Raw genomic sequence first — 57,046 nt, forward strand, 5'->3', positions numbered from 1 at the left:
CGAGCGCTCCACCAGCCCGAGCTCGGCCAACGAAGCAATCACCCGTGTCATCGACGGCGGTTGCACGCGCTCGCGTGCGGCCAGCGCACCCGGGGTCATCGCACCCTCGTTCAGCAATGTGGCCAACGCCGACAGCTGCGTCAACGAGACCGGGGAGTCGGCACGGCGAAACCGCAGATGCCGGGCCAGTCTGATCACAACAAGCGACAGATCGCTGGCCAACCGGGCGTCGGGGTCGCTCACGGCCCAAACCTTACGGCACGTCCAGGGCTTTCACAGCGACTGAGCCGACTAAGCCGTCGCCCGGTGTCGTCGCCCGCGTATGCTCCGCATCTAGTGGACACCCCCGCGCCCCAACCTCCCCCGCTGCCGGCCGCATTGCTCAATCCGTGGCCGGTCGTCGTCACAGGCACCGTGCTGTGGCTGATTGCCAACGTTCTTGCCTTCACCATCCCCGCGTTCGAAAGCTGGCGTCCCGTCACGCTCGCCGGACTCGGTACCGGCGCGCTGGGCACCACCATCGTCCTGTTGCAGGTACGGGCGGCGCGGCGCGGTTCACGCGGCGCGCAAACCGGCCTGTAGCCGAAATCCGCAACACCACCCTGAAAAAAGAGGAGCCATCCCATGCCCAACGCGTCATTGCTGGAAACTGCCATCGAGATCAATGCGCCCGTGGACAAGGTGTGGGGTTTGATCTCCGACTTCGAGAACATGCCGCGATGGAGCCCGCAGACCCGCAAGATGTTCGTGCGCGGCCCCGTGCAGGCAGGCACCAACGTCATCAACTACAACCGCAAGGGCTGGAAGGTGTGGCCGACCCGCGCCGTGCTGACCGCCGTCGAGCCCAACAGGCGCCTGGCCTGGCACATCAAGGACAACCTGAGCGAGTGGAGCTACGACCTGGAGCCCACCGCCGCCGGCGGCACCCGGGTGACCGAGCGCCGTGTGCTGGGCGAGAAGCGGTCGGCCATCTCCACCAACCTGCAGAACCTGATGTTCGGCGGCACCGAGGTGTTCGACGAGGTGCTGCTCGAAGGCATGCGAACCTCACTGTCAAAGATCAAGGCCGCTGCGGAAGGCGTCTAAGCCTTACGCCGAGTGCGAGCGTGACGCGGATTTCTTCGCAGATTTCCGCGTGCGGCTCGCACTCGATGGCGATCAGTCAGCCAGATCCAGCACGCCGTCGTCGAAGGGCTCGTACAACGGCATGGCCGAGTTGGCCGGCTGTGGCGTATCGGAATGCGCGCCGCAGCCGTACTCGATGTGCACGACGTGTCCGTCGGCCGACATCGAGTTGGCGCACACGCCGAAGGCGACGCCCAGTGATCCGGCCAGCGGCAGGTAGAAACCGCAGGACCGACACACCCTGCGGGTGGCACGGGCCATCTCCGTATCGGGCCCCCAGTCGCCGTCAAACCACCGCTGTGCGGCATCGATGCGTCCGGTCAGGCTCAGCACCTGCTTACGCCCCAGCCCGATCTCACCAGCAGTCTCGGTGACCTGCGCATCTCCGCCGTCGGTGTACCCAGGCACCAGCCGGGGGTCATTGGGCGGCGGCGCGAGCAGATCGCCGGGGCTCAAATCGCCGGGGCGGATTCGCTCGTCCCACGGAATCCAGTTCGGGGCACGCAGCGCCTCGGTGCCCGGCACGAGCACGACTTCGCTGACTGTGGCGACGGTGGCGCCGGGTGGCGCGGCCATCACCACTTCCCAGTGCCAACCGCGGTACCCAGGCAGCTCGGCCTCGAAACGGTGGGTCAGCGCATGTAGATCGCTGTACTCGGAGGAGGCCCCGAGGTACTTGCCCACGGTCTCCCCACTGAACTCGACAATGGCCGTACGTGCCTGCTCGATACAGGTGTACAGGGCGTCGCGGCCGGAGATAGTGATGTCCATCGCTGACCATCCTCTCACCGTGAGGGACAATCGATGCGTGCGGGACGACTACGCGCGGTTCGGGAACCGCCACGGCAGTAGCGACTCCCCATCTCGGCGCCCTAACCAGGATTCGCGCGACGCCAATTCCCACCCGGGTATGGCCAACTATCCGACGGGCTCATCGAACCGCTATCTGCCGCCGCTCGGCGACGAACGTCGTGAGCGGGTACGCCGACAACCCCCGCCCGAGCAGGACAACCCTCAGAAGCTGACGGTCACCCGGGTCGCCGCAATGCGCAGCCGCGAGATGGGCTCCCGCATGTACGGGCTGTTCCACAAGGCCGCAACGGCCGACGGTGCCGACAAGTCGGGCCTGACCGCCCTCACCTATCCGGTCATGGCCAACTTCGCGGTGGACGCCGCGATGGCGGTGGCCCTGGCCAACACACTCTTCTTCGCCGCTGCCACCGCCGAATCCAAGAGCAAGGTGGCGCTGTATCTGCTGATCACGATCGCGCCGTTCGCCGTCATCGCCCCACTGATCGGCCCCGCACTGGATCGCCTGCAACACGGGCGCCGGGCCGCGCTGGCGGCCTCGTTCGGGCTGCGTATCGCGCTCGCTGTCATCATGATCGCCAACTACGACGGCGCCAGCGGCGGCTTCCCACCCTGGGTGCTGTATCCGTGCGCGCTGTCAATGCTGGTGCTGTCCAAGTCTTTTGGCGTGTTGCGTAGCGCCGTCACGCCGCGTGTGCTGCCACCCACCATCGACCTTGTTCGAGTCAATTCGCGGCTCACCACCTTCGGCTTGGTCGGCGGCACCATCGTGGGCGGCGCGATCGCCGGAGCCTTCGAGCTCGCATTCACTCGGCTGTTCCACTTACCTGGAGCGCTTTTCGTCGTGATGGCGGCCGCGGCCGTCGGCGCCTGGGCATCCATGCGCATCCCGAAGTGGGTCGAGGTAACCGCCGGTGAGGTGCCTACCACCTTTGGCTATCACGGCGACGACGGCGAACATCCCACCGTGCTGCTGCGGCGCTCCCACAAGCAGCAGGACAAGGTCCGTCAGCCGCTGGGCCGCAACATCATCACCGCCCTGTGGGGCAACGGCACCATCAAGGTGATGGTGGGGTTCCTCACCCTGTACCCGGCGTTCGTCGCCAAATCCCATGACGCACACGGATTCCAACAGCTCGCCATGCTGGGCATGATCGGCGCCGCCGCGGGTATCGGAAACTTCGCAGGCAATGCCACCAGCGCCCGGCTCAAGCTCGGCCGTCCCGCCCTGCTCGTGGTGCGCTGCGCCAGCGCGGTGACGGTGGTGGCGCTGGCAGCGGCCATCGCCGGCGTCCTGGCGGTGGTGGTGTTCGCGACACTCGTGACATCGGGAGTCAGCGCTATCGCGAAGGCATCCCTGGACGCGTCGTTGCAGGACGACCTGCCCGAGGAATCCCGCGCATCGGCGTTCGGGCGGTCCGAGGCGCTGCTGCAGCTGTCCTGGGTGCTCGGCGGTGCGATCGGCGTGATGATCTACACCGATCTGTGGGTGGGTTTCACGGTGATCTCGGCGGTGCTCCTTCTCGGTCTGGCGCAGACGCTGGCCAGTTTCCGCGGCGCCTCCTTGATTCCGGGCCTGGGCGGTAACCGCCCGGTGATGGCCGAACAGGAAGGTGGCAAGGTACACGCGTGAAAGCGAAACTGACGGCGCTGGCCGTTGTCCTGGTGCTGACTGCTGCCGCCATGGTCGGGTTCATCGCCTGGCAGCTGCACGGGTATAAGGATGAACGGCCCGAGATCAGCGCTTTCACCCATGGCACCGCGATCCATGCCGCGCCCTATCAGTACTGCGACAAGAACAAGTTGGATCAGTGCGACCCGCTCGGGCATACCGTCGAATTGGCCGTCAATGCTCATGAGCCCGTACAGCTTTCGGTTGATGGACGGATTGCCAAGGCGCCGTGGATGCTGTCCAGGATCTATGCGCCGGCGGGCGATACCGACCACAAGCGGGCCGAGTCGAGCGTGTACCGGGACCATCGGACCGCCGTGACGATCCCCACGGTCGACGGCGACGGAGGGCGACTACTGGGGCTGGAGATCAAGCTCCCCACGGTGGTTCAGACCGAGACGGGCGACCTGTTGGAGGTCACCCACGCCGTCTGGTCGGTCGCGACCGTCTGGAAGGACTAACGCCGCGCGCGATACTTCGCGCGCACCTCGGCGTCCAGATGTTCGGTGGCGTAGCTGAGTGCGGTGCGGCCCATGGCCGCTGCATGCTCGTCCAGATATCCGAGAAGAACCTCGGCACCACAGCGCTTTCCGGCCTCGCGGAGCATCCAGCCGTAAGCCTTCTGAATGAGGTCACGACGGTCCTCGATCACCAAGGGGGCCACGGCGAGGAGCGGCTCCGCATCTCCGCGCTTGGTGAACGCGAACGTACCGATGATGCCCACCCGCCTGCGCCACAGGTCATCGTCGGCGGCCAGCTCCAGTAGCGGCGAATAGCTTTGGCCGACAAGCCACTCGCCGACAAGCTGTTCCGCCGAGGAATCGACAAGGTCCCAGTTGTTCACCCGGCCGGCACGAACCTGCTCCAGATACATGTCCACCCAAGCATCACGCTCGACGCCGGTGGCGTGCCCGAACTCCCAGACCGCCAAGACGAGCGCGGTCAATCGGTGCTCATGCACATCGCTGGCAAGCAGCCGCGCCACCTCGTCACATCCGATGCCACGGAACTGCCGCGCGAGCGTGCGTTGATCGGGTACGGATACGCCCACAAAGACGTCGCCCTCGCCGTACTCGCCGGGCCCGGTCTTGAAGAACCGCGCCGACTTCTCGGCACGATCGGAATTACCAGCGGCATCGAGCGCCGCCATCACATCCTCGGCGCGGACGGATGTCAGGTCAGGCGTCCAACTCGCTGGCGACGGCGCGCACAACCTCGGACACCTTGCGGGCGATCTTGCGGTCGGGGTAGCGCCCCTTGCGCAGCTCGGTCTGCACCGTGCCCTCCAGCAGGGTGATCATGTCCTCGATCATTCCGTGCAGTTCGTCAGTGGTGTGCTTGTGATTGACCGGCCCGCTGCTCTCGCGGCGCGTCTTTTGCACCGACGGCGGCGCGTCGATCAGCTTGACGCTCAGCGCCTGCGGCCCACGACGGCCGGCGGCCATGCCGAACTCGACCTTCTGTCCGGCCTTGAGCCCCTCAACGCCGGCAGGCAGCGCCGAGGACCGGACGTACACGTCCTCGCCGTCCTCCTGCGACAGGAAGCCGAAGCCCTTCTCGGCGTCGTACCACTTGACCTTGCCGGTTGGCACTGCACTCACCTCACATGATTAACGCGCCCCAAATAGGACGCGGTGACTGGTCATCCTACTCGGCTCGCGCAAGTGGTCGCTACGCTGGACTTATGACCCCGTTGATCGATTCATTCGGCCGCATCGCGACCGACTTACGGGTGTCTTTGACCGACCGGTGCAATCTGCGCTGCACGTACTGCATGCCCGCGGAGGGACTGGACTGGTTGCGCAGCGAGACGCTGCTCACCACCGACGAATACATCCGGCTCATCGGTATCGCGGTGACCGAGCTGGGGATCGACAGCGTCCGATTCACCGGCGGGGAGCCGCTGATTTTCAAGGACCTGGAGTCGCTCGTCGCCCAGGTCGCGACCCTGTCACCGCGGCCAGACATCGCGCTCACCACCAACGGCGTCGGTCTGGACCGCAAGGCCGCCGCGCTGCGCGACGCCGGGCTGAACCGCATCAACGTGTCACTGGATACGTTGGACGCGAATCGCTTCGCCGCGATCACCCGCCGTGATCGGCTATCCGATGTTCTCAGGGGCCTGGATGCCGCACGTTCCGCCGGACTGTCACCCATAAAGATCAACGCGGTGCTGACACCCGAGCAATACAAAGAGGACGCCCTCGCGCTGCTTCATTTCAGCCTCGACCACGGGTATGAGCTGCGCATCATCGAGCAGATGCCGTTGGACGCCGGGCACAACTGGAACAGGGACCGCATGGTGACCGCCGACGAGATCCACGCGGCACTCAGCCGGGAGTTCTCACTGAGCGAGGACCCGGCACCCCGTGGCAGCGCCCCAGCACAACGCTGGCTGGTGAACGGCGGTCCCGCGACGGTCGGAATCATCGCGTCGGTGTCCCGGCCGTTTTGTGGGGATTGCGACCGCACCCGGCTGACGGCCGACGGGCAGGTGCGCAATTGTCTGTTCGCCACCACCGAGACCGATCTGCGGGGTCTGCTGCGCTCGGGGGCCGACGACGCCACCGTGGCATCGGCGTGGCAGGCGGCCATGTGGGGCAAGAAGCCGGGACACGGCATCAACGACCCGTCCTTCCTGCAACCGGACCGCCCCATGAGCGCGATCGGCGGTTAGGTGAGTATCCGTATCCGGTATTTCGCCGCCGCCGCGGCCGCGGCGGGGCTTCAGGAGGAGTCCGTCGAGCTCCCCCCAGGGGCATCATTCGACGATTTGACGCGTCATTTGGCGACGAAGGGGCCGGAACTGGAACGCGTATTGGCGCGTTGTTCCTTTCTCTACGACGGCGTGGCCGTGCGCGACCGCTCCAGCCAGCCCGAATCCGGCTCTGTCGTGGACGTTCTTCCTCCGTTCGCTGGTGGATAGAAGTCCGCTGGCCCATCCACTTCTTAAGGAAGCTCTAAGGCTTCTCTGAGAGTTGCATATAAGTATCGCCGAATAATTTCGTGATCTACGACACATCTCAAAAGGTCACAGCAAGATCACGGCGTGGACACGGGGCAGTGGAGTCACGCAATAACCTGCACAGACCCCACCCCCGCCGGGAATAAACGCACCGAGCCGTGGACGAAACACCGTGAAATGTCCAACATGACGGGACGCGCATCGGCACGTACCGTCATCCGAAGTCCATACCCGCGCACCGAGCTCCGTCCCTCGGGTATGGCACCTCGTCGGTAAACCAAGGGACGGAGGCGGGGGACCCATCCGCCGGAGATCCACCCGATCTCCAGCACGAACCTTGATGGTTCTTGGGGTGAAGCCCGGGCAACCGGGCCGAGCGACCTCTCGTTCGAACCCGACAGCTGACCTCGCAGGTGCGTCACAGAGAGGAACACGACGGATATATGAGCGGACGGCACAGTAAGCCCAGCAAGGCTGGCGCCAAGGCGGCCAAGGTCGCGGTAGCAGGCGCAGGTCTTGTCGGCGGAGGCCTGATGATGGCCGCGACGGCTGCAGCAGCCACCGACGGCGAATGGGATCAGGTCGCACGCTGCGAGTCGGGCGGCAACTGGGCCATCAACACCGGTAACGGGTACCAGGGCGGACTACAGTTCTCGCCCAGCACCTGGATCAACAGCGGTGGCGGTCAGTACGCCCCGTCCGCTCACCTGGCCACCAAGGACCAGCAGATCGCGGTCGCCGAGAAGGTGCTCGCAGGACAGGGCCGTGGCGCCTGGCCGGTCTGCGGCCGTGGCCTCTCCGGTTCCACCCCCCGCACCGCTCCCGCGGCCAACATCACCCAGGCCTCGCACCACGAAGAGCAGGCCGCCGAGCCCGCACCGGCCCCCGAGCCCGCTGCCGAGGGCGATGAGCAGATCGTCGCCGAGGCCCCCGAGGCTCCGGCCATCGACGAAGCGCCCGCCCCCGCGGAGGCTCCGGCCCCCGAGGCCCAGGATGTCGACTTCCAGTCCGGCCCCGCACCGGCGCCCGAACCCGAGCCCGCCCCGGCGGATGAGGCTCCCGCGCCCGAGCTGATCGCCGCTCCCGCACCGGAGGCTCCCGTCGTCGACGAGGCTCCGGCTCCCGACGCGGCTCCGGCTCCCGAAGCCCCCGCCGCCGACGACCAGGTGCTGCCGTACGAGTTCCAGTCCGGCCCGGCCCCCGCCGAGCCCGCACCGGCCCCCGAGCCCGCCCCGGCGCCCGCACCTGCCGCGGCCGACATCCCGCTTCCCGCGGGTGTGCCGGACACGGCAGACATCGGGTTCGCCGCAGGCAAGGCAGCATTCGATGCCGGTCCGGTCGCCTCTAACGGCATCCCGACGAGCCCCGAGGCAATCGCGGGCGTCGTCCGGCACCTGCCCGACCCCAACAACCTGCCTCCCGGCACCACCGACGTGGCGCCCGGCGACAGCCGCGGAGTGTCCTACCTCAAGGACATCGTCTTCGCGATGCAGACGCAGGATGTCAAGGCCAGCGACGCGATCCTCGCTCTGGCGCAGCGCTAACACACGCATCTCGACAATCGCCCCGGCCCTCACGGCCGGGGCGATTGTCGTTGTGGGGTAATCCTTTCGGCGTCCGGGCCCAGCCCTTGTCAAGGGGGTTGACGTGCCAGATTCGAGGCGTACCTTGGTGACCATGACGGCATCGGCCACGCCTCCAGAGGTACCAAGCCAAGAAACATTCGAAGCGGTCTACAACGGCAAGCCCATGTTCGAGGGCGCCCCCGCCGCAGGTGTCCCATGGGATATCAAGGACGCACAACCCCGCATCAAGGAGCTCGCCGCCTACGGCGCGCTGCACGGCGAGATCTTGGATATCGGCTGCGGCCTCGGCGAAAACTCGATCTATCTCACGCAACAAGGCCTGTCGGTCACCGGGCTGGACTTCTCCCCCTCGGCCATCCAACAGGCGAAGCAACGCGCCGCCGCAGTGGGCGTCAGCGTGAACCTCGAGGTTGCCGACGCCACCAAGCTCGACGGCTGGGATGGAAAGTTCGACACCGTGATCGACAGCGCGGTGTATCACTGTTTTAACCACGAGGGGCATCAGCAGTACGCGAACGCCCTGCACCGCGCCACCCGACCGGGAGCGCGGTGGTTCATCGCCTGCTTCGGCGATGGATCGGTGAACGGCATCACGATGCCGTTCGGCGTACAAGATCCCGAGGAGATCAGGGGCGTACTGGCCGAGGCTCACTGGAACATCCAATACTTCGGCAGGACAACATATCTCGGATCCAGAGAAGCGTTTGTCGGCGCCGCGCTGGCCGGTATCGATCCCGAGCAGATGCCCGCCGACATGCGCGGGCGCTTTGCGCGGCCCGGGGTGGCCGCACAAGCACAGCAGACCTTCGAGCGTCTTCAGCAGCTCGACGACGACATGATCCACATGCCGTTCTTCAACATCGTCGCGGAAAGGGGCTAGACGCCATGAGCGCACCTACACAGAACATCTTCGAAGATCTCTATCGGGAGAGCCTCCATGAGGGCGGTCCCACTGTTCCGTGGGATTCCAAGGACGCCAAACCCCGCATCAAGGAGCTGGCCCTGCTCGGCGCGGTCCGCGGTGACGTCCTGGATATCGGCTGCGGCCTCGGGGACAATGCCATCTACCTTGCCCAGCAAGGATTTAACGTCACAGGATTGGATTTTGCCCCCTCGGCGATCGAACAGGCCAAGGACCGGGCGGCCGCGGCCGGTGTTGCCGTCGACTTCCATATTGCCGATGCGACCGAGCTCGATGGCTGGGACGCAAAGTTCGACACTGTGATCGACAGCGGTGTCTACCACTGCTTCGACGACGAGGGCCACGTGAAGTACGCGAGCGCACTGCACCGTGCCACCCGGCCCGGAGCACGATGGTACATCTGGTGTTTCGCGCAGGGCGGAGTGCACGGCGTGCCCACACCCTTCCAGAATGCACAGCGGGCCGAGGAGATCGAGCAGGTGCTTGGCTCCAACGGGTGGTCGGTGCTGCAGATCAACCCGACGACGATGAGCGCACCAAAGGCCGAATTTCTCAACGCGATTCGCGGCTCCTACCGCGGCGACCCGGCCGTGCTGGACCGGCTGGAGCGCGATGTCAACGATCCGCTGTTGCACATCCCGGTGTACACGGTGATCGCCGAACGGGCGTAGCGGGTTAGAGCAGGCGGCCCGAGAGCACGCGGGCCGCTGCCCCCGACATCACCGCGATGGTCCACAGCGCGGGAGTGGACGCCAGCATGGATCTCACAGTGCACGTACCGGATTCGGGTTCCATGCCTTCCAGGCGCTGCGCTAGCCAGCGCAGGGCCGCGGGTGCCCCCAGCACCACCAGCGAGAGATGCTCACTGAGCTGATCGCGTCGGTATGTGACATCGGTGCCGTGCGTCGCGTAGAAGTTCACCTGGCGGTCCACCTCGTCGATGCCGACGAGCTGGTCCCGCACCGCGGTATAGACGTAGACCGGGCAGGTTGGCGCCACCTTACCCAACCGCAGGTCCTCACTCATGGCGGCGAGCCCGGGCAGCGCCATGAGTTCGGCGATGGGCCGGTCCACATAGCGATCGAGACTGCGCATCGCGTATCTTCCGACAGCCTGACCCGTCGATAGCCCACGCACGGTGGTCATGATCTTCTCGCCCTGCGGCGTAAGGTGCGCCGTGAGAACCGAATCCAACGCGGGATAGCTTCCGCGCAGGGCAGAGATCGCGGCAATACCCAGCCCGGCGAACAGTCCCCCATCGGCCCGTTCCAAGATCTTGCTGGGGTCCGAGGCCGGTGAACCCAGTGCCGCCGCGACGATGTTGAGTTCGGGGGCATAGTTCGGCGCCATCTCCGCCGTCCATGAACTGGCAAGCCCACCACCGGAATAGCCCCATAGCCCGATCGGCGTATCGGCCGGTAGTCGTAGTTCCGCAAATCGCAGGGTGGCCCGCAGACCGTCGAGTACGTGATAACCAGGTTGGCGCGCAACGACATAACGCCCAGCTTGCCCGCCATGGTCGGCGACATTCACGATCCATCCCTGACGCAACGCGGCCGCCATCAACAGCAACTCGAGCTGCGGGTTGCTGAACGGTCCGCGCGCACCCTGCAGCAGGCAGTACGACGGAAAGCAAGATCGCTCACTGGAGTTGATCGCACATTGGTACGCCAACAGGCGGGGAGAGCGGGGCTCATGGTCGGCCGGCACCAGCACGGTGGTGGTCGAGACTTCAGGGGCGCCATCCGGATCGGTGGTTCGGTACAGCAGCTGCCACGCCGTCACCCGCTGGCGCAAGCGCCCCAGGAATCCGATGTCCACGGGACGGGCATGCAGGACCGTTCCCGGCGCCGTGTCCTCGAAGCCGTCCGGCGGAACATGGAAGGGGTCATCGCTCGGGCGCGCCGGACGCGTGCCCGGGTGCGCGAAGGTCCGCGGCGCGGGCGCTGCATCGTGGCGGCGCACAGGAATGCTCATGAACTATCGAAGCTAATGCACCCACCGCGATGACAATCCGCTGATCTGGGTTTTTAGGTATCAGACCCCAACCGGAGCCCGGATTTTTCAGGCCGAGCCCACCCACTCGTCGCTGCCGTCGGCGAAGAACTGGTGTTTCCACACCGGCAGCGCGGCCTTCACGTCGTCGACGAGGCGCTGACAGGTGGTGAATGCCTGCCGACGATGGTCGGCGCTCACCGCCACCACGAAGGCCGCCTCCCCGACCGCCAATTCACCGATGCGATGACTCACCGCGACGGCGCGCACACCCTCTGCCTGCGCCGCGATGCCTTCCACGACATCGGCGAGCACCTGCGCGGCGGACGTATGCGCCGAGTACTCCAGCCGCAGCACCGTCTTGCCGCCATCGTGGTCGCGCACATTGCCCACGAATCCGACTGTGGCTCCCGCGGATTCGTGATCGACGAGCCGTTCATGCTCGATCAGCGAGATGGGTTCCGCGGTCAACAGCGCACGGGTGACGCTGGCGCTCATCAGTGATCACCCCCGCCTATCTGGTCCAGGGCGTGGTCGAGCACATCGCCGAGCACCGCGAGCCCGTCGCGCACCCCACCGGTGGAGCCGGGCAGGTTGACCACCAGGGTGCCTCCGGCGACCCCGCAGACGCCGCGGGACAGGATGCTGGTGGGTACGGCCGGCAGCCCGGAACGTCTGATGGCATCGGCCAGCCCGGGGATCTGATAGTCCAGTAGCGCGGCGGTCTGTTCGGGGGTGGCATCGGTGGGCGAGAGCCCGGTGCCGCCGGTGGTGATGACGAGCGACACCCCGAGCGCGGACCGTATCGCCTCTCCCACCGCGTCACCATCGGGCACGACGATCGGTTCTTCCACCCGGAAGCCGCGTGTACCAAGCCATTCGGCAATCACGGGCCCGGTCTTATCGGGATATTGGCCGGTGGCCGCCCGAGTGGACGCCACGACCACCCGCGCAGATCTCAGGGCCGGGTCCATGTTCCGGTCTTGCCGCCCTCTTTGCGCAGCACCCTGACGTCGTCGATGCGCGAGGCGGGATCGACGGCCTTGACCATGTCATGCAATGTCAGCCCGGCGACCGTCACCGCGGTCAACGCCTCCATCTCGACCCCGGTGCGGTCGTTGGTGCGGGCGACGGCGGTGATGTCGATGTGGCTGTCGGCGATATCGAAGTCGACGTCGATGCCGGTGAGCGGCACCTGATGGCACAGCGGGATGAGTTCGCTGGTGCGTTTGGCGGCCATGATGGCGGCCAGCCGGGCGGTGGCAATGGCATCACCCTTGGGCAGGGTGCCCGCGGATGTCCCGGTCAACAGTCCGATCACGTCCGGAGTGGTGATGAAGCGTCCCGCCGCGACGGCCTCGCGCGCGGTGGCCTGTTTGGCCGACACGTCGACCATGTGCGCAGACCCGTGCTCGTCGATATGCGAGAGACCGTCGGGCTCGGATGAGCCGCTTGCGCGAAGACTCTCGGGCACCGCTCTACTTGTTGATGACGGTGACGGGGTGAACGTAGGGCACGGACGCCACGGGGAACTCGAGGTCGCCGAAGGGTGAAAGCGCTCCGGTGCGGTCGGCCGCCAGTTCGGAGACGGCGTGCTCGCCGTCCACGTGCGCGGGCCAGCCGTTGTCGACATATTGCTCTTTGTCAGCCACGCAGCCATTGTGGCAGGCCGAGAGGCCGACGGCGAACCCAACCCGCCTCTACGCTGGTGATCGATGAGTGACGATGCGGCGTTGGCTACCTGGCTGCGCCAGCTGCCAGATGAACAGTTGGTACAGCTAGTCCGGCTGCGGCCCGATTTGGCCTCGCCGCCTCCGGGTTCGCTGGCGGCTCTGGCGGGCCGGGCGCTGTCCCGCCAGTCGGTGCGCGCGGCCACCGACAACCTGGACTTCTTGGCCCTGGCGGTGCTGGATGCGCTGTTGGTGGCGCGTGCGGATGTCACCGGCACGTCGCTGGCGAATGTGCTCGCTCAGGTCGACGGCCGTGCCACCGAGCTGCAGGTGCGCGCCACCCTGGACCGGCTGCGCGAGCTGGCGCTGGTGTGGGGGGACGGTGAGCTGCATCTGGCGGGCGAGACCCGGTTCGGCCTCCCGTGGGTGGTCGGGCAGGTCATCAGCGAGCAGACACCCGATTCCTACGACGTGGCGCGCGCCGCGTTGGAAGCGACCGACGAACGCGGCATGGAGCTGCTGGGGGCTCTCCTGACCGGGTCGCCCATCGGCCGCACCCGGGACGCCGCTCCGGACGCCCCACCGGACCGTCCGGTGCAGCGGCTGCTGGCAGCCGGGCTGCTGCAGCGCGTCGATGACGAAACGGTGCTGCTGCCGCGCTTCGTGGCACAGCTTCTCCGTGGCGAAGAGCCCGATCGGCTGCAGCCTCCGGCCGTGGAAACGACGTCGGCCACCCAGGCCGAGGCCGACGCGGCCGCCGCCGGCGCGGCCCTGGACCTGCTGCGCGAGGTGGGCCTGCTGCTCGAGGAGCTGAGCGTCAACCCCGCGCCGCAGCTACGCAGCGGTGGCCTGGGCGTGCGCGAGGTCAAGCGGCTGGCGAAGGCGACGGGCATCGATGACACCCGGATAGGTCTGCTGCTGGAGGTGCTGGCCGCCGCGGAGCTGATCGCCGTCGGCGATCCCGATATCGAGACAGACGCCGAAGGCTGGCATTGGGCACCGACCGTGCAGGCCGACCGGTTCGCCGAGGTGCCGACCGCGGCCCGCTGGCTCCGGTTGATGTCGGCATGGCTGATGCTCGCGGCTCGCCCCGATCTCATCGGCAAGCGCACCAGCGATGACAAACCGATTGCGGCCCTTTCGGATTCACTGCGTTCGACGGCGGCTCCGCATGATCGCAAGCTGCTTCTGGAAATCCTCGATGCGCTGCAACCCGGGCAGGGATTGCGCCCCGAGGAGGCGTCCCGAATGATGCGCTGGCGCCGTCCGCGGTGGGGTGCCCGACTGGGGACCGAACCGGTGACGGCATTGCTGTTCGAGGCGAGCACGCTGGGGGTGATCGGACGTGGTGCGTTGACGACGCCTATCCGCACCTTCCTGGACAGCACGGGCAATGAGGCCGAGACGTTGGCCGCGATGGAGAAGGCGCTGCCCGCTCCCATTGACCATTTCCTGGTGCAGGCCGATCTCACCGTCGTCGCGCCCGGGCCGCTCACGCGTGAGGTGGAACTGGATCTGGCCGCGGTCGCCGAACTCGAATCGGCGGGGGCTGCCAGTGTCTTTCGGGTCAGCGAGGCCAGCATCCGGCGGGCCCTGGACTCCGGGCGCACCGCCACCGGACTGCACAGCTTCTTCGGATCCAGGTCGAAAACTCCTGTCCCCCAGTCTTTGACGTATCTCATCGACGACGTCGCGCGCAGGCATGGGCAGCTTCGAGCCGGGGTGGCGACCTCGTTCCTGCGTTGTGACGACGTGGCCCTGCTGGCCCAGGTGATGGCGTCGGCGCTGGCCGAGGATCTGAGTCTGCGGCTGCTGGCCCCTACCGTGGCGGTCTCGCTGGCCCCGTTGGCCGAGCTGGTGGCCGGGCTGCGTTCGGCGGGCTTCGCGCCCGCCGCCGAGGATGCCACCGGCACGATCGTGGAGCTGCGGGCACACCGGGCGCGGGTGACTCCGCAGCCGCATCGGATGGGTTGGACGCCACCGGTGCTCAGCGAGCCCGCTGCCGCGGCGGTCGTGAAGGCATTGCGCGCGGCGGGCGATCACGATGGGATTCGCATCGAGCCCTCGCACGCCGTGGCGCTGCTGCAGCAGTCCGCCAAGGCGCAGACCAGTGTGTTGATCGGATACGTGGACCCGGCCGGGGTGGCATCCTCGCGGGTGGTCAATCCGATCAGCGTGCGCGGCGGGCAGCTGTCGGCCTTCGACACCGCTGCCGGGCGCATCCGGGACTTCGCGATTCACCGCATCACCGCAGTCTCGCCCCCGTCCTGAGACTGATCTTCCGCATAAGGTTGTGGAGGCCATACATCAGGTGCCACATTTGCAGGTTTTTGGGAGTAGTCAATGTCCCAGTCAAATACAGGAGGCGGTTCCCATAGCCGGGGGCGTTCAAATGTGATACTCCCAACACCGAACCTCACGCCTTCGAAAGTACATTGCCCACAAAACTCGGCCAGTTCAAATGATGCCGCACCTCGAAAACTGGCGCTATTAAATCGAACTTCGTCACTCAGCCGGGCTCTCTCGAATGTCACATCGCCGGAAAACTTAGAATCAACAAACCATGATTGCTCGCCGAATATTGTTTGATAGAAATAGGTTTTCTTACGGAATCTCGCTAGACTGAACTGAACTCCTCGCGGAAATGCAGCCGACGTGAACCAACTGCCGCGATCGAATTTCGTGGAATCGAACTCCCCACCCCCCATGAACTTTGTACCGACAAATATTGCCGGGCCCCGGAATATTGAATAGTCAAAAGAAGCCCCGAGCATAAATGTCGCGTTCCTAAAGTGCATCCGCTTCCCGAAAGAGGAACTATAGAATGCGGATCTACCAACAAAAACCGCTTCCTCGAAGTCGACCGCTTTCGAGAAACTACACTCTGCGAATCCGGCAGAACCTAGAAATTTGGCGTGATCAAAGAATGCTTTGCACTCAAAGACCGCCCCGTCAAATTTTGCCTCTCCGTAGAACTTGGCTCCTGAAAACCGGACTTCACCTTGGAAATTTGCTCCGCGAAAATCAATCTCATCAAACTGGGCAGAGCGAAAATCGTACTGATTGATACTCCAGCTGTGTTCCGCACCGGGCATGCACCGGTCACGAATTATTCGAACAATGGTATGCCGAACTTCTTTGTCATTTTGCAGATACTCAAAAGATTCTTCGATCTCGGATGTGGAACCTCCATCTCCATTCCGCGATCCCTTTACCACTGTCTTCGTTTGATGATTCGACCCAAGCGCAGGATCGTACGGAAGACGGAGATATCCACAAAGCACATCGATGCACTGCTGACGCTGACGTCCCGCTGATTCATCCGCAATGGTTGCCATCGCATAAACACCTGCGATACGTACCGCCGCTTGATTTACCCCTAGTTGCGCTGCGGCCGCACCGAACCGCTCAATGAATCTCCCTTGCTCGATGCCGCGTTGCCTCCGATACGCAACTACTAAAGCGACGCCAGCTCCTATCCCGCCTGCAACCGTTAGGGCAAGCCTCGTGATATCAATCGGATCCGTCGCATTCGAAGTGACTGGAATAGCAATTCGAAGAATCAAGGAGAGTGTTGCGGTTGCAACCAGACTCCCACTAATCACAAGTACAACTGACTGCAGAAGGGGCAATTTTTCCAGGGATCGACGAGTTAACCCTGCTCGTCGCCTAGCGCTCATCCACAACCGCTTGATGAAATCTCCCGCCACAGCAGCCCCCTTCATACCGCCATTATGGCGTTCTGAGGGCCTAGCAGGACATACGGCCCCGCCCATGTCGCCGGGGGTCACTATCCTGGATCGAATGACCGATGGACCGCTGATCGTCCAGTCCGATAAGACCGTGCTGCTGGAGGTCGACCACGACCAGGCAGACGCGGCGCGCCAGGCTATCGCTCCGTTCGCCGAGCTAGAACGCGCACCCGAGCATGTGCACACCTACCGCGTCACCCCGCTAGCGCTGTGGAACGCCCGTGCCGCCGGACACGATGCCGAACAAGTTGTCGACGCACTCGTCACCTTCTCCCGCTACGCGGTGCCGCAACCGCTGCTGGTGGACATCGTGGACACCATGGCCCGCTACGGGCGCCTGCAGCTGATCAAGCACCCGGCGCACGGCCTCACTCTGGTGAGCCTGGACCGCGCCGTGCTCGAAGAGGTGTTGCGGCACAAGAAGATCGCCCCCATGTTCGGCACCCGCATCGACGACGACACTATCCAGGTGCACCCCAGCGAGCGCGGCCGCATCAAGCAGATGTTGCTCAAGATCGGCTGGCCCGCCGAGGATCTCGCGGGTTACGTGGACGGCGAGGCCCACCCGATCACCCTGGCGCAGGACGGCTGGGAGCTGCGCGACTATCAGCAGATGGCGGCCGACTCCTTCTGGGCGGGCGGCTCCGGTGTGGTGGTGCTGCCCTGCGGCGCCGGTAAAACGCTGGTGGGCGCCGCCGCGATGGCCAAGGCGCAGGCGACCACCCTCATCCTGGTCACCAACACCGTCGCGGGACGACAGTGGAAACGTGAGCTCATCGCGCGAACCTCGTTGACGGAGGAGGAGATCGGCGAATATTCGGGCGAGCGCAAGGAGATTCGTCCGGTCACCATCGCCACCTATCAGGTGATTACCCGGCGCACCAAGGGCGAGTACCGCCATCTCGAGCTGTTCGACAGCCGGGACTGGGGCCTGATCGTCTACGACGAGGTGCACCTGCTGCCCGCCCCGGTATTCCGGATGACCGCAGACCTGCAGTCACGGCGCCGCCTCGGCCTTACCGCCACCCTCATCCGTGAGGACGGCCGTGAGGGCGACGTGTTCAGCCTCATCGGCCCCAAGCGCTATGACGCACCGTGGAAAGACATTGAGGCACAAGGCTGGATCGCGCCCGCCGAATGCATCGAGGTGCGTGTCACCCTCACCGACAACGAACGGATGATCTACGCGACCGCGGAGGCCGACGAGCGCTACAAGCTCTGCTCCACGGCCCACACGAAGATCAACGTGGTGAAGTCGATCTTGGCCCGTCATCCCGGGGCGCCGACGTTGGTGATCGGCGCGTACCTGGATCAGCTGGATGAATTGGGGGCCCAGCTGGATGCCCCGGTGATCCAGGGCTCCACCAAGAATGCCGAACGCGAGGCTCTTTTCGACGCGTTTCGCAAGGGCGAGATCGGCACGCTGGTGGTGTCCAAGGTAGCCAACTTCTCCATTGATCTGCCGGAAGCATCAGTGGCCGTGCAGGTTTCGGGCACGTTTGGCTCACGCCAAGAGGAAGCGCAACGCCTTGGGCGGCTGCTACGCCCCAAGGCCGACGGCGGGCAGGCCTACTTCTATTCGGTGGTTTCCCGTGACACCCTCGACGCCGAGTACGCCGCACACCGGCAGCGGTTCCTGGCCGAACAGGGCTATGGCTACCGGATCACCGACGCGGACGATCTGCTGGGACCGACGATCGGTTAGCGCCCTAGCGGTGCTGCTGCCTGCAGACGCCTTCCGCGGCGGTGTCCAGCTGCACATCGGTAGAACTGATCGTCGGCGTCAGGAACCGCAGGTGCCCGATCAGTTCCCGCGGCAGATCGTCGATGTGCGTCGAGTACCGGGTGCCGTCGATCACGCTGCGCGCCGTCAGCGTGAAGGTCTTGGCGACGTCGGCGTCAAACGCCCCGTACTTCTGTAACGCCGCCGCGACCATCTGCTGAAACGGGCTCAGTTTGAGCGTGCGCAGATCGAGCGAGGGGTCGAGCTGGATCCGGATGCCCTCCGGCACCCCGCCGGGGACCGTGCCGTCCGAGCGGGTTCCTGGGTACACATAGGTGGGCGAATTGATCGGGATGGCGAAACGTAGCGCATGGTTGATCACACCCGCCTGCACATCCTCCGGTGTGATCAGCCCGGCCAGATAGGACAGCTCGCCACCCGAATGTGCGGGCCCGCTGACGTGCCCTCCCGATCCGGTGTCCACCCGATAGGTGGCCTGGGCGATCGCCGACATGGATTCGGGTTTGAAGGACTGGAACTCGTATTCGCATCCGTTGGTGTCGTCAATGATCGCGATATGAGCGTCGGAGTCCTGGGTGGGCAGGTAGTGCGGCAGGTATGGGACGTCGATCGACTTTCCGCTGTTACGAATGGCGACGGTTCGGGTGGGAGTGCCCGCAGGAGCGTGATACACGGCCGAGGTCCAGATGTCCTCGTTGACGTCGATTCCCTTGACATCAGGGTGATGTTGCAGCGCCGCAATCCAATTCGGCGAGCGCGGGTCAACCGCCGGGTTGGGCTCGATGGGCTGGTTCAGGAATGAGTTGGCCGCGAAAAAGTTGCCGTTGGTCGACGGCGGGCCGGGCGCGGCCTGGGACACCGAGAACTCTTCTACCGCAGGGCCGCTCGTACTGGAGTAGCTGACTCGCACTGTGTGTACGCCGGCCTCGACCGTGCGGGTGGCGAGGTCGGTGCCCCAGTCGCGGGTATCCGCGTGATCGAAGATCTGCTCGTCATCGAGCCATACCCGCGTCACGACACCACCGCTCATCGAGGCGATGTTGTACTGGCCCGTCACCGGGAACCGCAATGAGCCGACGGAGTCGATCGAGAATCCGTCGGTCTTCACGCCCGGCGCGGGAGACCCCGCGAAGTTTCCTCCGACCGAGTACTCGCACCGGGCCAGCACCGCGGTGCCGGAATGATCGGTGTTGTTGTAGTAACGCGTCCAGTACTGGCCCACATCACACGGATTGGTCGAGGCGGCGTCTATCGCCTGGCGGGCCGGAGCACAACCAGCCGCCAGCACAATCAACGACAGCAGAAGGGCCGTACCGCGCACAGCCCCACTGTACGGGCGCTCAGGCTACGCGCCCGCCGCGGCGATCTTGTCGAAGTAGGCCTGGGTGCGCTTCATCGAGAAACCGACGATCGCACTGACCGCCGGGGTGGCCTTGCTGATGGGGCCCGTACCGTCGATCGCCCACGCCCAGGTGAAGTCGGCGCCACGATCGGTCGGGGTCACCACGTAATCCTCGGCGAAGGCTCGCAGGCCCGGCACCGGCACCGGCATGCTGGTGACGTAGAAAGCCTTTCGCCTGCCTTCTTCCCAGAGGAAGTAGTGCTCATTCACCTTGGGGCCGACCGCGGGCCCGATCTTGCGGACCGCGCCGACTCCGGTGCGGGGGCTACCCCACACCACCCTGATGCCCGGCGCCAGCCACCGCAACGTGGTGTCGTTGGTCAGTTCACGCCATACCGTGTCGGCGGACACCGGCACGGAGATGGTGTGACTCGCCCGTACGGGAGCGCTGGACAGGAAGGCTTCATCGACTGCGTCAAGCGAAGGCATTCCCGTAACTTACGGTATCGGTTAGGTCGTAAACAATGGGGTTAGACCCCAATGACCTCGCGCGTGAACAAGTCGATACCGGAACGGTCGTAGGCCGCCTCCGGGAAGTTGCAGATCGCATAGCCCAGCCCCAGCTTGCGGAACTCGGCCAGGCGCTCGGCAATCTGCTCCGGGGTTCCGGCGCTCGTCGCCAGATTCCCCACCGTGGCCTCGGCGACGTCCTCGCCGATGACCGGGATCAGCCGCGCCTTGATGGCCGCCAGCCGATCGGCAACCTCGGCATCGTCGGCCCCGATCACAACATTGATGTTGGCGCTGCGGACAATCGCATCGAAATCTGTGCCGATGTCCTTGCAGTGGGCCGCAAGCACTTTCGACTTGTGCTCGAATTCCTCGGCAGTCTGCCCGAAGTTGGTGTACTGCGCGTAACGCGCGGCGATCCGCAAGGTCACCTTCTCGCCGCCACCGGCGATCCACAGTGGAATTCCCTTGGACTGCAAGGGCTTAGGCGCCACGATGGCATCGTCCACCTGATAGTAGGTGCCGTCCAGGCTCACCCGTCCGTCCCGCCAGGCGTCACGCATGATGCGCACACCCTCACGTAGCCTGCCCAGACGTTCCGCGGCACCCGGGAACCCGTAGCCGTATGCGCGCCACTCATGCTCATACCAGCCGCCGCCGATACCCATCTGGGTACGTCCGCCGGAAATGATATCCACGGTGGCGGCAATCTTGGCCAGGTACACCGGGTTTCGATATCTCATCGCCGTACACATCTGCCCCAGTTTGATCCGTGAGGTCACGGCGGCGAAGGCCGACATCAGTGTCCACGCCTCATGGGTCGCTTCATCAGTGGGCACGGGCACGGTGTGAAAGTGGTCGTAGACCCACACCGAGTCCCAGGGACCACTCTCCGCGTAGTGCACGAGATCGCGCATCACCTCCCATTGACGCTCGGGTGCGATGCCGACCAAATCCAGGCGCCAGCCTTGCGGGATAAAGACTCCGAACTCCAGTGTCTCGGCCACCTGGGCCACATTACGCCGGAGCGGGTGATCCCACCCATCGGGTCAGTGCGTCCCGCAGCCCCGCATCGGAGCCCTCGCCCACCCAGGCCACATATCCATCGGGCCGTACCAGCACCGCATCTGGTGCTGTCACTTCGCCCAATACCGGAAGTTCCCACGTGCCTGAATATTTGGCGTCGACAAGGTGTACCCGATCCGTCCATCCGTCGACGTTCAGACTCTGTGAATCCCCGAAGTCGAACAGCACGGGGCGCGCGGCATGGAGGTGTTCGTAGATCCGCACCGGCCCGTCGGCGGTCACCACATCGAGGTCGGGCATCCGGCGTCCCAGCAAGGGATGTCCCTCACCCAGTTCGTAATGGATGTCCAGGGCGCTCATCATGCCGGCGATGCGCTTGCGCGGCTCGTCCATGGCCAGCAGATCGGCCATGATGTCACGCAGCGCGTCTATCCGCGGACCAGCGTCGGACAACGGTGTTTGGGCCATGGTGTTGTGCAGTACCCGCGCCGCCACCGGATGACGCTCCACCTGATAGGTATCCAACAGCGAGTCCGGGGCCTCCCCCTTGATGACCGAGGCAAGCTTCCACCCCAGATTCACCGCGTCCTGGACGCCGGTGTTCAGTCCCTGGCCACCGAACGGGAAGTGGATATGCGCGGAATCCCCGGCGAGGAACACCCGCCGATCGCGGTACCTGTCGGCCTGGCGCGTCATATCGGAGAAGCGCGACATCCAGCGTGGACTGTGCAGCCCGAAGTCTGTTCCCGCGATGGCGATGAGTGCTTCCTTCGCCTCGTCCAGGGTGGGTTCGGTACCGAGCCGATCCAGGTCGGTGCTGAAGACCAGGCGGCACCATCCCTCCTCGAAGGGCAAAATCGCGAGGAACGCCTGTCCGGGTTTGCGTAGCAGGCCGAACTCGAGTGGCTGCTCGGTGATTTCGGCGTCGATCAACAGCGCCGAGCAGGACGGGTCGTGACCGGGAAAGCCGATCCCCGCCGTCTTACGGATGGTGCTGCGCCCGCCGTCGCATCCGACGAGATACTGGCCGCGCATGACGCGACCGCCGGCACGCTCGATATCCACGCCGCCGTCATCCTGACTGAATCCAACGACCTCTTCGTTGTAATAGATGGGGACCCCGAGCTCGTCGATCCAGGCGGCCAACGTCTTCTCGGTGTAGTGCTGGAGCAGGCCCAGCGCATACGGGTGACGCGTCGGGAAGTCCTCGATGCTCATGAAAATGCCTGAGAAGTGAGTGCCCTGCATGGTCTGCCCCTGCGCAAGGAACCTCTCGGCGATCCCGCGCTGATCGAAGACTTCGATGGTGCGCGAGTGCATCCCCGCCGCACGCGATCCCACTTCCTCGTGACTGCCGCGCCGCTCCAGGACCGCGACGTCGATACCCGCCAGCGCCAGCTCACCGGCCAACATGAGCCCGGTCGGGCCGCCACCCGCGATAACAACTGCATGCTCAGTCATGACACTCCTTAACATCGTTATCGATATTGATTACATAATGGCTTTAACCTTGTTAAGGTGTCAACGTGATTTTGAATCGAGAGACGATCGCACGCGCCGGCCTGGCCCTGTTGGACCAGAAGGGCAGTGACGGTCTCACCATGCGCGCGCTCGCCGCCTCGCTCGGCGTGCAGGCCCCGGCCCTCTACTGGCACGTGAAGAACCGGCGCGAGCTCATCGACCTCATGGGCGAGGAGATCATGCGCGATGCCCACGAAGCCTTCGACCAGACCTCCGCACCGTGGGATGTCTTCCTGGCCAACGGAGCCCGCGCCATGCGGCAGGCGATGCTGCGATATCACCAGGGTGCCCGGATCCTGGCGGGCACGTTCGTGACCAACGGCGGGGAGGTGCTCGAACCTCTCCTGGACACCATGACCGCGGCCGGGTTCACCGTACGTGAGGCCGCCCGGCTATCGCCCGTGATTTATCACTACACAATCGCTTTCACCATCGAGCAGCAGGCCCGCGACGGCTCGGAGTATCCCGGGCCCAACCCGTACACCGAGGAGAATCTGCTCGCCAAGATCGATCTGCACAAATACCCGACGATCACCGAGGCGTTCGCCGAACTCTACGATCCGGACTTCGATGCCGACTTCGAGGACGGCTTGCAGGTCATCATCGACGGCCTACGAGCTCGACTTCGCGGGAAGCGTCCGTCGGCTCCTCCTCGGCAGACGGCTCGTCGCAGCTAGCTTCATCCGACTCGCCGGGCGCCGGCTCCTGGTTGACATCGGTCTTCGAACGCGAGAATCGTTGGCGGAACCAGGGTTCCACGATCTGCGCGGGCCACCAGTTGGCCTGGCCGCACAGCACCACCAGGGCGGGAATCGTGATGGTGCGCACCAGGAAGGTGTCCAACAACAGACCCATGCCGATGATGAAGCCCGCCTCGACCATCGACTGCAGATTGCCGATCAACAGGCCGAACATCGACGCGGCGAAAATGACTCCGGCAGAGGTGATCACGCCACCGGTGGACTTGACCGTCTTGATGACGCCCGAGCGAATGCCATCCGGCGACTCGTCGCGGATGCGCGAGATGAACAGCAGGTTGTAGTCGGCACCCACCGCGACCAGCACGATGAAGGCCATTCCGGGCACACTCCAGCTCAGCGGCTGACCACCGATGAATTGGAACGCGATCACCCCGATGCCCACCGCCGAGGCGTACGAAATGATCACCGAACCAATGAGATACAGCGGCGCCACGATGGCCCGCAGCAGCGCGACGAGTATGAGCAGCACCACGATCACCGTCAGCACGATGATGAAGCGCAGGTCGTGGTTGTAGTAGTTCCTGATGTCGTTGTACATCGCCGACAGCCCGGCCATCGAGATGGACGCATCCGAGAGCGTGGTGTTGGGTTGCGCGCTCCGGGCCGCGTCCTGGATGGCACGCACTTGATCCATCGCCTCGGGACTGAACGGATTCAGGTTGCTCTGCACCAGGTAGCGCACCGCGTGCCCGTCGGCCGAAACGAAGGCCGCGGCAGCGGTTTTGAAGGAATCCTGGGTAAGCACCTGCTGCGGGATGTAAAAGCCCGACATCGACCCGGGTGCCGCGTCACGCTTGGCGGCCACCAGCAGCGTCGAGGCGTCGCCCAGCTGGCCGCCCATCTGTTTGGTCTGATCCACCAGCATCTGTACGCCCTCGGCCAACTGGGCGCTGCCATCGGCCAACGAATTGACCCCGGTGAGGACCTCGGCGAACTTCTGCTGGATGCCGTACGAGTCGGACAGGCCCAACCGGCGCAGATTCGTGTCAATGGAATTCAGGGCGGTGCGCAGCCGGGAGATGGTCGAGCTGATCTGTTTGTCGTTGTCGACCGACTTCAGCTCACGACCGAGTTCGACGATCTTGTCCCTGGTGCCATCTTGTTTGGTCTCCAGGAACTTGTTCATCTCATCTCGCGAGGAGCGGCACCCGGGGTCCATCTCGCAGGCCGGGTTGCCGACCAGCACGCGTGCGACGGGCTCGATCCAGCCGTAGACCTCACTGGCGCTCTGGGCGTTGGCCTCGATCGCATCTCCGAGGGAATGCATGCTGGTGATCAGCTTGTCCACGGAGTCCAGGTCGGCGAGGGTGCCGGTCCTGCCGCTGCCGCGCAGCTGGGCCAGTACCTCGACCAGTGCACGCGCGGTACCCAACGAGTTCTTCACCGAATCACGGACCTGACCGAGCTTGTCCGCCAAGGTGTGTCCGCCCGCCGCGAGTTTGTTCAAGTCCGCGGCCCTGGCATCGATCAGATTCGAGGCATCGCCCAGCTTCCCGCCAACCTCACCGGCCTGGTACGACAGCTTGGCCTCCTCGAGCGGTTCGCCCGTGGGACGCGTGATGCCACGCACCTTGTCGACACCGGGTACCTGGCTCACCCGCGCCGCCATCTGCTCAAGGTCTGCCAACCCCCGTGGCGTACGCAGATCATGCGAGGACTTGATGTACAGGTACTGCGGCAGTGTCGAATTGACCGGAAAATGCTTCTCGATCGCGGCATAGCCCTGGTTACTGTCGGCCCACGGTGGCAGGTTCTTGCGGTCGTCGTATCCGAACTTCACCATGGCACCGCAGGTGGCCAGGATGATCAGGATGACCAAGCTGACCGCCAGGTGCGCACCGGGCCGCTTGACGATGTTGATGCCCGAGCGGTGCCAGATCTTGTTGGCGTAGGCCTTTCGCGGCTTCACCCATCCTCGGCGTCCCACCAGGACCAGCACCGCGGGCAGGAAGGTCACCGATGCCACGAACGCGATCAGGATGGACACGCTCAGCGCCGGACCGACGGTGGACAGGATGCCCAGCTTGGTGAATCCCATGCCGAGGAATGTCACCGCCACCGTGGCCGCCGAGGCCGCGACCACCTTGCCGATGGATTCCAGCGCGGCGGCCACCGCACTGTCCGAATCCATGCCCTGCTTGAGGTATTCGTGATATCGGCTGATGAGGAAGACCGCATAGTCCACCCCCGCGCCCATCATCATCGCGGTCATGAATGTCAGCGTCTGATTCGAGATGCTCAGACCCAGCTGCGCCAATCCCCCGACGGCAGCCTGCGCGATACCCAGCGAAACTCCCACCACGATGAGGGGAAGCATCATCGTCACGGGGTTGCGATAGACGATCAGCAGGATGAGTAGAACCAAAGCAGCCGTCGTGATTTCGACCTTGTGCAGATCGCGCTCACCGACCACCGTCAGGTCCCCGACGGTGGCAGTCGGCCCCGTCGTAAAGGCTTTCAGGGTGGTCCCCGCGGTGGCGTCCTTGATGATCTTCAGGGCCCCCACGTAGGCCTTACCGGATTCGGGAGTGGCCAGTTCGCCCTGCAGTCCCACCGGCAGGTACCACGCCTTGCCGTCGGTGCTCGACATCATCTCGCGCAGCATCGGTTTGGTGATGAAGTCCTGCACCATGCTCACGTCGCGGGTGTCCTCGCGCATCCGTGCCGCGAGAATCCGGTAGGTCTGTTCGTCTGCCGGAGTCAGCCCGTTCTCGTTGGTGAGGACGATCAACAGAATGTTCTGCGCGCCCGACTCTTGGAACGATTCGACCATCTGCCGGGTGGTCTCCATGACAGGAGCGTCCTTGGGCAGGAGATCGACAGGGTGGTCCTCGATCGCCTTCTGCAACGAGGGCGCCGTCATGGCCAGGATCGCGGCCAGGCCGATCCACACTCCGATGATGACGACAGGGGCTCTCCGGACGATCCGTGAGATCAGTCCGTAGATACCACCTGTGTTCTCCGCCACGTCTACTCGATCACAGCGTGTAGGCCGAAGTCGTCGAGCGTCTCGGTGAGCAGATTGGTCAGGTCGGCGAGCGACTCGATCACGCCGGGTTGGTAGGCGACGACAGCGAGGAAGACCTTGTGGTTGACCCTCCCGGATGCGAGGAAGAGCTGCCCATAGGTGCTCAGCACCTTGTCGGGCCGCACCCTTTGCTCGGCCAATTTACAAAAGATGTAGTCGGCATCCGTCCCGTCGGGACGGTTCACCGCCGGGTCCAGCGGTCCGACATTCGAGCATCCGACGGGATAGTCGTTGTATTCCAACGCAACGTCGGCGAGCCGGCGCGCGGCTGCCCTCGGGATGAATGGCGTCAGCGGTAGCAGCGCCCACTTCTCGTCGGGTGCTTCCCGTAGTCCGGAGAGCACCTGCTTGGTGGCACTCCGGATTCCACGCAGGTCGGTGGTCAGGTCCGCCGGATCGATCGCGAACATCACCGAGGTCATGGCATTGGCACGGTTGTCACCCTCCGTGCGTTCGTTGACCGGCATGGACAGCGTCACCTTGCCGCTCGGACCGAGTCGGCCAACCTTGGCGGCCAGCCGAGCCGCGAACGCGCCGACCAGTGAATTGCTGGTACCACCGCGGCCATGTGCGTGTGTGTCCCAATGGTTTTCGTCGAGGTACACGGTGACCGCGGGGACCTGATTGACGTGCACCTCGGTCGCGGGCCGGCCGGCGTGTTTGATGTCCTGGCGTCGGGAGCTCAGCAGTTTGGTCGCCTTGCGAAAGGCCCGCGCGGTATCGGGCAGGTCGTGCCCGGTACGCCGCAAATCCTCCCGCATGCCCCGGAAACGCTCACGCGCCTGTGGCCTGGAATAGCCCAGCGGCAGTTCGGCATCGTTGACGGCGTCGGCGATGCCCCGGCACAGGCCCACACCATCGGCGATGCTGTGCGAAACCACCAGGCTGACCGCGGTGGCACCATCGGTGAACCGGGTGACGCCAAGTCTCCAGGACGGACCATGCTCAGGGTCGATCGGCAGCTGCGAGTGGCCGTACACCCAGTTCTGCAATTCGGCCCGCGGCAGCGGCGCGAGCTCCACGTCGATCGGATGACACGTCGGATCGAGTACCCAGCGATGCCTACCAAAAGGCAAGCGGGAACGTTGGATTCGCCGCCCAAAGAGCCCCCGGCCGAGATTGGTGTGAAACCTGCGCAAACGATCGGTATCGATATCGCGCTCGTAGACCCATACCATCTGGCTCAGCGTGGACATCTCGGTGGCGCGCAACCCGAGGAACGACGCCTGATCGACGAAGTCCAGATGAGCGATCGGCGACGGTGCGGCGGATGCACTGGCCCGAGTCTGCGGGATCGTGGCCGTCACAGCGACTCTCCCGCCGGCGACACCCCCAACGTGGTGTAGAGCTCGTTGATCAGCCGCACACTCCGGGGATCGGCATCCGCCTTGGTCACGTCGAATTGGTTCATCACATACGAGTAGCCGATGCGATGCTCCAGGTCGACAAATGCGTATGAACCGCCAGACCCGCCGTGCCCGAACGTCTTCTGGTTGGGTCCTGCGTAGCAGCGCTGGTTGAGCATGTAACCCAGGCCCCATCCGTGGTTGGCCACCCGGGGCCCCAGCACGACGTCGGGATCGAACCCGCCCTGCGATACCCGCACCACATCCATGTGGTCGTGGCTGAGCAGCTTGCCGAGCGCCATGGCGTTGTAGAAGGTGGCCATGCCCAGCGCGGACACGTGCGCGTTGGTGCCGGGGAACTCCAGGGCCCGCCACAGCGCGATGTCCCTACGGGCTATCTCGTCGTCGGGGATGAAGTCGCCCGAGATGAGTGGGCCCGCGAGTGGGTGGTCACTCATGCAGTCGAATTCTCCAGGAGCACCGCGGAATACGTCACGCAGATACGGCTTGTTGACCAGCTCGGCGCACCGGTGATGCTCGCTGTGCGGCAACCCGACGTGCACGTCCAGTCCGTATGGTTCGGCCACCTCGGTGCGCAAGAACTGTCCGAGCGTCTTACCCGTGGTCCGGCGGACCACCTCGCCAAGAATGAATCCGAACGTCGCCATGTGGTAGCCCTGCGCGGTTCCGGGCTCCCACCACGGGGTGGCCCGCGAGATGTGCTCGCACACCTCGTCCCAGTTGGCCGCCTGCTCCGGCGTCAACCGGGTACGTGGCCCGATCACGCCCGAGCGGTGCCCGAGCACCATCGCCAGTGTGATGGATTCCTTACCGGCCTGGCCGAATTCAGGCCAGTACCGCGCGACCGGTGCGTGCAGGTCGAGCACACCGCGCTCGATGAGCATGTGGACGCAGGTGCTCATCAGTCCCTTGGTCCCCGAATACACCGGCGCCAGGGTGTCTTCTGTCCACGGACGGGTGCGTGCCTCATCGGCCCAACCGGCCCACAGGTTCACGACGAGCTCCCCATCGACCCAGATCGCTACGGCCGCGCCCAGCTCGTCGTTCTCCAGAAAGTTCAACGCGAAGGCGCGCCGGACGTTGTCGAAATCCGGTGAGCTGGTTCCATTCACCGCGACATCAAGGCTTGTGCTCATGACAATGCCTACCTTTCACTGCTGCTCAAATGCTGCGTGGTGCGGCCGCGACGCCGCGTTTCAGGAAACGAACTGTGACTGCGCGACACGCTGGTAAACCACGCGTGCTACTTCGAAGTAGCGCGACACAGATTCACGGGCGACGGCATTGTCGGGGAACGAGATCGTCAGGTTTGTTTCGTTCTCAAACCTGTTGACCCACATACAGACCTGGTCGGAAGAACGGCTGTCCCCGTAGATTCCACCATTGATGCGATCCCATTCGGCACTGACCGGGATCTTGCGCGCGTCCAGGAAGGACACCATCGGGACCACGTACTCGGGAGCGGTCAGCCCCGAATCCGGGCCCGCCAACTCCAGCACCCGTTCGAACGGCACCTTGGCCAGGGGCTGGCATTCGTCGAATGACTTCTGCGCTGACCGCGCGACGGCAGCGAAGGAGCCGTCCGCCAGGTCGACGACAAAGGGAATGAAGCTCGCGTACCAGCCCACAGACATCTGCTCCTCGGCAGAGCTACGGGTGTCGTAGGGCGTGATGCCGTAGAAGGTGTCGGCACCGGTGAGCTCGCGGTCGATCAGCGCGGTACACGCGAATACGCCACCGCTGAATCGCACTCCCGCTTGTTCACAAGCCTTTTCGAACGCGACAGTCTCGTCGGCGTCCAACAGCGGTACGGCGAGCATGGCGCCGACATTCAGAGCGGAGCGATCGCCGAGCGGCAGCGCGAAGTCCGGCAGGGTGCCACCGTTGTCTCGCGCATACCGGGCCCAGGTCTGCACCTCGAACGAGTCGAGGGTCATGGCCTGGTTATGCGCAAACTCACGCGCAGAGAAATCCAGATACCCCGCCGGAGGCGGCAACTGCAGCGCCGAACCGTGCACCAGGCTGGCGTACATCAACTGGATCTCGACATACAGGATGCCGGTGGACATGCCGTCGGTGTGCAGGTGGTCAACGCTGATGTACACCGTGAAGTGGTCCGCGCGCTGAATCACCCCGAAGGTGAAGCAATCCCAGGACAACGGGGTCCCGGAGGTGCGCAGCAGGTGGGCACGGATCTCATCGGGCCCCTGCAACCCATGGTCCTGCGGAACGAAGTCGATGGTCTCCGGATCGTCGATCACGTGTCGCACGATGTTGTCCACCGGGTCGAACTCGAACCACGAGTGATAGGTATCGTGCCGGCGCAGGTGAGCGTTGACGGCGGCGGTCATGGCGTCGACATCGCAGACACCGGGAACATCCCAGGAACCGATCCCGAGTCGAGCCATCTCGCGGTCCTGCCGGGCAAGATCCCGATACGAGCGCACATGCTGCGCCTGCTGATAGCTAGGGGGAACCGCGCTGGCGGGCGCCTGGGCCGCTACTTCACGGGCGCGTGGTGAAGCGCTCCATGAGATGACGGTCCCGGGCTTCGGGCGCCAGTCGTGGATCGTTCCAAGTGCAACCATCGTCCCTATCCCTGTGCAGCGATCTTAAAAATCGACCGAACCGAACTCGATTTTCCCGCCACATTGCAAGTGGCAAAGAGATTACCCATCGCGGGCAGCGTAGCGAATAAATATCGCGCAAAGGTACGTTACGTCAAAGAAATAGCTAGTGAACTGTGGGTAACGTCCCGTTAAGTTGATTTCTAGCAACTTCCCGAAAGTCTTACCGTAACCTATTCCCAGCAAATATAATTTGTCTACGGAAATACCGTATGACCTGGCTATTCGCATCTGGACACGCGAAGTACCAATAACTATGTCCGTAGTGCCTTCAGAGAACCTACGGGATCCGCGAGACGGATTGTGGGCCACACCCCGCGGGCGCTAGCTCTGTGGCGTGCGCCACTGGGTTGTGGGCCGGTGCGACCGCCACGCTCTCGATGGCCGTTGCCGACGATCGGGTGTGCACACACCACGGCTGCCGTAAGGGCCCTGAAACGGCCTCAGCCGCCCACCCGGAAGGGTGAGCGGCTGAGGGGGCTGTTCGAGCCTGTTTACGCGTCCAGGAGCGACGCGGGCGGGTTGAAGCGGTCGCCGTACTTGGCGGCCAATTCCTTTGCCCGAGCGACGAACCCGGCCTTGCCCTTTCCGGCAGGTCCCTCGTATCCGACGATGTACTGGTGCACACCACCGGTCCACGCCGGGAAGCCGATGCCGAAGATCGAACCGATGTTGGCGTCGGCGGTCGAGGTCAGCACACCCTCGTCGAAACACTTCTGCGTCTCGATGGCCTCGGCGAACAGCATGCGCTCGATGAGGTCCTGCAACGGCGGGTTGGCCGCATCGCTGCCCGCACGGGTGTTGAACGTCGTGCGCAGTCCGGGCCACAGCTCGGTGCGCTTGCCGTCCACGTAGTCGTAGAAACCGGCACCGCCGAGGCGGCCAGGACGGCCCGCTTCGACCAGGGTGTCGATGACACGGCCCGCAGGATCATCCGGCAGTTCCTTGCCCTCGGCCTTGGCTGCCTCCACAGTCTCCTTGCGGATCTTCTGCATCAGCGTCAGGTTCAGCTCATCCGAGAGCTGCAACGGCGGGGCCGGGTATCCGGCCTGGCTGCCGGCCTGCTCGATGGTCGCGGGCTCGATGCCCTCGGCCAGCATGGCGACGGCCTCGTTGACGAAGGTGCCGATGACGCGGCTGGTGAAGAAGCCACGGCTGTCGTTGACCACGATCGGCGTCTTCTTGATGGCCAGCACGTAGTCGAACACGCGGGCCAGCGCCTCGTCGGAGGTCTTCTCACCGCGGATGATCTCCACCAGCGGCATCTTGTCGACGGGCGAGAAGAAGTGGATACCGATGAAGTCCTCCTGGCGCTTCACACCCGACGCCAGCCCGGTGATGGGCAGGGTGGAGGTGTTGGAGCCAAGCAGTGCGTTGGGCTCGACGATGTCCTCGATCTCCTGGAACACCTTGTGCTTGAGCTCGGTGTTCTCGAAGACCGCCTCGATCACGAAGTCGACACCGGCCAGATCGGCGGGGTCGGCGGTCGGTGTGATCTTCGCCAGCAACGCAGCGGACTTCTCCGCAGTGGTCTTGCCGCGCGAAAGAGCCTTCTCCTCAATCTTTTCCGAGTAGGCCTTGCCCTTGGCAGCGGCCTCAGCCGAGACGTCCTTGAGCACGACGTCGTAACCGGCCTTGGCCGAGACGTACGCGATGCCGGCACCCATCATGCCCGCGCCCAGCACACCGATCTTCTTGATGTCCTGCTTGGCAATGCCATCCGGACGTGAACCGCCGCCGTTGATGGTCTGCAGGTCGAAGAAGAATGCCTGCGTCATGTTCTTCGCGACCTGACCGGTGGTCAGGCTGGTGAAATAGCGGCTCTCGATACGGCTCGCGGTATCGAAGTCCACCTGGGCACCCTCGACCGCGGCGGCCAGGATGGCCCGCGGGGCCGGCATCGGCGCGCCCTTGAGCTGCTTCTTCAGGTTCGACGGGAACGACGGCAGGATGGCCGCCAGCGCCGGGGTAGACGGGGTGCCGCCGGGGATCTTGTATCCCTTGACATCCCACCGCTGCACGGCCTCGGGGTTGGCCTTGATCCACGCCTTGGCGGCGGGGATCAACTCGTCGACGGAGCCGACCAGCTCATCGATCAGGCCGACTTCCTTGGCCTTGGTCGGGTTGAAGCGGGTGCCCTGGGCCAGCACGGTGACGAAGCCGTTCTGGATGCCGAGCATGCGGGTCACGCGAGTGACACCTCCGCCGCCGGGCAGCAGACCCAGCGATACCTCGGGCAGACCGATCTGAGATCCCTTGACATCGGCCGCGATCCGGTGATGGGTGGCCAACGCGATCTCCAGGCCACCGCCGAGGGCGGCGCCGTTGATGGCTGCCACGACCGGACGACCGAAGGTCTCCAGCGTGCGCAGGTCCTTCTTGATCTCCTCGACCTCGTTGAAGGCCTCCTGAGCGTTCTCCGGCTGGATCTGGATGATCTTCGTCAGGTCACCACCGGCGAAGAAGGTCTTCTTGGCGCTGGTGATCACCACGCCCGTGATCGAATCCTTCTCTTCCACAAGGCGCTTGACGGCCGCGGCCATCGACTGCTTGTAGTCGTCGTTCATCACATTGGCCGAGCCGTTGGGGTCGTCCAGGGTGAGGGTGACGATGCCGTCGGCATCCTTTTCCCACTGAATTGTGTTTGCACTCATTGGTTCTGGTTCTCCCTACACTCGCTCGATGATGGTGGCCACGCCCATGCCGCCGCCGACGCACAGGGTGATGAGGGCGCGACGGAGGCCGCGACGCTCCAGCTCGTCGACCATGGTTCCGGTGATCATGGCGCCGGTGGCACCCAGCGGGTGGCCCATGGCGATGGCGCCGCCGTTGACGTTGAGCTTCTCGTCCGGGATGTTCAGGTCCTTCTGGAACTTCAGGACCACGGAGGCGAACGCCTCGTTGAGCTCGAACAGATCGATGTCGTCCACAGTCAGGCCGGCGCGGTCGAGCACCTTCTGGGTGGCCGGCGTCGGGCCGGTCAGCATGATGAGCGGCTCGCTACCGGTGGTGGCGGTCGCCACGACCCGGGCGCGGGGGGTCAGGCCCTGCGACTTACCAGCTTCCTCGGAGCCCACCAGCACCAGCGCGGCGCCGTCGACGATGCCCGAGCTGTTGCCACCGGTGTGCACGTGGTTGATCTTCTCGACATACGTGTACTTGATGCGCGCGACGTCGTCGAACCCGCCGAGGGCGGCGAGGCCCTCGAAGGCCGGCTTCAGCTTGCCCAGGTCCGCGGCGGTGGTGCCGGGACGCATGTGCTCGTCGTGGTCCAGGATGAGCAGACCGTTCTGGTCCTTCACCGGCACAACGGACTTGGCGAAGTAGCCGCCGGACCACGCAGCCGCGGCACGGTCCTGCGAACGTGCGGCGTAGGCGTCGACGTCGTCACGGGTGAAGCCCTCGATGGTGGCGATCAGGTCGGCACCGATGCCCTGCGGCACGAAGGACACGTCATAGTTGGTGGCCGGGTCCGAGGCCCAGGCGCCGCCGTCGCTGCCCATCGGCACACGTGACATGGACTCCACACCACCGGCGAGCACCAGGTCGTCCCAGCCGGAACGGACCTTCTGCGCGGCGACGTTGACGGCCTCCAGGCCGGAGGCACAGAAGCGGTTGAGCTGCACGCCACCGACGGTGTCGGGCAGGCCAGCGGCCAGCACGGCGGTGCGGGCGATATCGCCGCCCTGGTCGCCGACGGGTGCGACGACGCCGAGCACGACATCGCTGATCAGGTTCTCGTCCAGGTCGGGGAAGCGGCGGCGGATCTCGTCGATCAGGCCGACCACCAGGTTCAGCGGCTTGACCTCATTGAGGGCACCGCCGCGCTGCTTACCGCGAGGCGTGCGGATGGCCTCGTAGATGAATGCTTCAGTCATGGGTATACGTCCTTATAGGGGGTGCGTATGGGGCATGTGGTGCAGGGTGTGCCGGCCTGTGATTCCGGGTTGACTCCGGGTCAGTTTCGCCGAGACAGCCCTACGTTAGACCAGGGTGGCGTCCCCATGGTAAGCAGCCCTCCCAACCCGTTGGTTGGGAATTCCGCAAGGCTAGTATCGAAGTGTGCTGCGGACTCGGTCTTTACCGCTAAGACGCGTGCTCATGGGTGCCATCGCAGTTTTCGCAATATTCGCGGTGTGGATGGGCTGGCACTGGCTGGGCACAAGGACTATCTATTGCCCCGCAGCCTTACCTCCGCCTAAGGCATTCACAGATCGCACCCCGCTATCCAGCTGCGGGTCCTACACGTTCGGGTTCAAAGACCATGCGGTGCCCGCCGCACAACGGGACTGCATGAACGTCGCCAGGACTTCGGGCAGAGGCGCTGAACTGAAGCTCGTCGAATCCACGATCGAGGGCGATCCTGTCACCACCTACTACCGGGTGTTCTCCCGACGGCAGAAGGTCGAGGTCTTCATCGACTACAGCGGAGACCAATTCAGCAATTTCGGCTGGAGTCATTTCTTCTGCTGGGCCGCACCCACCGACTACCCGCCAAACCCCAGCTGCCCCGATCCCACATTGCAGCCGGATCGATAACTCTCTGGGGGTAGACCCCAGGCGAGCGAGCGGATTGCGGTGCTGTGCGACGAGATTTCACCGAAATCTCCCGCGGTCGCGCCACAGACCGCAAGTCTGGAGCGATGCTCACACGACTCTGCGCGGCGTCGGCAATCCTGGCTGCTATCGCGGCCGGGTGTCCGCCACCGGCGCAGGCCGAGCCCGAACCACTCAGCGCCGACGCCGCATTCCAGCAGCGGGCGCCGTTGCACTCCTGCGGCCGGTTACGCATGTTGCCGCCATCCCACGACATCCCGCCGGATTACCTGAGCTGCATGCGCCAGGCCCGCGCCGCGGGTACCGGCGCCGAGCTGGTGACCACCGTCGCGAATTTCTTCCTTGAAGACACCACCACGTACTACCGCGTCTACAGCGCCGACCGGGATGTGGAGGTGTTCGTGGACAACAATGATCGAGGCAATCCCGGGTTCAGTCATTACTACTGCCCGATTCCGGATACCGACCTGTCCTTCGAACCGCCCAGCTGCTAGATCCGGCGGTAGGCTGCCCGGCATGGAGCCGGGGCACACCGAACACGGACCAGCGTGAATCCGAAGACCGTCGAACGGTTGCGCCCTTTCGGCGCAACGATCTTCGCCGAGATGTCGGCCCTGGCCGTCCGACACGATGCGATCAATCTGGGTCAGGGCTTCCCCGACGAGGACGGGCCCGCCTCCATGCTCGATGCGGCACAGCAGGCCATCCGCTCCGGTCTCAACCAGTACCCACCCGGGCTGGGCACTCCCGAACTGCGCCGCGCCATCACTGCCGACCGGCTCGCCCGCTACGGCGAGGAGCTTGATCCGGACACCCAGGTGCTCGTCACCGTCGGCGCCACCGAAGCGATCGCGGGTGCATTGCTCGGACTCGTCGAACCCGGCTCCGAGGTCATCCTGATCGAGCCGTACTACGACTCCTACGCGGCGGTCGTGGCGATGGCGGGCGCGATCCGCGTGCCCGTGCCGCTGGTTCCCGACGGTGCGGGCTTCGCCTTGGATACCGAAGCGCTCGCGGCGGCCATCACGCCACGGACGGCGGCATTGGTCATCAACTCGCCACACAACCCGACGGGCAAGGTGTTCACCGATGCCGAGCTGGCGCGGGTGGCCGAGCTCGCGGTGCAACACGATCTGCTGGTCATCTCCGATGAGGTCTACGAGCGCTTGCTCTTCGACGGCCGCACGCAGACTCCGATGGCCAGCCTCCCCGGGATGGCCGATCGCACCGTCACGATCTCCAGCGCCGCCAAGACGTTCAACTGCACCGGATGGAAGATCGGCTGGGCTTGTGGCACACCGGAGTTGGTCGCGGGTGTGCGCGCCGCCAAGCAATTCCTCTCCTATGTCGGCGGCGGGCCGTTTCAGCCCGCGGTGGCGGTGGCACTGGACACCGAACAAGCGTGGGTGAAAAACCTACGAGAGTCCTTGCAGCGCAGACGTGATCGACTCTCCTCGGCACTGGCCGGCCTAGGGTTCGAGGTGCACAGCAGCGAGGGCGGGTACTTTGTCTGCGCCGACCCGCGCCCGCTGGGGTTCAGCGACGGCGCGGAGCTCTGCCAGCGCCTACCGGAAACCGTTGGCGTAGCTGCAGTTCCGGTAGGCGCTTTCTGTGACAAGTACTCCGATCAATGGAATCATCTGGTGCGATTCACCTTCGCTAAGCGCGACGCGGTGATCGACGAGGCGATAGCCCGACTGGCGCGACTAGGAACCTAGGCCGGTCGCCACCTCGTCGGGACGCCGCCGGGCCTTGGCCAGCCCCGGCAGGACCTTGATGAACTCGGTGATCTCCCCCACCGCGCGTCGCGCGTCCGGGTTGGTCATCGCGAACACCTGGAACACGTGAATCGCACGGTCGAAGATCTGCAGGCGCACCGGAACCCCGGCCGCGACAAGACGTTCCGCGAACAGCTCAGAGTCCGGACGCAGCGCCTCTTGCGAGCCCACCTGCAACAGGAACGGGCCCAGGCCCGTCAGGTCCGCATCCGCCGGACATGGTCCTGGCTCCCGCGCGCCGTTGCGCAGCAGGAAGACCTCGTTGATCATCCTCAGGAAATCCACCGGGAACATGGCATCGCCAACACGCTTGCCGACAGCGTATTTGGGCTCCATGTCATTACTGGTCGCCGCGGAGATCAGCACACAGCCCGCAGGCGGCGTCAGTCCCTGATCCCGCACCGCGATGGCCGTCATGGCGGCCAGGAAGCCACCCGCGGAATCACCCGCGAGCACGATGTTGTCGGGGTCGACGCCCTGGCTCAGCACATAGCGGTAGGCATCGACGCCGTCGGCGACGGCATCCTCCACCAGATTGCGCGGGCACAACCGGTAACCCACGCTCAACGCCCGCGCACCGGAGTCGCGCGCGATGTGACTGACCAGGGGCCGGTGACTGTTGATGCCCAGGGCGATGAATGCCGACCCGTGGAAGTAGATGACCACCGGGGCGTCGCCCGACGAACCGGTCCCCGACTCGTTCTTGGCGTTCCACGTCCACTCGGCCGGGCAGTTCGGCAGCTGAACACGCTCGGTGCGGGTTCCGGCTACGCCCGGCACCCAGCTCATGAAACGTTCCAGTCCGTCGTAGCGCCGGTTCAACAGGGCATCCGGGAACCGGCGGTTGACGGCCAACATCAGCCGGGTCAGTGCGTACAGACCGGGCTTACCCACCGCCTTGAACAGGTAGGTCTCGGCCACCGAATGCCAATTGGCCTTGCCCATCCATTCCGGTCCGGCGTACGTCACCGCGGCCAGCTGGGATTCGGCGGCATGTCGGGCAGTGGTCATCGAGCCTCCTCGTAGCGTCATTGCTTTGGGGCGAGACTACCAGTACCTAGTACTAGCGATCCCGGCTAAATCACCAGCCGATATCGGCGAGCTCTGTTGTGTCCTTCGGCGGCGCCTCGATCGGCCCACTCGGCGTCCGTGAAAAACGCGGAGCCGGCGCGGCCTGGGTCACTCCGTTGACGTCGACAATCGTGCCGCGATCACGAAGGTGCTCATTCTGCTTGGCCTCGCTCCAGGTGAGCACCGGCGACACGCACGCGTCGGTGCCGATGAAGATCTCGGTCCACTCGTCACGCGTCTTGGTCTTGAAGGCGTCGTCGAACATCTTGCGCATCTCGGGGTAGCGCGCCTTGTCGAGCTGGAACGGAACGCTCTCGGGATCCAGCCCCAGGCCCTGCACCAGGATCGCGAAGAACTGCGGCTCAATCGATCCCACCGCCATGTACTTGCCGTCGGAGGTCTCATAGGTGCCGTAGAACGGCGAGCCGCCGTCGAGCAGCCCCGCCTCGCGCTCGTCGAACAGCAGGCCGTTGTTGTACATGGTCCATTGCATCTGAGCCAACTGGCTGACACCGTCGACCATCGCGCCGTCGATGACCTGCCCCGTGCCCGACTTCTCACGCTCGTACAGCGCGGCCAGAATGCCCTGCACCAAAAGCATTGAGCCACCGCCGAAGTCCGCGACAAGATTCATGGGCGGCATCGGCGGGCGGTCCTTGTAGCCCATCGATCCCAGCGCGCCGGTCAACGACAGGTAGTTGATGTCGTGCCCGGCACGCTCAGCCATCGGGCCGTTCTGGCCCCAGCCGGTCATCCGGGCGAAGATCAGCCGCGGGTTGCGCTTGGCACACTCTTCGGGCCCGATCCCGATACGCTCACACACTCCGGGCCGGAACGGATCCAGCAGCACATCGGCCTTGTCGACCAGGGCCAGCAACGCCTCAGGATCCTTCTTGACATCCAGGTTGACCAGCCGCTTGCCGCGATGGAACAGGTCGGACTCCTCGGCGGGGATCGCAAGTCCACCCGGCCGGCGCACCCGGATGACGTCTGCACCCAAGTCCGACAACATCATCGCCGCATGAGGCCCGGGGCCGATGCCGCCGAGCTCGATCACCTTTACGCCCGCAAGAGGGCCTGTCTTGACGCCAGTGTCAGCCATGGGGCCACCCTAGCCAGTCAACCCGTTGGTTGGGAAGTGCGGCTAGAGCGACGACGAGATGGCGGGTGACGAGGTCTGCGCGGGTGCCGGTACCGGAGTCGGGGTGGGGAAATTGGGTATCACCGGCCGTGACGTGCTCGGTGCCGCCGGGGCATCCGAGGCCGGCGGCGGGCCGGGCGGCGGGGTGTACTCATACGCGGGCAGCGGCGCGGGTGGTGGATGGTCGTCGTCCTCCCGCCAGTGCGTCGACTCGAACAGGTCGATCACCTTGCCCAGATCGTGCAGTCGCAGCGCCGGCGGACGGCCCCCGCGCGCGTCCCTGATGCGCTGCGCCTCCCAGGCGACGAGGCATTGCGCGGTCGGCGTGTTGTACAGGCTTTCCAGGAAGGGAGTCAATGCTTTTGCGAGATCACCCTCGGCCTTGAGGACATCGTTCCGGTACGGGCCGTAGTACGGAAGGATCGCCTCCAGAACGCGCACCATGATGGTCTGGAAGCGCGTGACGAACTGGTCGATCATCCACGGATGCCGGGACAACAATGGGGAGATCCGGGCCAATACCGGGCCCATCATCTTCAGAATCGGCTCATAGGCGGTGGCCGGGGCGAATGCCTCCGAGGAGAACACACCCGCTGCCGGTGCCACATCGATCAGCGAGGCCAATCCACCCTGCTCATCCGGACCGGGTGCCGGCCAGCCGAAAGGGCAGGGCTGGGCCACGGATATCGGCAGACCGCGATCGGTGACCGAAGGGAGCGCGCCAAATGGGCCCGCCGCAACCGGACCCGGCGGATGCGAGGGTGGCTGAGGACGGGGCAGCGGCGCCACCAACTGTGGCCCCGGCGGTGGCACCGGAATCGGGATGGCACCCTCGGGAATCGATCCATCACGGTTCACAATCTGATACCCGACGATGGGCGCACGCGCAGGTGAATACGACAGTTGGGTAATGGCGGCCACGCTGCCGATTACGGTAATGGCAGCGAATGTCCTTACCGCGATGCCGAATACACGTTCTTTCGAGGGCCTGCGACTGATGGTCGTGGTGGCGGTGATCGGCGCCGTCTCTTCGGCGGGAGTTGCGCTCATCGATCCTTCACCACACCTTCAAGGTGCCAGACCCCAGTGAAGCTGTTGAACGGGCCACCCACAATGAGACTCGTCCAATCCAGGGTGAACTTCTTGGTGCCTTTGTCGTAAGTACCTGTGGCCTTAGGGCTTTCGCCATCCACGGAATCGTGACCGACCCAACGTCCGGCGACGAACTCCCAGACCTGCTTGGCACGGGCCTCACCGGGAATCTGGGCCTGCTCCTTGGCTTTCGGCTTGGGAGCACCCTGGTTGAACTCCTGCCGGTTCCATGAAGCGGCCCACGCCGACAGGTCCGCGGAGATCGTGTCTCCCGAGACCGTCGCGGTGGGCGCCGACAGCTCGCGCTGAGTCTGCGGGTCAATCTTATTCGTGGATATGCCGAATTCGATGTTGAAGAACTTGGTGGGCTGGGTCACCCGGGCCGCCAGCGAGTATCCGGTGGCCTCGTCGAACGCCGGATCCGGTTCACCCTGATAGTCACCCAGAACCAGCCCGCCATCCGCGCCCGGCGAGAGCAATGTGGCAGCCCCCTGCGGCACAGGCGAATTGGCGTTGGGCATGAACGGGCCCTCTTGCGGGTTACCGCCCGGCTGCACCATCTTGAACCAGGTGCCACTGAGCTTGTTGCCCTCGATCTTGCCGGGCTCCAAGGCCAACAGCCCCTTGAGAGCGGATTCGGCCGGCTTCTCCGACGCGCAGGCGGGCGCAGTCACCAGCACGGTGGCCGTCACCGCCACCCCGAGCGCACACCGCAACATCGTCTTCGTCGTCACTTTGTGTTGGGCCATCGAAGAACCCCTTTCGAATCGAGGGCGACCACGGCCGCCAATACACCGGGCACGAGAAAGAACCACCCGAAGTAGTCGAATGACCGGAATCCCAGTGGGGCGGTGATCCGGTCGAGCGCCACCACCCTGCCGAAGTTGTCCACGTTGTCAGCCATCACGCCGATCAGAGAAGCGAAATCCGCTGTCATCGGCTGCCACTGGGAAACAAGCGCATCAATACCCGGAACCGCACGGGCCGGATCGTGTCGCCGCAGATCACCAAGGAACTGGGTGTCCAATTCCCCCTCCGCCGCCACCAGCACCACGAAATGCTGCTGCACGGCTGCGACCCGCTCATGGGCCATGATCGGGGTGAACGCATCAATGAGCTGCGCACCCGCCGGCGCCCGAGAAAAGAGCCCGTCCGCGAACGGCACGGCGATCAGCACTGCAGCCGCCAGCACCGCCAGAGCCCTCGCACCGAAGGCCTTCTCGCCCTCGCGCGTGCGCCGAAGGCCCCAGACACCGGCCCCGACCAGGGCCAGCCCCGGCACCGCCAGCAGGAACGGCAGTACGTCAAAGGGGCCCACTGCCCGCAACTGTTCGTAGTTGCGCACCTGACCATCCACCGCGTCCAACAGAGCGTTCATGTCTTGTCGAATGGACGGATATTGCGTGACAAAGGAATCCAGCCGCTCGTAGCGTCCGCCCGCGGCCGCCTGAGTCGCCTGCACATCGGCGCGCGCCGCATCGACGGTGTCCAGGTAACCGCGGAACTTGACGAGCACCTCCGAGGAGACAAACGGACGGAACTCGGTGAGCAACTGCTGGCCGCCCGCGGCCCGCGTGAACATGCCGGTGATCACCGGCAGTACGAACAGCAGCACACCCAGTGCGATGAGCACGATGAACGACCACCGGGGCTTTGGCGCCGGTCCGGCCTCCGCCACCACCGCTTCTTCGCCGACAACATCGGCGTAGGACGGTAGGGCAATGCCGGCTGGCCCATCATCGGCCACGGTTGAAGATCCGCTCCCCCACCACAAACAAGATCCCCCCACCGATGGCCACGAAGACCAGCAGCGCGATGACCCACGGCGGGGTCACCGTGCGTGGGTTGTCATCAACGGGCAAGGCGATGAGCTGCTGACCCGCCGACAGCGGCGGCGGCGAGGCGAACTGTTGCCCTGCCTGGACCACCACCTGCCCCGGGGCCGGAGCCACCGGTGCCGCGGCGGCCGGCGGTGCGTCCGGCGGAGGCGGCGCGCCCGGTGCGGGCGCAGGCGGTGGTGCGGCGGCCGCACCACCGGCACCACCCCCTACCTTGCCGACCAGGTGCCACAGCCCGGTGAAGTCGTTGAAAGGACCTCCGACGATCTGGCTGGTCCACTCGAGGATGAAGGCACCCGAGCCGCGGTCGTAGGTGCCGGTTACCGCCGTGGTCTTACCGGGAAGTGCGCCACCAGGTTTCGGCGCTCCCTGGTTGAAGACCTGGTTGTTCCACGTCACGCCGAAGGCACTGAGGTCACCACCGAGCTTGTCGCCGCTCACCGTGATCTGCGGGGTGGACGTCGCCTGCCCGGTCTGCGGATCCGTCTGGTTGGAGGCAGTCGCAAAGCCCACGCCGTAGAACTTGACCGGCTGAGTAATACTGCCAGACACCGCATTTCCGTTTCCGTCGAAGGCGCTGGCAGGCTGCGGCTGATACTCACCCGACTTCAGACCGCCATCGGTGCCCGGTGCCAGCAAGGTGACCGTGTTATCCGAGCACGTCGAATCACCATTTGCCAGGTAGGGACCGGAAGCGTCACCGGCGGGCAGGATCATGCGGAAATAGGAGCCGGTGGCGCGACCCTCTGCGCAGCTACCGGGCGTCAACGCGAACAGTCCGTTCAGCGGCGTCGCCGTATCGGCGACCGCCGGATAGGCGGCAGGCGACATCGCCGCGGCTGCCACGACCAGGGCGACCGTCGCGCGGCGGGTGAGATGCTTAATCATCGGTGTCCTATTGCAGGCTTATTGCACTGTTGCTCTGACCCGTAGCACGAGCTCGGAACGGCGCAAACGTATGAAGGTCCCGATGGCGCGTCAATGGCAACGCCCAGCAACCGATATCTAGCCTGGTGACGTTCCCCCAGGTGGTGGGCGTGCAACCCTGTGGACGGTCGTTCGATTCACCTCGAGCCGATTCGGGTCACATTCGTTATCGCCACTGGCCGGTGGTAGCTTGCTCGGCATGGCAAAGGCCGGGTGGCGCATGATTGCCACGCTGCTGATCTTGCTGGCGCTCGCCGGGTGTTCTCGCGATCACAGTCCGGCGCCCAGGCCAACCATCGTGCAGGGGCCCGACGGTTTCCCGGTCAGCATCCCGCACCGGTACGGCGGTACCTACCTGGTATCGCGGCCCGATCGCGTCGTCACGTTGGGATGGAACGACCAGGACCTGGTGCAGTCGTTGGGCACCAAACCGGTCGGTGTCCGGTTCACACAGCCGGAATACCCCACGTATCCCTGGGTAGCTCCCGAGGTCTCACAGCCACCCGTCGTCTCGGGGGTGGAATTGAACTTCGAGGCCATCGCGGCCGCGAAACCGGATGTCATCGTGGCCATCGGGGCCGATATCGATAGACCGAGCTACGACCGGCTCACCCGGATCGCACCCACGGTTGTCTCCGAAGATCGCGTCGACCGAGCCGAAACGCCTTGGTACAACCAGCTCTTCACTATCGGCAAGGCTCTCGGCAAGTCGGATCAGGCGCGCATCCGGTCCGAAGAGGTCGGGAGCCGCTACAACCAGGTACGTAGCGGGCACCAATATTGGGTCAACCGCACGGCCGCCGTCGACTGGGTTGCCGACGGGCAAGGCAGCGTCTTGGTCGGCTTCCGCGATCCGCGACGGGCGGTCTTTGACGGTCTGGGATTTCTGAGTCAGCGCTATGCCGGGCCCGTACCCGACAACGAGCTGAAGGCCAAGGCCGACGAAGACCTCCTCGTGGTGGTGGGGGCTACCGAACAGCAAGCCAAATCCACGGCCGGTCTGGCTGACCTTCGCGCTGTCACCGAGGGACGCGCCATCTACATCCCGGCGGACAGCCCAGTGGTGAGTGCCCTGCGACTCGGTGGACCGCTGGCGCGGATCTACGCCCTCGAACAGCTGACGCCACAACTGGAAAAGGCGCTGAAGCCACCTCCGCCGCGATAACCGGCAGTCTCTTTCCCGCGTGTGAGCACCAGCGCGCGCACTGAACTCGTCTGTGCGACGTAGATCCATGGCCCCCATCACGTGCGTGCTACCGTCCTAATCGCTTGATTGAATCAGTCGATAGAAACCTTCTCTGGGAGGGCTGTGGCCGACCAAAACGCCGAGTCTCTGAGCGCTGCGTACACGATCGAGTTCGGATTCGAGCGGACTGTCGGCCCCAAGATCGGCGCCTTCCTCGGGGGCCTGCGCGACGGTCGACTGTTCGGAGTGCGCACCGCCAGTGGCCAGGTCTTGTGCCCGGCACTTGAATTCGATCCGGCGGACGGCAGCGCGACCGGCGACCTTGTCGAGCTTGAACCCAAGGGGGTTGTTCTGCAATGGACTTGGGTGCCACCAAGGCCAGCAGATGAGCTGCAGACCAGTTTCGCGTGGGCACTCATCCGCATCAAGGGAACCGCCAACTCGATGTTCCACGCGGTCGACGTGGGTGGGAATCCCGCGGCGATGAAGACGGGGTTGCCGGTCGCACCGCGCTGGCGCCCCGACCGCGTCGGTGCCATCACCGACATTGTCTGCTTTCAACCGGCGGGTGGGCAGTGACTGCCTTACCCGAGCCGGTCTCCTCGATCGCCAGTCCGTTTCATATGGACTACACATATGTCGCGGGCGCGGGCCGCTCGGTGTTCCTGCGCGGGTTGGCCCGGCGACTTCTGCTGGCACGCCAGTGCCCGGGATGTGAGCGTACGTATTGTCCTGCGCCGCAATTCTGTTCGCGATGCCTCACCGAGCTCGGTGCCCCGTACCCGCTCGCCGGTACCGGCACGGTGGAGACGTTCTGCATTGTCAGCTTCCCTTTCCCGGGACAGGTGTTCACGCCTCCCTACGCGGTGGCGCATATCCAGTTGCACGGCGCCGATACCCGGCTCATGCACATGATCGGCGATACCGAGCCAGACCGGGTTCACATGGGGATGACCGTCGAGCCGGTCTGGGTGGCCGACGAAGATCTTGCCGCGACCATGCAAAGCATCCGTTACTTCCGCCCGTCATCGAACGAGGCAGCCCATGCGTGACGTTGCCGTGGTGTCCTTTGCCCAATCACACTGCACCACCGCCAATCTCCACGACGATATGGCCGAGATACTGCTCCCCGTCGTCCGCGAGGCACTTGCCCAGGTAGAGCTGCGCCGGTCGGACATCGACTTCTACGCATCCGGCAGCCACGACTTCTTCGAAGGCCGCACGTTCGCATACATCGAATCCCTCGACGCCGTCGGCGCCTGGCCGCCGATATCCGAATCGCATGTCGAAATGGACGCCGCCTGGGCCTGTTACGAGGCATGGGCATGGCTCCAACTGGGCCACGGTGATATCGCGTTGGTCTACGGCATCGGCCGCGGCGCGTTGCCCGTCGACCTGGACCAGGTGATGCCCTCCTCGTTGGACCCCTACTACCTGACCCCCTTACATCCGCATCGCCACGCGATCGCCGGGTTGCAGGCGGCCGCCACCATCGAGGCCGGTATCACCACCGAGCGCGAGATGGCCGATGTGGTCAACCAGTCACTGACCGATGCGCTGTCAAATCCCTTCGCACTCAAGGCAGGCGCTCCGGGAGTCGAGGCACTGCTCGAGGAGCCGTACATCGCCTCGCCACTGCGTCTGCACGACACCGCACCGGTCGGTGACGGTGCGGCGGTACTGATCCTGGCCACCGATCAGGTCGCACGGCGGCTGACCCGGCGACCGGCATGGATCCGGGCGATCGATCACCGGATGGACACGCACTACCCCGGATCACGAGACCTCGCAGTACTCGAATCCGCCCGAATCGCCGCCGAAAAGGCGGCCATCATGGCCGGTTTCTCGGCCGCCCACGTGGAGGTCGCCGAACTGCATTCCGAATACAGCTATGCCGAACCACTTCTCACCTCGACCTTCGGCATCGAGAATGCGCTCGTCAACCCATCGGGTGGGCCGCTGGCGGGCGCCCCCGCCACCGCCACGGGATTGATCCGCATCGGCGAGGCCGCCCGCACCATCATGCAGGGACGGGCCACCCGCGCACTGGCGCATGCCACCAATGGTCCCGCGCTGCAGCACAATCTGGTCTGCCTGATGGAGACAAGCGCATGAGTCGCAGTGTCGCCGTGATCGGCATCGGGCAAAGCAAGCAAGCCAAGAAGCGCGACGTGACCATCGCGGCACTGGTCCGCGAGGCGGTGGACGGCGCGCTGGCCGATGCAGAGCTGACCTTCAGCGATATCGATGCGATCGTGCTTGCCAAGACCCCCGACCTGTTCGACGGGGTGATGAACCCCGAGCTGTACCTCGCCGATGCGATCGGTGCGCGCGGTCTGCCGGTCACGCGGGTGTTCACCGGTGGAAGTGTCGGCGGCCACGCCGCCATCTACGCCGCCCACCTCATCCAGGCACGACTCGCCGGGCGGGTGCTGGTCGTCGCGTATTCCAAAGAGTCCGAGGGTAATTTCACCTGGGCGCTATCGCGCCCACTGCCGTTCAGCGCTCAGCTCGGGGCCGGCGCCGGCGGCCATTTCGCACCGGTGATCCGGGAGTACATCCGCCGCTCCGAAGCACCGGAACACATCGGCTGGCAGGTGGCCGTGAATCATCGCCTCAACGCCATCCGAAACCCGTACGCGCATATTCACAAACCCGACATCACCGTCGAGGAGGTACGCAACTCACCGATGCTGTGGGACCCGATCCGCTTTCTGGAATCGTGCCCGTCATCGGATGGTTCGTGCGCGGTCGTCGTTTCCTCAGAGGTACATGCGCGACTCGCGCCCCGGCCGCCGGCCTGGATCCACGGCACCGGATGGCGCACCGAGACAGGGCATTTCGCGGGCCGGGACGAGGTCAATCCGCGTGCCGGCCAGGAGTGTGCCGCCGCCGCGTATCGCGAGGCAGGCATCACCGACCCCGCCTCCGAGGTGGATGTCTCCGAGCTCTACATCCCCTATAGCTGGTATGAGCCCATGTGGATGGAGAACATCGGGCTGGCACCGGAGAAATCGGGCTGGCGCGCCGTCGACGCGGGCCACACCGCATTCGGTGGCAGGCATCCGATCAATCCGTCCGGCGGGGTGCTCTCGGGCAACCCCACCGGGGCCACCGGCCTGCTCCGGTTCGCCGAGGCCGCCTTGCAGGTACGCGGGCTGGCGGGAGAACATCAGGTCCACGGGGCCAGGCGCGCGATAGGCCACGCCATGGGCGGTGCCTCGCAGTTCCACGCGCTGTGGGTGGTGGGAAGCGAGAAACCATGAACGAAGACCGAGAGCTCCTCGTCGAACGCGAGGGCCCGATCGTGGTCCTGACCATGAATCGCCCGCATCGGCGAAATGCGCTGTCCACCAAGATGGTCGGGCAGTTCGCCGAGGCATGGGACGAGATTGACGGCGATGATGGCATTCGGGCGGCCATCCTGACGGGTGCCGGCTCTGCCTACTGCGTGGGCGGCGATCTGAGCGACGGGTGGATGGTCCGCGATGGCTCGGCACCACCGCTGGATCCGGCCACCATCGGTAAGGGCCTGCTGCTCACCCATACGCTGACCAAACCACTCATCGCGGCGATCAACGGCGCCTGCCTCGGCGGCGGCTGTGAGATGTTGCAGCAAACCGACATCCGCGTTTCCGACGCGAACGCGACGTTCGGCTTTCCCGAGGTTCAGCGCGGGCTGGTGCCCGGCGCGGGGTCCATGGTCCGGCTCAAGCGGCAGATTCCCTACACAAAGGCCATGGAGATGATCCTCACCGGCGAACCACTCACCGCCCAGGAGGCATATCATTTCGGGCTGGTGGGGCATGTGGTGCCGGCGGGCACCGCATTGGACAAGGCACGCAGCCTCGCCGAGCGGGTGGTCCGCAACGGTCCGCTGGCCGTGCGCAACGCCAAGGAGGCGGTTGTGCGCAGCGGATGGATCGCCGAGGAAGAGGCGCGCGCCATCGAGGCTCGACTTACCCGCCAGGTCATCACCTCCGCCGATGCGCGCGAGGGATTGACAGCATTTCGGGAGAAACGAGAGGCACGGTTCACCGGACAATGACCAGCACCGCGGCCGAACCTTCGGGGTTGACCAACGATTCCACCGACCAGCGCTTACTCAGCGCTGCCGAGCGGCTATTCGCCGAACGCGGTGTGGACGCGGTGTCGCTGCGTGCCATCATGGCGGCAGCCGGCACCAATGTCGCCTCGGTGCACTACCACTTCGGATCCAAGGAGCGTCTCATCGAGGCCCTGCTCGACAGGTACCTCGATCAGATAGAGAAACGGCGGTTCGCCCTGCTGGACATCGCCGAAACCGCCGGGACACTACGCACCATCGCCGAAGCGATTGTCACCCCGCTGGCCGAGATCGGCGAAGAGGGCTCGACCGCATGGCTTTCCACGCTCGGCAAGCTCATGATCAGCGGGCATCCCGCGTTGATACCCATGAGCGTGAGTTTCCAGCCGCAGGCGGCGCGACTGCAGGAGCTCATCGTGCGGCTGCGCCCGAACGCGCCGCTACCGTCCATCCGCTTCGGCGTCACCCATGCGGTGACGCTGACTTGCGTCGTGCTCGGCGATATCGCGCACACCAATCGCCTCATGTCGCTCAGCGGAACCTATCTGGACGACAGGCAGATGAACGCACAGCTGATCGACATGGTGACAGCGATCCTGGCCGGCCCTCCCGAAGAGGGTTAGCCGCGTCCTTCGCGGAATGCGTCAAAGGACCGGCGCAGCTCTCCTGTCGCCGTGCACATCACCTGGGTCCTGTTCTCCAGGTCGAGCGCATGGCGCAGGCTGGGCGCATCGATCGTCTGCCACATCGTCTCTTTGGTCATCCAGACCGCTAAGGGCGAATGCACGGTGATCTCACCGGCCTTCGCCAGCGCCGTCTCGAGAAGACTCTCGGCGGGAACCACGTCGAAGACCAGGCCGATACGTTGTGCCTCCTCGGCGCCAAACACGCGGCCCGTCAACATCAGCTCCGCGGCGCGCGCCGCGCCCACCAGGCGCGGCAGGTGATAGCTGGTGCCCATATCGCAGTTGGACACCCCGTGACGAATGAAGACAGCGCCGAAAGATGCTTCCGGACAGGCGAACCTGATATCGCAGGCGAGTGCCAGCGCGAATCCGCCACCAACCGCATGCCCGTTGACGGCCGCGATGACCGGCTGGCGCAACCGGTGTATCCGTTCGAACAGGGAGGCCATCAGCTCCTGAGCGGCAAGCGTGCGCACCAGCTCGGAGTCTGTCGCGCCCAGCAGCGCGGCCGTGGAGGTGGCACCGGTACTGGTGAAATCACTCGGCAGCGATTTCAGATCGGCACCGGCACAAAAGGATGCGCCGACCGCGGTGAGAACCACCACCCGGATCTTCGGGTCGCCATCGACCTTCTCGATCACCGAATGCAGCTCGGCCACGGTCTGCGGATCCAACGCGTTGCGGCGCTCCGGGCGATCGATGGTGACGACCAGGATTCCGTTGTCTCGCTGTTCGCTACGGATCATCGGGCCACCAGCCCGCCGTCGGCGATGATGGTCTGACCGGTGATGTAGCTCCCCGCATCAGACGTGAGAAGAAGTGCGGTGCCTACCATTTCGTCGGGCAGCCCGAGCCGTTTGAGGTGGTTGGCGTTGGCCATCCGCTCCACTTCCGCCTGCGGCGTCTTGCGCACCATGTCGGTGTCGATCGCACCGGGCGCGAGGGCGTTGACGCGCACACCCCGCACGGCGAGCTCGGCCGCCGCCGAGCGTGTATACGCGACGAGGGCAGCCTTGGCCGCCGAATACATCGACACACCCTGACCAAACATGAAGGCGCCCACCGACACTACGTTGAGAACCGCCGCATGGCGACTGGCCACCAGATGCGGCAGCGCGGCCTGAACGAGGAAGACCGGTCCACGCAGGTTCACGCCGAACGACTTGTCCCACCCGTCGACGGTGAAGGCGCCAACCGGTTCCGTGAGGGCGTTGGCGGCATTGTTCACCACGATGTCGATACCGCCGAACTCCTCGACAGTGGCCCGCACCAGCTGTTCGAGAGACTCGATGTCACCGGTGTGCGTAGGCACCCCCAACGCCCGTGCGCCCAGGGCGCGCAGGTGCTCGACCGTCTCGGCACATGCCTCTGGTTTACGGCTTGCCACAACGACATTGGCACCCGCACAGGCGTACCCCTCGGCAAGAGCCCGTCCGATCCCGCGGGTACCTCCGGTCACAATGGCGGTACGTCCGGTGAGATCGAACAGACGTGAGTAGGTTTCTCGATTCATCGCTTCCTAACTTTTCACTCATCCACAAAACTCGCGGCGCGCACGACGTCCAGAATCTGCTCGATGAGCGCGTCGTCGGCAGTTCCGCGCAGCACGCCGTGGTACACCGCCATGCCCACAATGGTGTCGAAGAGCGCGTCCGCTCCCGGCCTCGCCACGCATCCCCCGGCAGCTACAGCCTCGGCGTGGGCGACCCGGAATGCTTCGCGCAGCGGCGTTTCCGTGCGCTCCACCAAGCCCGCGTACTGGCTCGGTTCACGGTAGTACTCGACCAGCAGTCCAGGCATCGCCGCACGGGTGGCAGGGTCGGCGAAGTACTCGACGACGGCGCGCACCAAAATTGGTAGATGGTCCCGAAACTCGGCGTGGCCGGCAAGCGCCTCGGGCCAGGGCCGGTCTGCGATCGCACTTTCCACCATGGCGGCCTGGGTGGGCCAGCGGCGGTAGATCGTGGGGGCGCCGATTCCGGCGGCACGGGCCACCGCGGGGATGGTGGTGCCTTGATATCCGTCGGCGGCCAACATCCGGCGCACTGTCTCGCGCACCGCGTCATCCTTGTCGGGATCGCGGGGCCGTCCGCCCTGGTTTCTGTCCACCATCCGACCGTTCCACTAGTTTCGATATTTAAAATAACGATACTAGTGGAACGCGCCGGAGAAAAGCCCTATCGATATGTGGCCAGAACCTGCTTGCGCAGCCCGTCGGTGGCGGTTTCCATGGCGCCCTTGATGGCCCGCTTCAGCACGAATCCAGGAAGCGGGATCAACGGGTCGACAGTCAGCTCAAACTTCACGTGCGTCTTGTCCCCCTTGGGCGTGAACGTGTATTTGCCGTCCTGACGCCGCTGCTGGCCGGACTTGACGAGGGTCCAGCTGACCGTGTCGGGACCCCAGCTGTAGGCGACGGTTTGTTCGTCGGTGATGCCCGCCGTCTTCACCTTCATCTTCACCTCGTGCGGTCGCCCGCCCTCACCCGTCGTCAACACCGTGGAACTCTGATGCGCCGAGGACCATTTCGGCAGCACCTCGAAGTCGGCGATGACGTCCATGATCTGTTCAGGGGTCGCTTCGATCACAATTTCCCGGGTATCGCTCGTGGCCATGGATCTGACCCTAGCGACCCTCCGGGTTCTAGACCGTGAATCCCCCGTCGATATTGATCGAGGTTCCCGTGATGTACCAGGCTTCATCGGAGACCAGGTAGCTGACCAGGCTCGCGATATCGCGCGGCTGACCATAGCGCCCGACCGCGATATTGGGGCGCAGAATCTCGGCCAGCGCACCGTCCTCCGGATTCATATCGGTGGCCACAGGACCCGGCTGAACAGTGTTGATGGTGATACCGCGGGGCCCGAGCTCACGCGCCAATCCGCGGGTAAGGCCGGCCACGGCGGCCTTCGACATCGAATACAACGACGCGCTGGCGGTGGGCGAACGGTCACCGTTGATGCTGCCGATGGTGATGATCCGGCCGCCGTCCTTCAGATGCGGGGAGGCCGCCTTGATGGCCGCAAAGACTGCCCGTACGTTGACCGCGACAATCTTGTCGAAGTCTTCCAAGGTTGCGGTGTCCACGTCGCCAAAGGATGCGATACCAGCATTATTGACCAGAATATCCAGTCCACCAAGGTGTTCGGCTGCCTCGTTGACAGCGGCCGTAAGCTGCGCCGGGTCGGATACATCGGTCTTGACGGCCAGCGACCAGCCACCGTCCTCCTTGACATCGGCCACGACGTCCGCGGCCTGTTGCGCCGAACTCGAGAACGTGAACACCACACGTGCACCGTCTTCGGCAAGCCTGCGCACAATGCCCGCGCCTATCCCGCGAGATCCGCCGGTCACGAATGCGCGGCGACCCTTCAGTGGTGGAGTCATGGTGGTCCTTCCGTAGGTACGCAGGGGTCAAGCGGACTCAGCTGCGAAACATTCCCCGTCACGCCAAACTGTGACGGTATGTGCATCCCGCAGGCATACTCGCTATGTGTCGTCGCCTGACATTCACCCCGATCTCCGCTTGGCTGCCAGGGTATTTCCGCGGCAGGTCGGGCTGCCCCGAACGCTCCCGGTGCTGCGCGCGAGCATCCACCTCTCCGACCTGATCCCGAGATGCGGGGTGCGGACCATCGCGGTCAACGGTGATGTGACCGTCCGCGCGCACCTGCCCAAGAACCTCAAGGAACCATCCCCGGCCCTGTTGTGGATTCACGGCGGTGGCTATGTGCTGGGCACCGCACGTCAGGAGGACTTCTTCTGTCGCATGGTCATGCAACAAACGGGATTCCCGGTGGTGTCCGTCGACTATCGGCTGGCACCCGAACATCCCTACCCCATTCCGCTCGAGGACTGCTATGCCGCGCTGCGCTGGCTGTCCGTGCAGGGGTGGGTCGATCCGACGCGCATCGCCATCGGCGGCGCCAGCGCCGGCGGCGGACTGACCGCGGCACTCGCTCTGCTGGCGCGCGATCGCGGCGAGGTAGCTCCAGCCTCACAGTTGCTGATCTACCCGATGCTCGATGACCGCACGAGCGACCGCACCGGTATCGGCGGCACCAACCTGCGGGTATGGAGCGCCGAAAGTAACCGGTTCGGTTGGGACTCGTACCTCGGCGACGCGGACCGCGATATCGCGGTGCCGGGGCGTCGCACCGATCTGGCCGGATTGGCGCCGGCATGGATGGGCATCGGAACGGCCGACCTGTTCCACGAGGAGGATCTGGTGTACGCCGAACGCCTACAGGCCGCCGGGGTCCCGTGCGAATTGGAGGTGGTACCGGGCGCCTTTCACGGTTTCGACAGACTGGCGCCCTGGGCGGACGTGTCGAAGGATTTCGTGGCCAAGGCGTGCCGGCACCTGCAGGGTGCGCTCGACTGAGCCGAGAGCGTATCCAACTCCTTTCCGCGGCAACGCAAATCACCTCAATAACGCGCGGGCGCGGAGGGCAATCCACAACGCGGCCCGGGTGTCCGCGGACTGCAGGTCGCAGTCGAGAAGCGCCGTGATCCTCGCAGTCCGGTTCCTCATGGTGTGCCGATGGACACCGAGGCTCAGTGCGGCGGTTTCCATCTGACCGTTGCAGCTCAGGAAGGACTCGAGCGTATCCAGCAGCGTGGTATCCGAATCATCGCCGAGCAAGGGCGCCAGCGACTGTGCCAGCAATGCGAGTTCACCCGGTTCCTTGCCGCCGAGGAGCATGCTGTAGATGTCTCGGTCGTCGAACTCTGTCACTCGCCCATCCGGGTGAGCACGTGCCGCCGACCGCGCCTGGTGAAGCGCCAGCTGAACCTCGCCGAGCCGAGCCCTCCTGCTGATACCCGCGCATATCGAGCGCCCCAGCGCGGTGCCCAGGCTTCGGTGAAGGTCTGCCGCACGGCCGGCATTCTTCGCGGCCAGCACCACCACGATCTCACCGGATACCGCGGACATGAGAAAAGGCGCTCCCCCGGTCAAATATCGGCTGGCATGTAGCTCACCCGGTAACACCGAGCCGATATTGGAAAGCACTACCACGACGACTTCGGTGTCCGGGTCGAATCCGAAGTAGCGCAATACGCCTCGGTCTGCCGTGGCGGGATCCGCCAGCAGTGCCCGGGTCACCGCGGCCCGCAGCCGCTGCTCCGCATCGGCAACCCGCGCGGGCTTCTCCAGCTCGATCGCGATCAGCGCCATGGCGTGCGACACGAGCAGGCGCTGGGCGGCGGTCAACGCATCCTCGGACCGCACCGCGAGATATCCGCGCTCAGCCTTGCCTGCACGAACCGTCTGGATTGTGCAGTAACCCTCACGGTCGGCGACCACCCGGCTGGCATGCTTGCGACCGTCATCGGGAAAGGCTCGGCGGGTGACCTCAGCCAGATGCTCGGCATCATTGCCCGCCTCGGCCAGAAGCGTTCCGTCCGTTGCGGTCACGATGACGGTCGCCGCCAAAGATCGACTCAGCGCCGACACCACACCCGGCGCACCGTCACGAAGCGTGGCGCGCACCAGCACATCTTGCTGGTCCACTACCCGCTGCACCGCGCGGAGTTCGTCCGCCGTCAGTTCATCGATCACGGCCCTGGTGATGGCGATGAACGGAGTGCGCACCGGCACCTGCAGAATCGGTAGACCCAATTCATCACCGGCAGCGAGGATTCCAGCAGGCACCTCGGAGAAAGTCGTTCCGGTATCGAATGCCAGGGCAGCAACGTTCTTCTCGGACAGCCTCGCCGCATACGCGTACTGCTCGGCATGACTGAGCCCCACCGTCAGCCCGGTGGTCATCACCAACTCCCCGCCGAACAGGTACGGGGTCGGATCGTTCAGTTCGATGGCATGGGCCCACTTGATAGTCCGCGAAGCGCCGACCTCACCTGCGGACAGCACAAGTCCCAGATCAGCTCTCTGAGTCAAGCTCCTGACGGTGATCGGCACGGTTAGACGGTACTCGGCCACGTCCCGACAATGGCCTGATCAAGCCTCAGATCGTCCCAAAGGCGGCGGGCCGTTGCGATACCAGACGGGGGTCTGCGACATCGAGATCGGATTGGCCACCTGCGGTTCCGGGCTGCCGGGCACCGTCACCGACACGTCGAGCCCGATGCGCTCGGCGAATCGGAAGGCTTCCGCGACGTCGTTGATGGGACCCGCCGGGACACCCACCTCGGTCAGGATGTCGTACCAGTGGTCAGCAGTCTTTTCTCTGAGCCGGTGTTCCAACACCTCGACCAGCGCCTCACGGTGCTGGACGCGCATCGGGTTGGTTCCGAATCGGTCGTCCTGCGCCAGCACTGGCAGTTCCAGCGCGTGTGCAAGGAGTCTGAACTGCTTGTCGTTGCCCACCGCGATCGCGATCGGCCGATCCGCGGTCTCGAACGTCTGGTAAGGCGCAATGCTGGGGTGCCGGTTTCCCAGCGCACCGGGCACCACACCTGCCCCCAGATAGCCCGAGGCCTGGTTGACCAATGAGGACAACAACACTGACATCAGATCGGTGTCGACACGCTGCCCCTGCCCGGTGCGATCTCGATATGAGAGTGCGGCGAGTATCCCGGACAACGCATGCAAAGCCGTCAGGACATCAACAAGCGCAACACCGACTTTCGACGGGTGCCCGGGATCGGGCCCGGTGACGCTCATGAGCCCACCGACCGCCTGTACCAGCAGGTCGTATCCGGGTAGATCCGCTCCACCGGTGCGACCGAAACCCGTTATGGCACAATAGATCAAACCTGGATTGAGCTCCTTCAAACTGTCATATCCCAGGCCGAACTTCTCCATGGTGCCGGCCCGGAAGTTTTCCACCACCACGTCGGCTCCGCTGGCCAATTCCCGTGCCCGCTGCTGGTCCTCCGGGCTCGTCAAATCCAGAACCACCGATTTTTTGTTTCGGTTGACCGCGTTGAAATACGTGGCCTGGCCGTTCGAATCGTAGGGAGGTCCCCACTGGCGAGTGTCATCTCCCAGCATGGGCCGTTCTATCTTGATCACCTCGGCACCGAAGTCCCCCAACATCATGGTCGCGTAGGGGCCGGCGAGCACCCGGCTGAAGTCGACCACCACCAACCCGTCTAGCGCTGCGGGCGTCACATTCCCTCCCCGCCGCGCAGGTACACGGTGGTGGTGTGGGTGAAAAACTCTCGCGCGGCCCGGCCTTGTTCCTTGGGGCCCAGCCCGCTCTTCTTCGCGCCACCGAAGGGAACATGGGGATCGGCACCGGCCGATTCCGAATTCACATGCAGGATGCCGACGTCCAAACAATCGACGGCCCGCAATGCTTGAGTGAGATCCTTGGTGAAAATTGCTGCGGATAAACCAAACTCGCTGTCATTCGCCAAGCCGAACGCCTCCTCGATGTCTGCGGCACGACGCACCGCCAAAACCGGGCCGAACAGTTCCTCGGTCCACAGGTCCGCCGCTTCCGTGCCAAGTTCCATGATGGTGGGTGCGATGAAGTAGCCGCCGGCCAGGGGGCCATCCGCGTACCCGTTCCCGCCGGCGATGGTCACCGCCCCCTGCGCGGACGCTCTGCCGATCCCCGCGGAGATCGCGGCGAACGCCAGCTCACTGACCACGGGTCCCATCTGCGTGTCGTCTGCGCAGGGATCTCCGACCACGAGCGCGTCCGCGCGGTTCTTGAGCCGTGACAAGAATGTGTCTGCGATGCCATCAGTGAGCACCAGGCGCGATGTCGCGGTGCACTTTTGGCCCGTTGACCGAAAGGCCCCCAACAGAACTTGCTCCACTGCCAGGTCGACATCGGCATCGTCGAGAACAACCGCGGCATTCTTGCCGCCCATTTCGGCTTGAACCGGTATACCCCGCGCTGCCCCTGCTGCCGCTACGCGCCGGCCCACGCCCGTCGAACCGGTAAAGGTGACAGCATCGACCCGCGAGTCGGTGACTATTGCATCACCGACACTGGAATCCCCCACCACAAGGTTCAACACACCCGCCGGCAGCCCGGCGGCCTCGAATGCCTGAGCAAGGCGCATCGCGAGGAGCGGTACCGTACTCGCCGGCTTCCACAGCACGGTGTTGCCATATACCAACGCGGGAGCGATCTTCCAGGCCGGTATCGCGATAGGGAAATTGAACGGTGTAATGACCCCGACGACACCAACGGGCTTGCGGGTCACCAGGATGTGCTCGCCGCGGCGCGGTGAACTGAACATCTCTCCGCTCTGCCGGTCGCCCTCATTGCCGTAGTAGCGCAAAATTTGGGCGGCCCGCCGAACCTCTGCGATGCCCTCTGCCTTGGTTTTTCCTTCCTCCGCAGCCAACTCCAGACCC

The 57,046-nt window shown here is 64.8% G+C and carries 57 protein-coding genes and 1 riboswitch (2 of these 58 running past the window's edge); of the genes, 23 read left to right on the forward strand and 34 right to left on the reverse strand.

What is annotated here, in order from left to right; all coding sequences use genetic code 11:
* On the reverse strand, positions 1-243 hold the 5' portion of the coding sequence (locus tag BKG76_RS05745) for an Rv0880 family HTH-type transcriptional regulator (RefSeq protein ID WP_070936594.1). It extends 189 nt beyond the left edge of the window; the window shows 243 of its 432 coding nt (coding positions 1-243); the start codon lies at positions 241-243; its stop codon lies beyond the left edge, outside the window.
* A 93-nt stretch (positions 244-336) separates the two neighbouring features.
* Here BKG76_RS05745 and BKG76_RS05750 point away from each other — a divergent pair, with 93 nt between their 5' ends.
* Positions 337-582, forward strand: a complete 246-nt coding sequence (locus tag BKG76_RS05750; RefSeq protein ID WP_070936595.1) for a DUF2530 domain-containing protein — start codon at positions 337-339, stop codon at positions 580-582.
* A gap of 42 nt (positions 583-624) precedes the next feature.
* Positions 625-1,086 (forward strand): SRPBCC family protein, encoded by a 462-nt coding sequence (locus tag BKG76_RS05755; protein WP_070936596.1) that lies wholly within the window; start codon positions 625-627, stop codon positions 1,084-1,086.
* 72 nt (positions 1,087-1,158) lie between these two features.
* Here BKG76_RS05755 and BKG76_RS05760 read toward each other — a convergent pair whose 3' ends face one another.
* Positions 1,159-1,896: a DUF3027 domain-containing protein gene (locus BKG76_RS05760; protein ID WP_070936597.1), complete on the reverse strand. Its 738-nt coding sequence runs from the start codon at positions 1,894-1,896 to the stop codon at positions 1,159-1,161.
* 139 nt (positions 1,897-2,035) lie between these two features.
* Here BKG76_RS05760 and BKG76_RS05765 point away from each other — a divergent pair, with 139 nt between their 5' ends.
* Together BKG76_RS05765 and BKG76_RS05770 are read left to right on the forward strand one after the other, a co-directional pair.
* Complete coding sequence (locus BKG76_RS05765; RefSeq protein ID WP_070936598.1) at positions 2,036-3,568, forward strand: MFS transporter; 1,533 nt, start codon at positions 2,036-2,038, stop codon at positions 3,566-3,568.
* Entirely contained in the window at positions 3,565-4,068 is a 504-nt protein-coding gene (locus tag BKG76_RS05770) for a DUF2771 domain-containing protein (RefSeq protein WP_070936599.1), read from the forward strand. Before BKG76_RS05765 ends, BKG76_RS05770 begins: the two co-directional genes overlap by 4 nt.
* Here BKG76_RS05770 and BKG76_RS05775 read toward each other — a convergent pair.
* Positions 4,065-4,757, reverse strand: coding sequence for a DNA alkylation repair protein (locus BKG76_RS05775; protein ID WP_070936600.1), 693 nt, complete (start codon positions 4,755-4,757; stop codon positions 4,065-4,067). The two genes, BKG76_RS05770 and BKG76_RS05775, sit on opposite strands and share 4 nt — an antisense overlap.
* A 28-nt stretch (positions 4,758-4,785) precedes the next feature.
* Entirely contained in the window at positions 4,786-5,199 is a 414-nt protein-coding gene (locus BKG76_RS05780) for a cold-shock protein (protein WP_070936601.1), read from the reverse strand.
* A 92-nt stretch (positions 5,200-5,291) separates the two neighbouring features.
* Between BKG76_RS05780 and moaA the strand changes: the two genes are divergently transcribed.
* From moaA to BKG76_RS05805, 5 genes are all read left to right on the forward strand, one after another.
* Positions 5,292-6,284: a GTP 3',8-cyclase MoaA gene (gene moaA / locus BKG76_RS05785; RefSeq protein WP_070936602.1), complete on the forward strand. Its 993-nt coding sequence runs from the start codon at positions 5,292-5,294 to the stop codon at positions 6,282-6,284.
* A complete protein-coding gene (locus BKG76_RS05790; RefSeq protein ID WP_070936603.1) occupies positions 6,285-6,533 on the forward strand; it encodes a MoaD/ThiS family protein in 249 nt (82 codons plus the stop codon).
* Between the two features lie 291 nt (positions 6,534-6,824).
* A riboswitch (cyclic di-AMP (ydaO/yuaA leader) is annotated at positions 6,825-7,003 on the forward strand.
* Between the two features lie 12 nt (positions 7,004-7,015).
* The gene (locus BKG76_RS05795; protein WP_070936905.1) at positions 7,016-8,116 is read left to right on the forward strand and encodes a transglycosylase family protein; all 1,101 of its coding nucleotides are present in this window, start codon (positions 7,016-7,018) and stop codon (positions 8,114-8,116) included.
* 127 nt (positions 8,117-8,243) lie between these two features.
* Positions 8,244-9,038 carry a class I SAM-dependent methyltransferase gene (locus BKG76_RS05800; RefSeq protein ID WP_083337918.1) on the forward strand — a complete coding sequence of 265 codons (795 nt, stop codon included), beginning with the start codon at positions 8,244-8,246 and terminating at the stop codon, positions 9,036-9,038.
* A 5-nt stretch (positions 9,039-9,043) separates the two neighbouring features.
* Positions 9,044-9,751, forward strand: a complete 708-nt coding sequence (locus BKG76_RS05805; RefSeq protein ID WP_070936605.1) for a class I SAM-dependent methyltransferase — start codon at positions 9,044-9,046, stop codon at positions 9,749-9,751.
* Positions 9,752-9,755: 4 nt separating this feature from the next.
* Here the strand turns inward: BKG76_RS05805 and BKG76_RS05810 are convergent, their stop codons facing one another.
* The 5 genes from BKG76_RS05810 to BKG76_RS24760 form a co-directional block, all read right to left on the reverse strand.
* Positions 9,756-11,057 carry a lipase family protein gene (locus BKG76_RS05810; RefSeq protein WP_070936606.1) on the reverse strand — a complete coding sequence of 434 codons (1,302 nt, stop codon included), beginning with the start codon at positions 11,055-11,057 and terminating at the stop codon, positions 9,756-9,758.
* Between the two features lie 87 nt (positions 11,058-11,144).
* Positions 11,145-11,573 (reverse strand): molybdenum cofactor biosynthesis protein MoaE, encoded by a 429-nt coding sequence (locus BKG76_RS05815; RefSeq protein WP_070936607.1) that lies wholly within the window; start codon positions 11,571-11,573, stop codon positions 11,145-11,147.
* Positions 11,573-12,049: a MogA/MoaB family molybdenum cofactor biosynthesis protein gene (locus BKG76_RS05820; protein WP_070936608.1), complete on the reverse strand. Its 477-nt coding sequence runs from the start codon at positions 12,047-12,049 to the stop codon at positions 11,573-11,575. The genes BKG76_RS05815 and BKG76_RS05820 overlap by 1 nt, the downstream gene beginning before the upstream one ends.
* Positions 12,034-12,549 carry a cyclic pyranopterin monophosphate synthase MoaC gene (moaC, locus tag BKG76_RS24250; protein ID WP_109420586.1) on the reverse strand — a complete coding sequence of 172 codons (516 nt, stop codon included), beginning with the start codon at positions 12,547-12,549 and terminating at the stop codon, positions 12,034-12,036. The genes BKG76_RS05820 and moaC overlap by 16 nt, the downstream gene beginning before the upstream one ends.
* A 4-nt stretch (positions 12,550-12,553) precedes the next feature.
* Entirely contained in the window at positions 12,554-12,727 is a 174-nt protein-coding gene (locus BKG76_RS24760) for a hypothetical protein (protein WP_052511072.1), read from the reverse strand.
* A 63-nt stretch (positions 12,728-12,790) separates the two neighbouring features.
* Here BKG76_RS24760 and BKG76_RS05830 point away from each other — a divergent pair, with 63 nt between their 5' ends.
* Positions 12,791-15,016 carry a helicase-associated domain-containing protein gene (locus BKG76_RS05830; protein WP_070936610.1) on the forward strand — a complete coding sequence of 742 codons (2,226 nt, stop codon included), beginning with the start codon at positions 12,791-12,793 and terminating at the stop codon, positions 15,014-15,016.
* On the opposite strand, the gene BKG76_RS24255 is transcribed toward BKG76_RS05830, so the two are convergent.
* The gene (locus tag BKG76_RS24255; RefSeq protein ID WP_165611483.1) at positions 14,983-16,470 is read right to left on the reverse strand and encodes a pentapeptide repeat-containing protein; all 1,488 of its coding nucleotides are present in this window, start codon (positions 16,468-16,470) and stop codon (positions 14,983-14,985) included. The genes BKG76_RS05830 and BKG76_RS24255 overlap by 34 nt on opposite strands.
* A 79-nt stretch (positions 16,471-16,549) precedes the next feature.
* On the opposite strand from BKG76_RS24255, the gene BKG76_RS05840 reads away from it, so the two are divergent.
* Positions 16,550-18,202, forward strand: coding sequence for a DNA repair helicase XPB (locus BKG76_RS05840; RefSeq protein WP_070936612.1), 1,653 nt, complete (start codon positions 16,550-16,552; stop codon positions 18,200-18,202).
* A 4-nt stretch (positions 18,203-18,206) separates the two neighbouring features.
* Here BKG76_RS05840 and BKG76_RS05845 read toward each other — a convergent pair whose 3' ends face one another.
* The 4 genes from BKG76_RS05845 to BKG76_RS05860 are packed head-to-tail and all read right to left on the reverse strand — an operon-like array spanning position 18,207 to position 22,580.
* A complete protein-coding gene (locus BKG76_RS05845; protein ID WP_070936613.1) occupies positions 18,207-19,562 on the reverse strand; it encodes a PA14 domain-containing protein in 1,356 nt (451 codons plus the stop codon).
* Between the two features lie 24 nt (positions 19,563-19,586).
* Positions 19,587-20,072 carry an SRPBCC family protein gene (locus BKG76_RS05850; RefSeq protein ID WP_070936614.1) on the reverse strand — a complete coding sequence of 162 codons (486 nt, stop codon included), beginning with the start codon at positions 20,070-20,072 and terminating at the stop codon, positions 19,587-19,589.
* Positions 20,073-20,113: 41 nt separating this feature from the next.
* Positions 20,114-21,109 (reverse strand): LLM class F420-dependent oxidoreductase, encoded by a 996-nt coding sequence (locus BKG76_RS05855; RefSeq protein WP_070936615.1) that lies wholly within the window; start codon positions 21,107-21,109, stop codon positions 20,114-20,116.
* Between the two features lies 1 nt (position 21,110).
* The gene (locus BKG76_RS05860) at positions 21,111-22,580 is read right to left on the reverse strand and encodes an FAD-dependent monooxygenase (protein ID WP_070936616.1); all 1,470 of its coding nucleotides are present in this window, start codon (positions 22,578-22,580) and stop codon (positions 21,111-21,113) included.
* A gap of 65 nt (positions 22,581-22,645) precedes the next feature.
* Here BKG76_RS05860 and BKG76_RS05865 point away from each other — a divergent pair, with 65 nt between their 5' ends.
* Positions 22,646-23,317 carry a TetR/AcrR family transcriptional regulator C-terminal domain-containing protein gene (locus BKG76_RS05865; protein ID WP_070936617.1) on the forward strand — a complete coding sequence of 224 codons (672 nt, stop codon included), beginning with the start codon at positions 22,646-22,648 and terminating at the stop codon, positions 23,315-23,317.
* Here BKG76_RS05865 and BKG76_RS05870 read toward each other — a convergent pair.
* The 6 genes from BKG76_RS05870 to BKG76_RS05895 form a co-directional block, all read right to left on the reverse strand.
* Entirely contained in the window at positions 23,241-26,369 is a 3,129-nt protein-coding gene (locus BKG76_RS05870; protein ID WP_070936618.1) for an MMPL/RND family transporter, read from the reverse strand. The two genes, BKG76_RS05865 and BKG76_RS05870, sit on opposite strands and share 77 nt — an antisense overlap.
* Positions 26,370-26,371: 2 nt before the next feature.
* Positions 26,372-27,736 (reverse strand): hypothetical protein, encoded by a 1,365-nt coding sequence (locus BKG76_RS05875; RefSeq protein ID WP_070936619.1) that lies wholly within the window; start codon positions 27,734-27,736, stop codon positions 26,372-26,374.
* Positions 27,733-28,932, reverse strand: a complete 1,200-nt coding sequence (locus BKG76_RS05880; RefSeq protein ID WP_070936620.1) for a serine hydrolase domain-containing protein — start codon at positions 28,930-28,932, stop codon at positions 27,733-27,735. Before BKG76_RS05880 ends, BKG76_RS05875 begins: the two co-directional genes overlap by 4 nt.
* 60 nt (positions 28,933-28,992) lie before the next feature.
* Positions 28,993-30,384 (reverse strand): condensation domain-containing protein, encoded by a 1,392-nt coding sequence (locus tag BKG76_RS05885; protein WP_070936621.1) that lies wholly within the window; start codon positions 30,382-30,384, stop codon positions 28,993-28,995.
* A 533-nt stretch (positions 30,385-30,917) separates the two neighbouring features.
* A complete protein-coding gene (locus tag BKG76_RS05890; RefSeq protein WP_070936622.1) occupies positions 30,918-33,077 on the reverse strand; it encodes a 3-hydroxyacyl-CoA dehydrogenase NAD-binding domain-containing protein in 2,160 nt (719 codons plus the stop codon).
* Between the two features lie 15 nt (positions 33,078-33,092).
* Entirely contained in the window at positions 33,093-34,301 is a 1,209-nt protein-coding gene (locus BKG76_RS05895) for an acetyl-CoA C-acetyltransferase (RefSeq protein ID WP_070936623.1), read from the reverse strand.
* Positions 34,302-34,524: 223 nt separating this feature from the next.
* On the opposite strand from BKG76_RS05895, the gene BKG76_RS25100 reads away from it, so the two are divergent.
* The 3 genes from BKG76_RS25100 (at position 34,525) to BKG76_RS05910 (ending at position 36,698) form a co-directional block, all read left to right on the forward strand.
* Complete coding sequence (locus BKG76_RS25100) at positions 34,525-34,962, forward strand: hypothetical protein (RefSeq protein ID WP_236737528.1); 438 nt, start codon at positions 34,525-34,527, stop codon at positions 34,960-34,962.
* A gap of 104 nt (positions 34,963-35,066) precedes the next feature.
* Positions 35,067-35,474, forward strand: a complete 408-nt coding sequence (locus tag BKG76_RS05905) for a hypothetical protein (protein ID WP_070936625.1) — start codon at positions 35,067-35,069, stop codon at positions 35,472-35,474.
* Between the two features lie 54 nt (positions 35,475-35,528).
* Positions 35,529-36,698, forward strand: a complete 1,170-nt coding sequence (locus BKG76_RS05910; protein WP_070936626.1) for a pyridoxal phosphate-dependent aminotransferase — start codon at positions 35,529-35,531, stop codon at positions 36,696-36,698.
* Here BKG76_RS05910 and BKG76_RS05915 read toward each other — a convergent pair.
* From BKG76_RS05915 to BKG76_RS05940, 6 genes are all read right to left on the reverse strand, one after another.
* Positions 36,687-37,769: an alpha/beta hydrolase gene (locus BKG76_RS05915; protein ID WP_070936627.1), complete on the reverse strand. Its 1,083-nt coding sequence runs from the start codon at positions 37,767-37,769 to the stop codon at positions 36,687-36,689. The two genes, BKG76_RS05910 and BKG76_RS05915, sit on opposite strands and share 12 nt — an antisense overlap.
* A gap of 70 nt (positions 37,770-37,839) precedes the next feature.
* Entirely contained in the window at positions 37,840-38,931 is a 1,092-nt protein-coding gene (locus tag BKG76_RS05920) for a CaiB/BaiF CoA transferase family protein (protein ID WP_070936628.1), read from the reverse strand.
* Positions 38,932-38,973: 42 nt separating this feature from the next.
* On the reverse strand, positions 38,974-40,020 hold the full coding sequence (locus tag BKG76_RS05925; protein WP_070936629.1) for a hypothetical protein: 1,047 nt from the start codon (positions 40,018-40,020) through the stop codon (positions 38,974-38,976).
* Positions 40,017-40,811: a hypothetical protein gene (locus tag BKG76_RS05930; RefSeq protein WP_070936630.1), complete on the reverse strand. Its 795-nt coding sequence runs from the start codon at positions 40,809-40,811 to the stop codon at positions 40,017-40,019. The genes BKG76_RS05925 and BKG76_RS05930 overlap by 4 nt, the downstream gene beginning before the upstream one ends.
* The gene (locus BKG76_RS05935) at positions 40,793-41,695 is read right to left on the reverse strand and encodes a hypothetical protein (RefSeq protein ID WP_070936906.1); all 903 of its coding nucleotides are present in this window, start codon (positions 41,693-41,695) and stop codon (positions 40,793-40,795) included. Before BKG76_RS05935 ends, BKG76_RS05930 begins: the two co-directional genes overlap by 19 nt.
* 103 nt (positions 41,696-41,798) lie before the next feature.
* On the reverse strand, positions 41,799-42,788 hold the full coding sequence (locus BKG76_RS05940) for a hypothetical protein (protein WP_070936631.1): 990 nt from the start codon (positions 42,786-42,788) through the stop codon (positions 41,799-41,801).
* Between the two features lie 238 nt (positions 42,789-43,026).
* Here BKG76_RS05940 and BKG76_RS05945 point away from each other — a divergent pair, with 238 nt between their 5' ends.
* The 7 genes from BKG76_RS05945 (at position 43,027) to BKG76_RS05975 (ending at position 48,702) form a co-directional block, all read left to right on the forward strand.
* Positions 43,027-43,992 carry an ABC transporter substrate-binding protein gene (locus BKG76_RS05945; protein ID WP_070936632.1) on the forward strand — a complete coding sequence of 322 codons (966 nt, stop codon included), beginning with the start codon at positions 43,027-43,029 and terminating at the stop codon, positions 43,990-43,992.
* 144 nt (positions 43,993-44,136) lie between these two features.
* Positions 44,137-44,592 carry a Zn-ribbon domain-containing OB-fold protein gene (locus tag BKG76_RS05950; protein ID WP_070936633.1) on the forward strand — a complete coding sequence of 152 codons (456 nt, stop codon included), beginning with the start codon at positions 44,137-44,139 and terminating at the stop codon, positions 44,590-44,592.
* Positions 44,589-45,065: a Zn-ribbon domain-containing OB-fold protein gene (locus BKG76_RS05955; protein WP_070936634.1), complete on the forward strand. Its 477-nt coding sequence runs from the start codon at positions 44,589-44,591 to the stop codon at positions 45,063-45,065. Before BKG76_RS05950 ends, BKG76_RS05955 begins: the two co-directional genes overlap by 4 nt.
* Positions 45,058-46,128, forward strand: coding sequence for a thiolase domain-containing protein (locus tag BKG76_RS05960; RefSeq protein WP_070936635.1), 1,071 nt, complete (start codon positions 45,058-45,060; stop codon positions 46,126-46,128). The genes BKG76_RS05955 and BKG76_RS05960 overlap by 8 nt, the downstream gene beginning before the upstream one ends.
* On the forward strand, positions 46,125-47,279 hold the full coding sequence (locus BKG76_RS05965; protein ID WP_070936636.1) for a thiolase domain-containing protein: 1,155 nt from the start codon (positions 46,125-46,127) through the stop codon (positions 47,277-47,279). Before BKG76_RS05960 ends, BKG76_RS05965 begins: the two co-directional genes overlap by 4 nt.
* Positions 47,276-48,061: an enoyl-CoA hydratase-related protein gene (locus BKG76_RS05970; protein ID WP_070936637.1), complete on the forward strand. Its 786-nt coding sequence runs from the start codon at positions 47,276-47,278 to the stop codon at positions 48,059-48,061. Before BKG76_RS05965 ends, BKG76_RS05970 begins: the two co-directional genes overlap by 4 nt.
* The gene (locus BKG76_RS05975) at positions 48,058-48,702 is read left to right on the forward strand and encodes a TetR/AcrR family transcriptional regulator (protein WP_070936638.1); all 645 of its coding nucleotides are present in this window, start codon (positions 48,058-48,060) and stop codon (positions 48,700-48,702) included. Before BKG76_RS05970 ends, BKG76_RS05975 begins: the two co-directional genes overlap by 4 nt.
* Here the strand turns inward: BKG76_RS05975 and BKG76_RS05980 are convergent.
* The 5 genes from BKG76_RS05980 to BKG76_RS06000 form a co-directional block, all read right to left on the reverse strand.
* Positions 48,699-49,511, reverse strand: a complete 813-nt coding sequence (locus BKG76_RS05980) for an enoyl-CoA hydratase/isomerase family protein (RefSeq protein WP_070936639.1) — start codon at positions 49,509-49,511, stop codon at positions 48,699-48,701. The two genes, BKG76_RS05975 and BKG76_RS05980, sit on opposite strands and share 4 nt — an antisense overlap.
* Positions 49,508-50,278, reverse strand: coding sequence for an SDR family NAD(P)-dependent oxidoreductase (locus BKG76_RS05985; protein ID WP_070936640.1), 771 nt, complete (start codon positions 50,276-50,278; stop codon positions 49,508-49,510). The genes BKG76_RS05980 and BKG76_RS05985 overlap by 4 nt, the downstream gene beginning before the upstream one ends.
* A gap of 14 nt (positions 50,279-50,292) precedes the next feature.
* Positions 50,293-50,874 carry a TetR/AcrR family transcriptional regulator gene (locus tag BKG76_RS05990; protein WP_070936907.1) on the reverse strand — a complete coding sequence of 194 codons (582 nt, stop codon included), beginning with the start codon at positions 50,872-50,874 and terminating at the stop codon, positions 50,293-50,295.
* Positions 50,875-50,942: 68 nt separating this feature from the next.
* A complete protein-coding gene (locus tag BKG76_RS05995) occupies positions 50,943-51,380 on the reverse strand; it encodes an SRPBCC family protein (protein WP_070936641.1) in 438 nt (145 codons plus the stop codon).
* A gap of 28 nt (positions 51,381-51,408) precedes the next feature.
* Positions 51,409-52,152, reverse strand: a complete 744-nt coding sequence (locus BKG76_RS06000) for an SDR family NAD(P)-dependent oxidoreductase (protein WP_070936642.1) — start codon at positions 52,150-52,152, stop codon at positions 51,409-51,411.
* Positions 52,153-52,258: 106 nt separating this feature from the next.
* Here BKG76_RS06000 and BKG76_RS06005 point away from each other — a divergent pair, with 106 nt between their 5' ends.
* A complete protein-coding gene (locus BKG76_RS06005) occupies positions 52,259-53,149 on the forward strand; it encodes an alpha/beta hydrolase (protein ID WP_070936643.1) in 891 nt (296 codons plus the stop codon).
* Positions 53,150-53,188: 39 nt separating this feature from the next.
* Here BKG76_RS06005 and BKG76_RS06010 read toward each other — a convergent pair whose 3' ends face one another.
* The 3 genes in view from BKG76_RS06010 to BKG76_RS06020 are tightly spaced (at most 18 nt apart) and all read right to left on the reverse strand, a layout consistent with a single transcriptional unit that may run on beyond the window.
* The gene (locus tag BKG76_RS06010) at positions 53,189-54,709 is read right to left on the reverse strand and encodes a PucR family transcriptional regulator (RefSeq protein ID WP_070936644.1); all 1,521 of its coding nucleotides are present in this window, start codon (positions 54,707-54,709) and stop codon (positions 53,189-53,191) included.
* 18 nt (positions 54,710-54,727) lie between these two features.
* A complete protein-coding gene (locus tag BKG76_RS06015; protein ID WP_070936645.1) occupies positions 54,728-55,843 on the reverse strand; it encodes a CaiB/BaiF CoA transferase family protein in 1,116 nt (371 codons plus the stop codon).
* Positions 55,840-57,046, reverse strand: the 3' portion of a protein-coding gene (locus BKG76_RS06020) for an aldehyde dehydrogenase family protein (protein ID WP_070936908.1). 254 nt of this gene lie beyond the right edge of the window; 1,207 of the gene's 1,461 nt are visible here — the last part of the coding sequence; its start codon lies beyond the right edge, outside the window — the gene reads right to left on this strand; its stop codon occupies positions 55,840-55,842. Before BKG76_RS06020 ends, BKG76_RS06015 begins: the two co-directional genes overlap by 4 nt.

Origin of the sequence: Mycobacteroides franklinii, from assembly GCF_001853795.1 — a bacterium.
Classification (GTDB): Bacteria; Actinomycetota; Actinomycetes; order Mycobacteriales; family Mycobacteriaceae; genus Mycobacterium; species Mycobacterium franklinii.

Excerpts from the sequence above, each read along its gene's own strand:
- BKG76_RS05755 (WP_070936596.1), top strand. The coding sequence starts at position 625 with ATGCCCAACGCGTCATTGCTGGAAACTGCCATCGAGATCAATGCGCCC.
- BKG76_RS05760 (WP_070936597.1), bottom strand. The coding sequence starts at position 1,896 with ATGGACATCACTATCTCCGGCCGCGACGCCCTGTACACCTGTATCGAG.
- BKG76_RS05765 (WP_070936598.1), top strand. The coding sequence starts at position 2,036 with ATGGCCAACTATCCGACGGGCTCATCGAACCGCTATCTGCCGCCGCTC.
- BKG76_RS05775 (WP_070936600.1), bottom strand. The coding sequence starts at position 4,757 with ATGGCGGCGCTCGATGCCGCTGGTAATTCCGATCGTGCCGAGAAGTCG.
- moaA (WP_070936602.1), top strand. The coding sequence starts at position 5,292 with ATGACCCCGTTGATCGATTCATTCGGCCGCATCGCGACCGACTTACGG.
- BKG76_RS05795 (WP_070936905.1), top strand. The coding sequence starts at position 7,016 with ATGAGCGGACGGCACAGTAAGCCCAGCAAGGCTGGCGCCAAGGCGGCC.
- BKG76_RS05805 (WP_070936605.1), top strand. The coding sequence starts at position 9,044 with ATGAGCGCACCTACACAGAACATCTTCGAAGATCTCTATCGGGAGAGC.
- BKG76_RS05810 (WP_070936606.1), bottom strand. The coding sequence starts at position 11,057 with ATGAGCATTCCTGTGCGCCGCCACGATGCAGCGCCCGCGCCGCGGACC.
- BKG76_RS05815 (WP_070936607.1), bottom strand. The coding sequence starts at position 11,573 with ATGAGCGCCAGCGTCACCCGTGCGCTGTTGACCGCGGAACCCATCTCG.
- BKG76_RS05820 (WP_070936608.1), bottom strand. The coding sequence starts at position 12,049 with ATGGACCCGGCCCTGAGATCTGCGCGGGTGGTCGTGGCGTCCACTCGG.
- BKG76_RS05830 (WP_070936610.1), top strand. The coding sequence starts at position 12,791 with ATGAGTGACGATGCGGCGTTGGCTACCTGGCTGCGCCAGCTGCCAGAT.
- BKG76_RS24255 (WP_165611483.1), bottom strand. The coding sequence starts at position 16,470 with ATGAAGGGGGCTGCTGTGGCGGGAGATTTCATCAAGCGGTTGTGGATG.
- BKG76_RS05840 (WP_070936612.1), top strand. The coding sequence starts at position 16,550 with ATGACCGATGGACCGCTGATCGTCCAGTCCGATAAGACCGTGCTGCTG.
- BKG76_RS05850 (WP_070936614.1), bottom strand. The coding sequence starts at position 20,072 with ATGCCTTCGCTTGACGCAGTCGATGAAGCCTTCCTGTCCAGCGCTCCC.
- BKG76_RS05860 (WP_070936616.1), bottom strand. The coding sequence starts at position 22,580 with ATGACTGAGCATGCAGTTGTTATCGCGGGTGGCGGCCCGACCGGGCTC.
- BKG76_RS05880 (WP_070936620.1), bottom strand. The coding sequence starts at position 28,932 with ATGAGCACAAGCCTTGATGTCGCGGTGAATGGAACCAGCTCACCGGAT.
- BKG76_RS05885 (WP_070936621.1), bottom strand. The coding sequence starts at position 30,384 with ATGGTTGCACTTGGAACGATCCACGACTGGCGCCCGAAGCCCGGGACC.
- BKG76_RS05890 (WP_070936622.1), bottom strand. The coding sequence starts at position 33,077 with ATGAGTGCAAACACAATTCAGTGGGAAAAGGATGCCGACGGCATCGTC.
- BKG76_RS05895 (WP_070936623.1), bottom strand. The coding sequence starts at position 34,301 with ATGACTGAAGCATTCATCTACGAGGCCATCCGCACGCCTCGCGGTAAG.
- BKG76_RS25100 (WP_236737528.1), top strand. The coding sequence starts at position 34,525 with ATGGGTGCCATCGCAGTTTTCGCAATATTCGCGGTGTGGATGGGCTGG.
- BKG76_RS05905 (WP_070936625.1), top strand. The coding sequence starts at position 35,067 with ATGCTCACACGACTCTGCGCGGCGTCGGCAATCCTGGCTGCTATCGCG.
- BKG76_RS05915 (WP_070936627.1), bottom strand. The coding sequence starts at position 37,769 with ATGACCACTGCCCGACATGCCGCCGAATCCCAGCTGGCCGCGGTGACG.
- BKG76_RS05920 (WP_070936628.1), bottom strand. The coding sequence starts at position 38,931 with ATGGCTGACACTGGCGTCAAGACAGGCCCTCTTGCGGGCGTAAAGGTG.
- BKG76_RS05925 (WP_070936629.1), bottom strand. The coding sequence starts at position 40,020 with ATGAGCGCAACTCCCGCCGAAGAGACGGCGCCGATCACCGCCACCACG.
- BKG76_RS05930 (WP_070936630.1), bottom strand. The coding sequence starts at position 40,811 with ATGGCCCAACACAAAGTGACGACGAAGACGATGTTGCGGTGTGCGCTC.
- BKG76_RS05940 (WP_070936631.1), bottom strand. The coding sequence starts at position 42,788 with ATGATTAAGCATCTCACCCGCCGCGCGACGGTCGCCCTGGTCGTGGCA.
- BKG76_RS05945 (WP_070936632.1), top strand. The coding sequence starts at position 43,027 with ATGGCAAAGGCCGGGTGGCGCATGATTGCCACGCTGCTGATCTTGCTG.
- BKG76_RS05960 (WP_070936635.1), top strand. The coding sequence starts at position 45,058 with ATGCGTGACGTTGCCGTGGTGTCCTTTGCCCAATCACACTGCACCACC.
- BKG76_RS05965 (WP_070936636.1), top strand. The coding sequence starts at position 46,125 with ATGAGTCGCAGTGTCGCCGTGATCGGCATCGGGCAAAGCAAGCAAGCC.
- BKG76_RS05970 (WP_070936637.1), top strand. The coding sequence starts at position 47,276 with ATGAACGAAGACCGAGAGCTCCTCGTCGAACGCGAGGGCCCGATCGTG.
- BKG76_RS05975 (WP_070936638.1), top strand. The coding sequence starts at position 48,058 with ATGACCAGCACCGCGGCCGAACCTTCGGGGTTGACCAACGATTCCACC.
- BKG76_RS05980 (WP_070936639.1), bottom strand. The coding sequence starts at position 49,511 with ATGATCCGTAGCGAACAGCGAGACAACGGAATCCTGGTCGTCACCATC.
- BKG76_RS05985 (WP_070936640.1), bottom strand. The coding sequence starts at position 50,278 with ATGAATCGAGAAACCTACTCACGTCTGTTCGATCTCACCGGACGTACC.
- BKG76_RS05995 (WP_070936641.1), bottom strand. The coding sequence starts at position 51,380 with ATGGCCACGAGCGATACCCGGGAAATTGTGATCGAAGCGACCCCTGAA.
- BKG76_RS06000 (WP_070936642.1), bottom strand. The coding sequence starts at position 52,152 with ATGACTCCACCACTGAAGGGTCGCCGCGCATTCGTGACCGGCGGATCT.